Origin of the sequence: Pigmentiphaga sp. YJ18 (genome assembly GCF_038066655.1) — a bacterium.
Classification (GTDB): Bacteria; Pseudomonadota; Gammaproteobacteria; order Burkholderiales; family Burkholderiaceae_B; genus Pigmentiphaga.
In genome coordinates this window covers 446313-502586 of sequence record NZ_JBBUKU010000003.1, presented here as the reverse complement: position 1 = coordinate 502586, position 56274 = coordinate 446313, and the positions used below count along the sequence as shown (strand labels likewise).

Genomic DNA, 56274 nt, shown 5'->3' with positions numbered 1-56274 from the left:
GCGGCAAAGTGCGCGACATGTATGCTGTCGGCGACGACAAGCTCCTGATCGTCACCACCGACCGCCTGTCCGCCTTCGACGTCATCCTGGACGATCCGATCCCGGGCAAGGGCGAGGTGCTGAACTCGCTCACCAATTTCTGGCTGGGCCGGCTCGGCAACATCATTCCCAACCACCTGACCGGCGTCGATTCCGAGAGCGTCGTCGCCGCCGACGAACGCGACCAGGTCGCGGGCCGCGCGGTGGTGGTCAAGCGGCTCAAGCCGGTGCTGGTGGAAGCGGTGGTGCGCGGCTACCTGATCGGCTCGGGCTGGAAGGACTACCAGGACACCGGCAGCGTGTGCGGCATCAAGCTGCCGGAAGGGCTGGTGCAGGCGCAGCAGCTGCCCGCGCCCATCTTCACGCCGGCGGCCAAGGCCGAACTGGGTTCGCACGACGAGAACGTCAGCTTCGAGCACGTGGTCAAGGAAGTCGGCCCGCAACTAGCCGAGCAGATCCGCGAAGTCTCGCTGCGCATCTACCAGCTGGCGTCCGAGTATGCCGCCCAGCGCGGCATCATCATCGCCGACACCAAGTTCGAATACGGCCTGGACGAGAACGGCGTGCTGCACCTGATGGACGAGGTGCTGACTCCCGATTCGTCGCGCTTCTGGCCGGCCGATTCCTACGTGCCGGGCAGCAGCCCGCCGTCGTTCGACAAGCAGTTCGTGCGCGACTGGCTGGAAACCCAGCCCTGGGACAAGACCGCTCCCGCGCCGCGGCTGCCGCAGAACGTGCTGGAGCGCACGTCGGACAAATACCGCGAGGCGCGGGTCCGACTGGTCGGGGTTTGATCGCCGGCTTGCGCAAGGCAGGGTGACGGCGGGCAGGATGGAAACATCCTGCCCGCCGTTTTTCTTTTGGATGTCATGGCATAGAATATTTGCATGACCGCTGCCCTTGCCTTCGATACCTTGCAGTATTCCAAGCGCCTGCAGCAGGCAGGCGTGGCGGCGCCCTTGGCGGATGCGCAAGCCGAGGCGCTGGCGCAGGTGTTGACGACCGGTATGGACGCCTTGGCCACGCGGGCGGATCTCGAACGAATCACGCTGGCCACACGCGCCGATCTCGAGCGGGTCACCCTGGGCATGCGCGTAGAACTCGAACGAGTGGAAACCGGTCTCAAGGGCGATATCCGGGCCTTGGAAAACCGGTTGGTCAGCTCAGAAGGCCAACTGAGGTCCGAGCTCCGTTTGCTCGAACAGCGCATGACCATCAAGCTCGGCTCGCTGCTGGTGGTGGCAGTGGGTGTCATGACTGCCCTGAACAAGCTGCTCTGAATCAGATCAGCGCGATCTCCAGCCTGACCGCATCCCCCCGGTATATCCCTTCCCCCACGTAGATCAGCTTGCCCGACGTGTCGATGGCGCGCCGCACGACGTGCGCCACCGGTGCGTTCAGCGGCAGTTCCAGCAGCGCTGCCATCTCGCGGTCGGCGCTGCCCAGGGTCATGATCTGATTGGCCCGCGCGATGCGCTTGCCGGCAACCTCGTGCAGGATGGGCAGGGTGGCCTCGTGCCGGAACCGTTCAGGCGGTCCTTGCCTGAACAACTCGCTGTCCAGGATGAAGCGGGCCGCCAGATAGGGGTGGCCGTCGCGCGCGTGCACCCTGCGCATCATCGTGTAATGGTCGGCCGGTTCGCCTTCGCCGGCGGCGAAGGCGGGGAGTTCGTCCAGGTCCCGCTGTTCCAGGACCTCGATGTCCGCGCCCTCGTGGGCCGAGATCAGCGAGGCCCAGTCGATGGCCAGCCGGTGCGCGCTGCGTTCCTTGGGCGTTCGGCGAACGAAACTGCCCTTGGCGCGGAAGCGCTCGATCAGCCCTTCGTCCTCCAGCACGCCCAGCGCCTCGCGTATGGTGCCGCGCGCCACCTCGAAGTCCACGGCCAGGTCCGCCACGTTCGGGATGCGGCCGCCCACCGGCCAGTCGCCGGTAATGATCTTGTTGCGGAACAGCGATGCCAGTTGCAGATAGCGCGCCATCCGGTCTAGCGTGGTGTCGGTGAATGAGGACATGGGTCGGAAGCCTGGTTCGGGAGCTGCGGTCGGCGCCGGGGCGCCGACCGCGATTATTCCATCCCCGCCATTATCCTGCGGACCGTCCATCATTCGGGCCGGATGTTCAACTCGCGCGCGAGCTTGCCGAAGGCCGCGATGTCGTGTTCCACCGTGGACCGCATTTCCTCCGGGGTGCCCCGTGCAGGCTGGAAGCCGCTGTCGGCCAGTTTCGTCCGGATGGCCGCATCGGCCAGCACCTGGCGGATGGTGCCCGACAGGCGGTCGCGGATCGGGGCGGGCGTGCCGGCCGGCAGGGCGAAGCCGAAATAGGTGTCGGGGATGGTGTTCTCGTCGCCGCCGATCTCGCTCACGGCGGGGACGTCCGGCAGCAGCGGGAAGCGGCGGCTCCCGCCCACCAGCAGCGGCCGCACGCGGCCTTCGCGGATCGCGCCCAGCGCCGGTCCGATCGTGACCAGGGCCATGTCGACCTCGCCGGCCATGGCCGCGGTCAGCGCCGGCGCGCCGCCCTTGTAGGGCACGTGGGTCAGCTGTATGCCCAGGCGGGAGCACAGCGACTCGGTGCCCAGCTGGGTCATGCTGCCGTTGCCGAAGCTGGCATAGGTCAGGCGGCCGGGCTGCTTGCGCGCGGCGGCGACGAACTCCTGGATGGTCTTGGCTGGCTGCTTGGAGCCGGCCACGAGCACATAGGGGCCCCAGACCGCGATGCCGACGTAGGAAAAGTCCTTCAGCGGATCGTAGGGCAGCTTCTTGTACAGGCTGGGATTGATGCCCAGCGCACCGCGGTCGACGAACAGCAGGGTATAGCCGTCGGGCGCGGCCTTGGCCACGGCTTCGGTGCCGATCAGGCCGTTGGCGCCGGGCCGGTTGTCGACCACCACGGGCTGGCCCAGTTTCTCCGCCAATTGCTGGGCCACCAGGCGCGCGTTGGAGTCGGCGCCGGCGCCGGCGGGGAAGGGCACGATGACACGGATCGCGCGCGTCGGGTAGGTGTCGCCCTGGCCGCGCGCGGCGCCGGCCGCGCCCAGGGCCAGGCCGGCGCTGGCGGCGATGAAGCCGCGGCGGGTGATCGAGGTGTCGCGATGGTCTTGCATGCGGTGTCTCCTTTTCTAAGTGGACGGACCTAGGCCGTCGTCCCCCGGACGGCGGCGATTTCCTGTTCCGACAGGCCGGCCTCGGCCAGGATGGCGGCGGTCTGCTCGCCCAGCGTGGGCGGAGGATGGCGGCTGGGCTGGCGCTGGCCGTCGTAGCGGATGGGCCGGCTCAGCGCCCGCACCGATCCCATCTCGGGGTGATGCAGTTCATGGAAACTGCCGGCGGCCGCGAACTCGGGATCGTCCAGGATGTCGGGCACGGTCAGGACCGGCGCGTGCGGCACGTCGGCGGCGCGCAGCGCGGCCAGCCAGTGGGCCTGCGGCTGCGTGCGGAAACGGTCCCTGAGCAACGCGGACAGCGACTCGAAGTTGGCGATGCGCGCGCCTCGGGTGGCGAAGCGTGGATCGTCCCGCAGTTCGGGCATTTCCACCGCCCGTACCAGGCCTTCCCAGAATTTCGACGGCGACGAGAGCTGCAGGCCGATGCGCGCGCCGTCGGCGCACTCGAACGCGAGGCTGTGCGAATAGGACGCGCGCGTGGTCGACCGCATGCGCGTGCCGTCGCGGGTATAGCTGGCGAAGAAGTCGGGCATGAAGGACATGGACGACTCGATCATGTTGACCTCGACCAGCCGGCCTCGCCCGGTGGCCTGCCGGGCGAACAGCGCGCCCAGGATGCCCTGGCACGCGTACATGCCCGCCAGCTGGTCCGAGATGGTGGGGCCGCGCACCTGCGGATTGGCGGGATCCAGGAAAGTGTCCAGCATGCCGCTCAAGGCCTGGCCGATGGTGTCGAAGGCGGGCTGGCCCTCGTGCCGGCTGCCGGGCAGGAAGCCGCCGATCGTGCAATAGACCAGCTGCGGCCGCCGGGCGCGCAGCGTCTCCCATCCCAGGCCCATCCTGTCCATGACGCCGGGACGGAAGTTCTCGATCAGCACGTCCGCCGTGTCCACCAGCCGCAGCAGGGCGTCGCGCCCCGCCTGGCGACCCAGGTCCAGCTTCACGCTGCGCTTGTTGCGGTTGAACGCGACGAAGTTCGGACTGTACTGGCCGTCGCGGAAGGCGCGAAAAGGGTCGCCTTCCGGCCGCTCGACCTTGATCACGTCGGCGCCCAGGTCGGCCAGCATCAGCCCGGCATAGGGGCCGGTGATGAAGTTGCCCAGCTCCAGCACCCGGATGCCTTGCAGGACGTCGCCGGAGGCGGGCGCGGACGAGGCGTTCATTGCGCGTCCCGCCGGTATTCGCCGAAACCGGGGCGATAGGTCTTGTCGTCCAGGAACTGGGTCATGGCCTGTTCGCGTCCGCCCTCGGTATCCATGAAGCGCATCTCGCGCTCCTTGGCCAACAGGTAGTCGGCGGCCTGGTCCACGCTCATGCCGCGTACCAGGCGCAGGCTTTCCTTGATGGTGCGCAGCGTCTGCGGATTCTTGCGCGCCAGCGTGGCGGCCAGTTCCTCGGTGCGCGCGCGCAGGCGGTCGAGCGGCACGGACTCGGTCACCAGCCGCATCTGCGCGGCCGTCTTGCCGTCGAAGGGATCGCCCGTCATCGCGTAGTAGACCGCGTCGCGGTAGGCCAGCCCGTCGACGATGACCTTGCCGACCAGGCCGCCGGGCAGGATGCCCCAGTTCACCTCGGACAGGCCGAACTGCGCTTCGTCCGCCGCGATGGCGAAATCGCAGGCGAACAACTGCACGAAGGCGCCGCCGTAGCAGTGCCCGTTCACCATGGCGATGGTGGGCTTGGGAAAGCTGCTGAGCAGGGTCCAGCGCCATTCGTGGTTGGCCAGCCGGGCCAGGTGCCGCTGCTTGGGCTTGTCGTCCAGGGCGCGGAAGAACAGGCCGATGTCCTGGCCGGCGCACCAGCTTTCGCCCGCGCCGGTCAGCACCAGCACGCGCACCGCCGGTTCCTCGGCCAGTTCCTTGAGCACGTCCACCATCTCGAAGTGCAGGTCCGGGCTCATCGCGTTGCGCTTGTCGGGGCGGTTCAGCGTGACCCAGCCTATGCCGTTGGCGATCTCGACTTTGACGTTCTTCAACTGATCGAATTGCATGCTTGTCTCTTCCTGGTTCAAAGCGTGATGTAGACGTTCTTCAATTGCGTGTAGGACACCAGTTCCTCGAAGGATTCCTCGCGGTTGTTGCCCGACTGCTTGTAGCCGCCGAAAGGAGCGGGGAAGAAATGCTTGGCCGCGTTGTTGACCCAGACGTAGCCCGCCTCGAAGCGGCCGGCAGCGCGGTGGGCCGTATCGAGCCGCGTGGTGTAGACGCCGGCGGCCAGCCCGTACTCCAGCGAATTGACCTGGTCGAACATCTCGTCCTCGTCCGACCACTTGAGGATGGACAGCACCGGGCCGAATATTTCTTCCCGCGCGATGCGCATGTCCATGGTCACGTCGGTGAACACGGTGGGCTCGATGAAGTATCCGTCGGCCAGCCCGGCACCGTCGGGATGCTTGCCGCCCGCCGCCAGCCGGGCGCCTTCCTGCTTGCCCAGCTCGATGTAGTGCATGATCTTGTCGTACTGCTCGCGCGAGACGATGGCGCCCATGGTCGTGGCCTTGTCCGTGGGCAGGCCGGGGCGGTAGGCGCGCACGCCTTCCAGCACGCCCTGGACCACCTGGTCGTACACCGATTCGTGCACGAACAGCCGCGTGGTCGAGCTGCATGCCTGGCCGCACCAGGTGAAGCACATGCCGGCCACGGCGCCCTTGATCGCGCGTTCCAGGTCCGCGTCGGGGTAGACCACCAGCGCGTTCTTGCCGCCCAGTTCCAGGCTGACGTGCTTGAGATGCTCGGCCGCGCCGCGCGAGATGGCCTTGCCGGTGGCGATGCTGCCGATCAGCGTGACCTTGGGCACCAGCGGGTGGTCGACCAGCGCCTGCCCGCACTCGGTCCCGCCCGACAGCACGTTGATGACCCCGGGCGGTGCGATGCCGTCTATCAGTTCCATCAGCCGATAGGCCGACAGCGGCGCCTGCACCGGCGGTTTCATGATGACGGTGTTGCCGGCGGCGACGGCCGCCGCCAGCCGGCTGGCGGTGAACATCATCGGATGGTTGTAGGCGACGATGCGGGCGCAGACGCCATAGGGCTCGCGCACCGTCATGTCGATGACGCCTTCGCCCATGGGAATGGTGGAGCCGCGCAGCTCATAGACCAGCCCGGCGAAGTAGTCGATGAGCTGGGTGGCGATGTCGACGTCGTGCATCAGCGCGGACACGGGGTTGCCGCAGTCGATGGCGTCGATCATGGCCAGCTCCTCGCGATGCTCGCGCATGACCTGGGCGATGCGGCGCAGCACCGTGGCGCGTTCGCCGGGCGCGGTGCGCCGCCATGAGCCATAGGCCTCGTGCGCGGCGCGCACGGCGGCATCGACGTCGGCGTGGCTGGCCACCGCGCAGGGGCCCAGGTTCTCGCCGGTGGACGGGCAGAAGGAGTCGGCATAGCCGCCCTCGGGGCGGTGCCAGGCGCCGCCGTAATACAGGTCGCGATGCCTGGGCAGCAGTTTCTCGATGGACATGGTCTTCCTCCTGGGTCGTTGTTGTCGTGTCGTGTCGTATCGGGTCGGCGGCCGGTTCAGTCCGCGGGCAGGAAGCCGCGCAGCACGCGCGCCAGGTCCCCGGGGTTGTCGCCGGCCAGGTCGTGGCTGCCGTCTATCTCTTCCGCGCGGCAGCGCGGGTTGGCCAGTCGCAGCTTGTCCAGCGTGGGCGCCTCGAACATGTCGGACCGGCTGCCGCGCACGAACAGCGCGGGCACCTTCAGTTCCCTGACCATGGCCCACAGGTCCGGCCCCGGCGCGGCGGGCTTGCCCTGCAGGGTCTGGCGGAAGCTGTCGCGGAAATGCAGGTCGCGCTTGAGTTCGTAGCCGCCGGGAACGGCTTGCAGGAAGGCTTCGTAGCGCTTCCTGGCGGGCGCGTTCGCGGGCAGGTCGGCGGGCAGCCCGTGGTAGGCCAGCGCTTCGTCCACGGACGCGAATACGTCCGGCTGGTTGCCGATGCGCAGGGCGACGTTGCGGCGGCCCGCGGCGGCCACGTCGGGCGCGAAGTCCAGGCAGGCCAGCGCCGCCACCCGTTCGGGGTACCAGTGCGCGGCGCACAGGCAGATGCGTCCGCCCATGGAGTGGCCGGCCAGCACGGCGCGCGGCCATTGCAGGTGGTCCAGCACGGCGACGAGGTCGCCGGCGAAGTCGCGCAGGTCGTAGTGCCGGTCGGGGCTGCGGGTGGAGTCGCCGAAGCCGCGCAGGTCGACGGCGACCACCTCGCGGTCGGTGGCCAGGGCCTCGGCGATGCCGGTCCAGTCGTACGAGAAATACGACAGGCCGTGCGCGATGAGGACGGGCGTGGCGCCGGGCGCGCCGAAGCGGCGGTAGAAGATTTCGACGTCGCCGCTGCGGGCGGTGCCGGTGCGATGGGCTATGGGTGCCATGGTGGGGTGTCCAGGTCGATGCGTGGTCGGTGTTTCAGCCGGCGGTGACGATGCCCATGCCGGTCAGCCACTCGGGAATGATCCGGTAGTAGCGCACCTGCATGGGATGCGTCTCGATCGCGCGCGCGGCGGCCGCGGCGGCCACCCAGGCCCGGATCTCGTGTCCGCCGAAGCCGCCCTGGCGGTCGATCTCGGCATCGTCGATGGCATCCAGGGCCTCGGTGTCGTAGGCGCACAGCTTGGCCATGAAGGCTTCGTCCCATTTCCGGTCGGGCGGCATGCAGGGGCCCTTGCCGACGACCAGGTCGCGGCCGGCCTGGATCACGCGGGCCTCGCGCGCGGCCAGCTCCTCGGCCGTGGGGGTATGCCGCTTCACGAGCCGTTGCGCGATGTCATGCGGCACCTGGCGCAGGCGCGGCGTGGGGGGATCGTGCGACAGGCCGCCCGAGCCGATGATGGTCACGCGCAGGCCGCGCGTGGCCAGGAAGCGGCCCACGGCCTCGCCGAACAGGCGCGACCGGCGCATGGACGGACGCGGGTCGGCGGCGCAGTTCAGGAAGATGGGCAGCACGTCGTAGCGCGCCAGCGCGCCGGTCAGCTGCGTCAGCGAGATGGCGTTGCCGTGGTCCACGCACATGTCGTAGGAGATGGCGGTGTCCAGGTCCTGGCGATGCAGCGCCCGGGCGCATTCCAGCGCCAGTTCGGTGGGTACGCGCAGCGGGCCGCCAGGCAGCCCCCAGTCGCGCGTGCCGTGCGCCGCCAGGCCCAGGCAGAACGCGGGCATCAAGTCGTAGAAGAAACCGTTGAAATGGTCGGGGCCGAAGCTGACCACGAGGTCGGGCGCGAAGGCATGGACTTCGCGCGAGACCGTTTCCATTTCGTCGAAGAAGGCGCGCTGGCCCTCGGGATCGGACGCCTCGATGTCGGCCAGCATGAGCGGACTGTGCGAGCAGCAGATCAGTTGCGCGGGCATGGGCGGCTCCTAGATGTGGACGGGGTCGAGCGTGCTGGCCGCGAACAGTTCGTCCACGCCCAGTTGGCGGACGGCCAACCCCTGTTCGTACGAATAGCGCGTCATCGCTGCCAGCGTCTTGCGGTTGGCTTCCACGCCGTAGGGCCAGAAATCCCGGCCCATGACGGCCTCGGTCGATTCCAGTTCGGCGGTCACCCACGGCAGCCCGATCTTCAGCGCGGTGACTTCGCGCAGGTCGCGCTCGGCGATTTCCTTGGCCTGGGCGAACGCCTTGTACAGGCTGGAGGGCAGCCACGGATGCGCCTGGGCGAGATCCTGGCGCACGCCCAGCGCGTGCATGATGGGGAACAGGCCGGTGCGGGCGTAGTACGCCTGCTCGACCGCGCGGTAGTCGGGGTACAGGCGCTGGACCCGGGGATGGCCATCGAGCAGGCACGATGGCGCGCGGGCGGAGATGACGGCGTCCAGTTCACCGCTGGCCAGCAGGTTCGACAGCGAGCGGCCTTCGGGCGCGCTCGACAGCGGGAAGCCCGGCGGGAGGTTGAGCGGAAACTTGTCCTTGCGGCCATACTGTTCCAGGCCACCCTGGACCCAGTCGATGTCGGCGGCCTCGATGCCGTACTCGTCCTTCAGGAAGCCCCGCACCCACAGCACGGCGGACATCTGGTACTCGGGCAGGCCGATGCGCTTGCCGCGCAGGTCGGCCGCGCTGGCGATGCCGCGGTCGTTGCGGATGTAGATGGCGGAGTGGCGGAAGGTGCGCGACAGGAAGACGGGCAGGGCGACGTAGGGCGCGATGCCGCGCGACAGCGCGATCAGGAAGGGACTGAAGCCGATCTCGGCGACGTCGAACTCCCCGTGGAAATAGGCGCGGTGGAAACATTCCTCCACCGGCATGGGAAGGTAGTTGACCTCGCAGCCTTCGACGGTGACGCGGCCGTCCAGCAGCGGACGGACCCGGTCATAGTCCCAGGTGGCGATGGTGATGGGTAAGCGGGCCATGATGCTCCTGCGGTTCGATCATCGGCGCCCATTCTAGACCTCAAAAAATCAAAAGTATAGATTTTTGAGTTTTAGAGGTTTAGCATCGAGTCTGCGCATGCCGGACCATCCATTCGAAAGACACAGGCATGCGTATACGAGGAGACTTCCATGCACCGATCCATCGCGCGTTGCGCGCTTGCCGCCGTGTTCGTCTGCGCGTCCGCGGCGGCCCAGAAACCTTCCTATCCCGACCGGCCCGTGCGCGTGGTCGTGCCCTATGGGCCGGGCACGGCGCCGGACATGATCGCGCGCGTCGTGAGCGAACAACTGTCGCGCCAGACCGGCCAGTCCTTCGTGGTCGAGAACAAGCTGGGCGCCGGCGGCAAGATAGGCACCGAAGCCGTGGCCGATGCCAAGGCCGACGGCTACACGCTGCTGCTGGGCGGCAAGGACACGCACGGCATCCTGACCCATCTCTATCCCGACTGGCGCATCAAGCCGGAGAAGGACTTCGCGCCCGTCGCGCTGCTGGCTCGTATCCAGAACGTGCTGCTGGCCAGCCCCAAGCTGCCGGCCTCGAATCCGCAGGAGTTCCTTGCGCTGGCCAGGCAGAAGGAGTTGCGCTATGGCACGCCCGGCGTCGGCACCAACCTGCACCTGGCCGCCGCCTACCTGCAGAACAATTATGGGCTCAAGCTGCTGCACATCCCGTACAGCCGCAGCTTCGCCGAGGCCTTGCCGGCGCTGGCGCGCGGCGAGCTGGACCTGGTGGTGGCCGGCCTGCCGCCGGCCATGCCGCTGCTCAAGGACGGCCGCATCAAGGCCATCGCCGTGACGGGCACCCAGCGTTCGCGCTTCGCGCCGGACATTCCCACCTTCGCCGAATCCGGCGTGTCGGGCCTGGAGTCGGGCGGCTGGTTCGCGCTGTTCGCGCCCAAGGGCACGCCCCAGGCCGCCGTGGATGCATTGTCGAAAATGGTGGCGACGGCGCTGCGCGAGCCCGCCGTGGCAGAGAAACTGTCCGGCGTCTATGCCGACCCGGCCCCGTCGTCACCCGCCGAACTGGGCAAGCTGGTCGCCGACGAAACGCAGCGCTGGGGCAAGGTCGTGGCCGACACCGGCATAAAAATCGAGTAGAAGAAGAGGACCCCCCCTACGCGCTTACGCGCGCCCCCCAGGGGGCGAAACCGGCGGACTGGCGGAGCCAGATCCGCGGTTTCCTGGGTCTAGGGAAAGTATCTTGGACTGAAGCACGGTTGCTATCGCTGGCTGCCCGCGGTAGCAACGGTGTGGCGTACCAAGAAACAGGCTCTAGACCCAGGGCGCCGCGGATCCGGCTTTGCCGGTCCGCCAGCGCCGCCCCCCTGAGGGGGTGCCCGAAGGGCGTAGGGGGTGGGCTTCCCCTGGGGGTCAAAATAGTACCGTCGACAGTTTGCGGCGGTACTGCGAGACCAGCTCGGGTTGGGCCGAGGCCATGTCGAAGACGGCGATCAGGGTCTTGCGGCCGATTTCTTCCTGGAAGCCGCGGTCGCGCTGGACGATTTCCAGCAGTTCGTCCATCGCGCCGGCCCAGGCGCGGCGCGCGATGCGCTTGTTGGCCAGGTCCAGGCGCGCCTGCAGGTCGCCGGGGTTCTGCTGGATGCGGGCCAGCAGCTCGGTTTCCTCGGGCGAGTCCTGCGCCTGTTCGACCGCGTTCAGGGCGGTCTCCAGGTTGGCGTAGTGGGGATCGGCCTTGGCCTGCGGCGTCAGCAGCGCGAACTGGGCCTTGGCGTCTTCGGGCCGGCCGGTGGTCAGCAGCAGCTCGACGTAGTCCATGCGCGCCGGATCGTAGGCCGCGTCCAGGACCAGCGCCGCGCGCAGGTGTTTCTCGGCGGTGGCGATGTCTCCGGCCTGCATGGCGGCCATGGCCTGCTGGTGTTCCTGCTCGTGGGGCAGCGGCAGCAGGCGGTCGATGAAGGCGCGGACCTGGCCTTCCGGCAGCGCGCCGTTGAACTGGTCGACCGGGCGCCCATCCAGGATGGCGACCACCAGGGGAATGCTGCGCGCCTGGAAGTGGGCGGCCAGTTGCTGGTTTTCGTCGACGTTGACCTTGACCAGCTTGAAGGCGCCGCCGTAGTCGCGCTCGAGCTTTTCGAGGATGGGGGTCAGCGAGCGGCAGGGGCCGCACCAGGGGGCCCAGAAATCGACCAGAACCGGCTTTTCGCGCGAGGCCTGCAAGACCTCGGCTTCGAAATTGGCGAGCGTGACATCCATACCGGGAATCCTATGGCTATGAAGCAGTAATCAAACAGAGATTGTGCTTCATTTTTCCCGAGGGCGGGCCGGGTCCCCGGTTGCGGTCGCATCGTGCGCGAAGGCCCGCAGGTAGGCCGTCAGCCGGCGCACGCCGGGCGTGGCCAGCTTGCGCGTGTGGGAGATCAGGTAGAACGAGCGGTCGAGGCGGGGCAGGTCCGTCGGCAGCTCGACCAGTTCGCCGGTCGCCAGCATGTCGCTGACCACCCAGCGCGACAGGCAGGTGATGCCCAGTCCGCCCGCGGCGGCGCGCTTGATCGCTTCCGAGTTGCCGAACTCGATGCCCGATTTCATGTGGTGCAGGTATGGGGTCAGCGCTTCGCGTATGGTTTCGCGGGTGCCGGAGCCTTCCTCGCGCAGCAGCCACGTGGCGGCGCGCAGCTGGGCGGTGGAGACCCGTCCGCCCGTCGGCGGCACGATGGGGTCGCGCGCCCCGGCCACGATCACGAGTTCGTCGGTCAGCCAGGGTTCCACGGTCAGCTCGGGCTGTTCGCACGGCCCCTCGACCAGGGCCAGGTCCAGCTCGAAGTTCACCACCTGCGTGGCGATGGCCAGCGTGTTGGCGATGGCGACGTGGGCGGTCCATTGCGGCTGTCCGCTGTCCGCCAGGTCGCGCTGGAAGCCCGCCAGCAGGGTGGGCAGCACGTAGTTGCCGATGGTGGTGCTGGCGCCTATGCGCAGCCCGCCCACGTGGCCCTGGCCGTCGCGGGCCCAGCGTTCGATCGCGGTGGCGCGGTCCAGCAGTTCGCGCGCCTGGGGCAGCAATTCCCGGCCATTGTCGTTGAGCACCAGGCGCTTGCCCACCCGGTCGAACAAGGCCATGTCCAGGGCCCGCTCCAGGTCGTTCAGCGCCGCGCTGGTGGCGGACTGGGACAGCGCCACGGCCGTGGCCGCGGCGCTGGTGCTGCCGGTGTCGGCGACGGCGGCGAATATCTGCAATTGGCGCAAGGTCAGGCGCAAGGCTTCCATATAACTCGAATTACCAGTTTTCCAGTTTGAATATACAAAAATAAACCGTTTTGACGGATCGAAGGGCTTGCTTAGAGTGGAGGGCATTCATTCCAGAAGTTATTAGCTTATGTCGAATTCGTCTGCTACCCACGTCGCCGCCGCCGGCCAGCCCTCCCAGGGCAAGGCCGGATTCTTCAGGCAGGCGGCCCCCGGTCTCCTGCTGGCCGCGGCCATCGGGGTCGCCGCGATGGGGCTGGCGGGGTGGGATTTCTTCGCCAGCCGGGGGTTCAGCGCGCTGACGCTGGCCATCGTGCTGGGCATGCTGGTGGGCAACACCGTCTATCCGCGCATCGCGGCGCCCAGCGCGGTCGGGGTGGGCGTGGCCAAGCAGACGTTGTTGCGCGCGGGCGTCATCCTGTATGGCCTGCGCCTGACCTGGCAGGACATAGGCGGCGTCGGCGCCGCGGGCGTGGCCATCGACGCGGTCATGCTGCTGTCGACCTTCGGCCTGGCATGGCTGGTGGGCACGCGGGTGTTCAAGCTCGACCGGACCTCGGCCTGGCTGATCGGCGCCGGCGGCTCCATCTGCGGCGCGGCCGCGGTCATGGCCACCGCGCCGGTGCTGCGCGCCAAGGCCGACCAGGTCGCGGTGGCGGTCGCGACCGTGGTGGTGTTCGGCACGGTGTCGATGTTCCTCTACCCCTTCCTGTACGAGCTGAACCAGCAGTGGGGCCTGATCCCCGGCGGCACCCACGGTTTCGGCGTCTACGTCGGTTCCACGGTGCACGAGGTGGCCCAGGTCATCGCCGCGGCCCGCGCGGTGGGAACCGAGGCGGCCGACACCGCCGTCATCGCCAAGATGGTGCGGGTCATGATGCTGGCCCCGTTCCTGCTGGCGCTGTCCGCCTGGCTGGCCTGGGAATGCGCGCGCGGCAAGGCCGAAGGCAAGGGCGAGGGCAGCGGCCTGTGCATCCCCTGGTTCGCCGTGGGCTTCATCGCCATGGTCGTGTTCAATTCGCTGGTGGCCATCCCCGACTGGCTGATGTCGGCCGCGATCGACTTCGACACTCTGCTGCTGGCCATCGCGATGGCCGCGCTGGGGCTGACCACCCACGTCGGCGCCATCCGCCGCGCCGGGCTGCGTCCGCTGCTGCTGGCCGGACTGCTGTTCGTCTGGCTGGTGGGGGGCGGAGCGCTGGTCAACGCGCTGATCGGCTAAGACCTGTCGCGGGATCGCCCCAGGGACGGGCATCCCGCTGCGGCGATGCCGTGGCGGGTTAAAATCGCGCTTTTCGACGCTCGCCCGCTGCCCCGGCACGCCGGGTGCCCGCAAGGTCCCACATGTCCAGTTCCCCTTCTTCCTCTTCTTCCTCCGGGGCGGTGCAGATCGGCATCGTCATGGGGTCTTCCAGCGACTGGGAGATCATGAAGCATGCCGTCGTCGTGCTCGACGAGTTCGGCGTGGCGCATGAAACCCGCGTGGTCTCGGCCCACCGCATGCCGCTCGACATGGTCGAGTACGGCGCCGAAGCCACCCGCCGGGGCCTGCGCGCCATCATCGCGGGCGCCGGCGGCGCGGCCCACCTGCCGGGCATGCTGGCGGCGCTGACGCCGGTGCCGGTGTTCGGCGTGCCGGTGCCGTCCAAGTACCTGCGCGGCGAGGATTCCCTGCTTTCCATCGTCCAGATGCCCAAGGGCGTGCCGGTGGCCACCTTCGCCATCGGCGAGGCGGGCGCGGCCAACGCGGCGCTGCACGCGGTGGCCAACCTGGCCTGTACCGATCCGGCGCTGCGAAAGAAGCTCGAAGCCTTCCGCGCCCGCCAGACCGAGGCCGCGCGCGCGATGGCGCTGCCCCCGGGAGGCCAGGCATGAGCGGGGACAAGCAGGCGCGCGTGGTGCAGCCCGGCGGCTGGCTGGGGCTGCTGGGCGGCGGACAACTGGGGCGGATGTTCTGCCATGCCGCGCAAAGCATGGGATACCGCGTGGCGGTGCTGGATCCGATCGCCGATTGTCCCGCCGGCGCGGTGGCCGACCTGCACATCCGTGCCGGCTACGATGACGAGACCGGCCTGGCGCAGCTGGCCGAACGCTGCTCCGCCGTCACGACCGAATTCGAGAACGTCCCGGCCGCCAGCCTGGAGAAGCTGGCCTTGCGCTGCCAGGTCAGCCCGGCCGCGGGGGCGGTGGCCATCGCCCAGGACCGCATCGCCGAGAAAGGCTACATCGCCTCGATAGGCGTGCCCGTGGCGCCCTATGCCGAGATCCGTTCCGAGGCCGACATCGCCGCGGCCTCCGCCTCGCTGTATCCGGGCATCCTGAAGGCCGCGCGGCTGGGCTACGACGGCAAGGGCCAGGCCCGGGTCGAGTCGGCCGAGCAGGCCCGCGCCGCGTTCGCCTCGTTCGGCAACGTGCCCTGCGTGCTCGAGGCCCGGCTGCCGCTGGAGTTCGAGATTTCCGTCGTGGTCGCGCGCGGCTTCGACGGCGAAGTGGTGACCTATCCCGTCTCCGAGAACGTGCATCGCGACGGCATCCTGGCGATCTCGACCGTGCCGTCGCCGCGCGCCTCCGAGGACATCGTGCGCCGCGCCCGCGCCGCGGCGCTGCAGGTCGCGGCCGGGCTGGAGTATTGCGGCGTGCTGTGCGTGGAGTTCTTCGTGCTGCCGGGCGAGCGCCTGATCGTCAACGAAATCGCGCCGCGGCCGCACAACAGCGGCCACTACAGCATCGATGCCTGCGTCACCAGCCAGTTCGAACAGCAGGCGCGGGTGCTGGCGGGCCAGCCGCTGGGGTCGTCCGATCCGCTGGCCGCCTCGGTCATGCTCAACATCCTGGGCGACATCTGGTTCCAGGCGGGCGAACAGGCCGCCGAGCCGGCCTGGAGCCGGGCCTTGCAGGCGCCCGGCGCCAAGCTGCACCTGTATGGCAAGGCCGAGGCGCGGCGCGGCCGCAAGATGGGCCACGTGACCTGCCTGGGTACCGACCGGGCGCAGGCCGAGCGCAGTGCCGCGCAGGTGGCGGCGGCGCTGGGCATTGCCTATCCGTAGCGGCATGAGCGCGCGCATCCTGCCGCCCACGCCCGACGCCATCGCGCAGGCGGTGGCGCTGCTGCGGGCCGGGCAACTGGTGGGCCTGCCCACCGAGACGGTCTACGGCCTGGCCGCGGATGCCTCGGATGCCGAGGCGGTCGCGCGCATCTTCGCCGCGAAAGGCCGGCCCAACGACCATCCCGTCATCGTTCACGTCGCGGCCGGCACCGACCTGTCGCGCTGGGCCGCGAATGTTCCCGACGTCGCCCGCCGGCTGATGGACGCGTTCTGGCCCGGGCCGCTGACGCTGATCCTGCCGCGCGCCGCCGGCGTGCTGGATGCCGTGACGGGCGGGCAGGACACGGTGGGGCTGCGCTGTCCCTCGCATCCTGTCGCGCAGGCCCTGCTGGCCGCCTTCGACGGCGGACTGGCCGCGCCGTCGGCCAACCGCTTCGGCCGGGTCAGCCCGACCACCGCGGCCCACGTGGCCGACGAGTTCGGCGACTTGGTGCCGCTGGTGCTGGACGGCGGTCCGTGCGAGGTCGGCATCGAGTCGACCATCGTCGACGTTTCCACCCAGATTCCCATCCTGCTGCGTCCGGGCCATGTCTCGGCGCTGGCCCTGTCCGAGGTGCTGGGCAGCGCCGTGCTGACCCGCGCCCAGATGGACGCGCAGCGCCCGGTGCCGCGCGTATCGGGATCGCTGTCGGCGCACTATGCGCCGCGCACGCCGCTCAGGCTGGTCGATGCCGGCCGGCTGGCGGGCGAGATCGCCGCCGAGGCGGCGCGCGGCCGCTCGGTGGGGGTATGGTCGCGGCAGGATCCGGGCGGCGCCGCCTGCTGGCTGGAGGCGCCCGCCGATCCGGAGCGCTACGCGCAGTCGCTGTACGCGACCTTGCGCGAATTGGACGGCAAGGGAGTGGATGTCCTGCTGTTCGAACAGCCGCCCGGCGCGCCTGCCTGGACGGCGGTGCGCGACCGCCTGGGGCGGGCGGCCGTGGGGTCGGGCGAGGCCTGAGCTACTGCTTGCGCGCGTAGGCGAACCAGCCCGCCGACTGGCCGCTGTTGGTGGCCATGATCAGCAGCAGCGGCTGCTTGTCCTTTTCCGTCAACCGCATCGCCACGCCCTGCATGCTGGCGCCCGCGTGCTGGCTCAGGCAGTTCGTGGCGCTGCCGAACGAGAAGGTCGTGGTCGCGTAGTTCTTGCCCGACGAGGCCTTGGCCAGCTTGCCATTGATGCTGCACGTGTCCGGTCTGCCGCTGACCTGCGAGTTGGCCGAAAAATCGCCGTTGGACTGGATGGTGAATGTCACGGACGAGCTGCTGATGCTGTCGCGGCCAGTCCATGTGCCGGCGTAGTTGGCCAGGTCGAAGGCGTCGTTGTACTGGCTGCTGAAACTGGAGGAGAAGGTCACGTTCTGGCCCAGGTTCCCGTCGAAGCTGGCCGCGCTGGTGACCGTGCCGGTCAGGTTGGCCGTCTCGACCGTGGTGTCGCCGGTGCCGAAGGTCTTGCCCGTGCCGGTGAAGGCCTTGCCGTTCAGGGATCCGGTGCCGCGGGTCATGCGCCGGACCTGGCTGAAGCCCTCGCTCCAGGACATGGCCCACAGTTCGTTGCTGGGCGTGACCAGCATGCTGAGCGACAAGGTGTCGCTGGTGAGGTTGCCGGTCCAGATGCCCTGCGCGTCGCTGTTGCTCCCGCCGTCTCCGCCTCCGCCATCGCCGTCGCCGCCCGAGCCGAAATAGCCGTTGCAGGCGGTCAGGGACAGGGCGCAGAGCAGGGCGAGGACGGTGCGACGATGCATGGGAAGCCTGGCGGGTAAGGGGTTCAGGGGGCCTTGCGCGGCCGCTGCGGTGTCAGGTCGAAGCCGCCGGCATGGAACACCAGCGGCATGGCGTCGGTGTGGCCGCAGTGCTCGACTTCACCGACGAAGATGCAGTGGTCGCCTTCGCGATACCTGCTGCGGTTATAGCATTCGAACCAGGCCGTGCAGCCGTCGATCAGCGGGGCGCCGTGGCGGCTGGGCCGCCAGGTGACGTGCGCGAAGCGCTCGGCCGGATGGCCGCGCGTGGCGAAGCGCCGGGCGACGTCGATCTGGTCGGCCGCCAGCACGTTCACCGCGTAGTGGCTGGCCGCTTCGAGCACCGGCAGGGATCCGGAAGTGAGCGACAGGCTCCACAACACCAGAGGCGGGGACAGCGACACCGAATTGAACGAACTGACCGTCAGGCCGACGGGATGTCCGTCGGCGCCCATGGCGGTGACGACCGTCACGCCGGTGGCGAAGCGGCCCAGGGCGGAGCGGAAGGCGGTGGAGTCGAAATCCGGAAGAGCTGCGGGCATCCAGGGGGAGGGCTGACGCACCCAGGGTGCGGGTGGCGTGGCTGATGTTGCTGTAAACCCTCATTCTATCCGGGAGGCGCGGAGCGTGTCGCGATTTCCCTTGCCAGGAGCTCGAGCGTCAGGGGGGCGCTGCCCTCGGCCTTGTTGTTGGCCACGATCCAGGCCGGCTGGCCCGATGCGTGGGCGGCCAGCGCGGCCTCGGCCAGGACCCGCCGTGTCTCGGGGTCCTGGACCTGGATCTTGTCGAAAGGCGAGAAGCGTGCCTTGGCTGCTTCGTAGCGCTGGCCCGCCAGCAGGCTCCAGCGCACCACCAGTGGCCCGGGGCCGGTCGCGGCCACGGCTTGCATCTGGCGCGCCGCCGACGGCATCCGCGCATGGATGGCCACGCAGTAGCGCACGCCGCGTTCCGCCAGCATCTTCATCATGCGCGGCGTGACCGCTTGCGGGTCGCGGAACTCCACCGCGTAGAAGGGGCGTTCATGGCCCTGCGAGGCAGGCAGCGGCGGCAGCGCGGCCAGGAAGGCCGACAGGCGGGCAACCCAGCCGGCGGGGTCGCCCAGGATCTCGGGCGGCAGCGGAGAGAACTGGAATACCAGCGGGCCCGCCTTGGTGCCCAGGCCTTCCAGGCAGGGCGTGACGAAATGGTCGGTGGCCAGCACCGGATCCAGGAAACTGGGGTTGGGCCCGGACGGCGCGCCACGATCGTCGCGAAGCACGGCATCGGTTACCAGGTTGGGCGCCTTGACGACGAAACGAAAGCCCACGGGCACCTGGTGCGCGTAATGGGCGTACTGCTCGGCGGTCAAGGGCGCGTAGAAGGTGCGGTCCAGGCTGACGCTGTTGAGCAGGGGGTGCGAGGAATACGCGGGCAGGCCCTCGCGCGACAGCAGCGATTCGCTGGCCTTGGCGCCGTAGACGATGCCGTTCCAGCCGGCGAAGGCCCACGACGAGGTGCCCAGGTGCAACTGCCCGGGCATCGCGGCGCCCAACTGCCGCAGCGCGTCGGGGTGCTCGGCGGCCGGGATCGTCTTGGCCCGGCTCTTGGCCTTGGCCGGCTTCGGGGCGGGCGCGTCGCCGAAGAACGAGCGCTGTGCGCCGTCCTCGCCGTCCGCCGGCTCGTCCGGATCGGAAGACGGGTCCTGCGGGATCATGCGGCGGTCATGGCGCCAGGCGCACGATGTGCCAGCCCCCTTCGGACCGGGGGCGATAGAGCAGGCGGTCGTGCAGGCGGGACGGCCGGCCCTGCCAGAATTCGACGGCGTCGGGCACGACGCGGTATCCGCCCCAGTGCGCGGGGCGGGGGGGATGCTCGCCCAGCTCGGCCAGCAACTGGGCTTCGCGCGCCCGCAGCACGTCGCGGTCGGGAATCTCGGTGCTCTGGTCCGAGGCCCAGGCCCCGATGCGCGAGGCCAGCGGCCGGCTGTGGAAATAGGTGTCCGATTCCTGGTCCGAGGCCAGTTCCACGCGGCCTTCGATGCGGATCTGCCGTTCGTGCAAGGGCCAGAAGAACAGCAGGCTGGCATAGGGCAGATGAGCCAGGTCTCGCCCCTTGCGAGACCGGTAGTTGGTGTAGAACACGAAGCCGCGTTCGTCGTAGCCCTTGAGCAGCACCGTACGCGCGGCCGGGCGGCCGCGTTCGTCCACGGTGGCCAGCGCCATGGCGTTGGGGTCGGGCAGCTTGTCGGCGACGGCGCGGCCGAACCAGGCTCCGAACAATTCGAACGGCGAGGCGGGGGCGTCGGCTTCCAGCAAGGCGCCCTGCTGGTAGATCTGGCGGATGTCGGCGATGGACATGATCGGCGGAAAGAAAGGACTCCAGCCCTCACTATACCGGGTTGCCGCCGTCGTCCCCGCCCGTGGCGGCCAGGCATTGCGCGAGGCGTTCGAGCGCGCGGTCGCGTATTCCGTGGGTGCGCAGCGCCCGCGCGGTGTCCAGCACGTAGTCCACGCAGGCGCCGTAGCGGCCGTGGCCCTGGCGGATCGCCGCCAGCAGTTCGGTTTCCCGCAGGCCGCCGGCATAGCCCGTGCCGCGCCGGTCGATCACGAAGGCCAGCGCGTCGACGGGGCCCTGGGTGGTCTGGCAGCGCAGCCAGCGGGGCAGGTAGGAGCCCATCATCATTTCGCGTTCCCAAAGGGTGGCGAAGACGGGCCGGACGTCGGCGGCGGCGATGCGCAGCGCGAAGCCGCGGCAACTGCCGCCCCGGTTCAGGCCGAACACCAGTCCCGGCGCGGACAACGTGCCGCGATTGATGCGCGACCACAGGCACAGCGAACGGTGGTAGCCGCGCACGACCGCCTGGCGCCGTTCCTGCAAGGGAAAGCCGGCATTCCAGATGAGCGAGCCATAGGCGTACACCCAGACGTCGTCGCGCGGGCGCCAGGCGCTCAAGGCCGCGTCGATGGACGCCTGGCGCTGGGCTTCGGTAAGCAGCAGCGGGTGGTATTCGGGCGGGAACGTATCGGTGGACACGTCAGTTGGCCTCGCTGCGCCGCGCGGCCACGGGCCGCTTGGGCGCGCGGTTGAAGATGCCGCCCGCCAGCAGGCAGGCCGCCACGGTCCAGAAGGGCAGTCCCAGGCCGGCCAGCGCGCTCAGGCTGCCGAAGGCCAGCGGCAGCACGAACTGGCCGCCGTTGATGGTCGCCATGCGCAGCCCCAGCGCCTCGGCGGCGCGGCCGGGCGGCGCGTGCGCGTGCAGCAGCGCCAGCAGGCTCGGCTGGCCGCTGCCCAGCGCCAGGCCAAGCAGGAAGGCCAGCATGATCAGGATGGGGACGTCGCGGAAGAACGGATACAGCACGTAGACCGCGCTGGCGGTGAACATGGCGGTGCGCAGCAGGGTCCAGGGCGCCAGGCGCCGCTGTATCCACGGCAGCAGCATGCGGATGACGAAGGTGGCCACGGCGAAGGCCGACAGGATGACGCCTATGGTCGTGGCCGACAGGCCGATCGAGGCGCCGAAGATGGGCATCATGAAAGAGTTCAGGTCCCAGGCGCCCGACAGCAGGGCCGTGGCGACCAGCACGCGGCGCAGGATGGGGCTGGCCAGCAGGTCGCTGACCTGTTCGCGCGAAGCGGGCCGGGTGTTGCTGGCGGCGCGCGGCAGCCGGTGCTGCTGCCGCAGCAGCAATCCCAGGGCGCCCAGCTGGCACAGCAGCAGCACGCCGAAGGCCCAGCGCACGCCCAGGTGGTCGATGGACAGGCCGGCCACCAGCGGGCCGCCGAAGCCCGAGATCGACAGTGACAGGGACAGCCGCGAGAAATTCAGGATGCGCCGGTCGGGCGTGGCATGGATGCCCATGACGTTCTGCACCGCGATCTGGCACACCATGCAGCCTATGCCGGTCAGGCAGCTGGACAGGAACAGCACCTGCGTATCGGGCACGATGAAGGGCAGCAGGTTGCCCGCGATCAGCAGGCTCACGCCTATGCGCAGCGGGCGCCGCGCGCCGATGTGATCGACCCAGCGGCCGGTGTGGACCGACAGCAGCATGGGGACCAGCGCGAACAGCGCCATCAGCACGCCCACCGTGAAGCTGGAGGCACCCTGCGCCAGCGCGCCCAGCGAGACGGTCACCCGGCCGCCGGTCAGCGCCATGTGGCTCAGGATCGCCAGCGTGCAGAAGACGGCGACACCGCGGTCGTCGAGCGGCGCGTCGTGCGGCTGCTCGGGGGCGGGGGCGTCCTGGCGCGGCGTGGGTGCAGGCAAGGTGGGGAGCGAACGGGAAAAATGTCGCCGTGGTCTCGCGGCGGTTTCTTGTGGCAGGGTCCATTCTACCCCCGGGGGCCGGGGAAGAGGGCGGCCCGGCGGGCTGCTAACATCGGAGCCGTCTTCGTTCCGGCCGCTGGCAGGCTGTTTCCATGTCTTCTCGTCTTTCCCTCCCGGAGTTCCCGTCATGAGCTGCGACCTCGACACCGAGCGCCGCTTCGGCGGGCTGGACCGCCTGTACGGGGCGGGCGCCCTGGACGCGTTGCGCGCGGCGCGCGCCACCGTGGTGGGGCTGGGCGGAGTGGGATCGTGGGCGGCCGAGGCGCTGGCCCGCAGCGGCATCGGCACGCTGACGCTGATCGACCTGGACCACATCGCCGAATCCAACATCAACCGCCAGGTCCACGCCCTGGGCCGCACGCTGGGGCAGTCCAAGGTCGAGGCCATGGCCGACCGCATCCGCGACATCTCCCCGCGGTGCGTGCTGAACCTGGTCGACGATTTCCTCGAGCCCGGCAATGCCGCGCGGCTGCTGGCCGACGAGGCCAGCGTGGTGCTGGACTGCACCGACCAGGTGTCGGCCAAGATCGCGATGATCCTGCATGTCCGGCGCAGCGGTGCGCCGCTGGTGGTGTGCGGCGGGGCGGGCGGCAAGACGGACCCGCTGGCGCTGCGCGCGGGCGATCTGTCGGAAGCCGTCAACGACGCGCTGCTGGCCAAGATCCGCAACCAGCTCCGGCGCCAGCACGGCTATCCCAAGGCATCGACCGCCGCGGGCAAGCCGGCGCGCCGGGTGCCCAAGATGAAGGTACGCGCCCTGTGGGTGGACCAGCCCGCCCGGCTGCCGGCGGCCTGGACCCAGGACGTGGACGCGCCGGCCGGGGCGCCGCAGGGCCTGTCCTGCGCGGGCTACGGGTCGGCGGTCACGGTGACCGCCGCCATGGGGCTGGCGGCGGCGCATGAGGTGCTGCGGGTGGTGTTTCCGGCGGAACGCTAGGGCCCATTCCCGGCCTGTGCGAGGCTCCTTTTAGCGGGAACAGGCCCTAGTCCAGGACCACGTCGAACCAGCCGCGCAGGGCGTTGGACAGCCGCAGCCCCCGCGCACGGCCAAGGTCGGCGCGCGTCACCACGGCTTCTTCCACCTTTTCCTCGTCCAGCAGCGCGGCGCGCTGCACGCCGGGCAACAGGCCGCAGGACACCGGCGGCGTGACCCAGCGCCCGTCCAGCAGCAGATAGGCGTTGGTGCGGCTGCCCTCGCACAGTTCGTCGCGCTCGTTCAGGTACAGCAGGTCGAAGTGGTCGGGGTGGCCGGCCAGCCAGGCCGCCGCGCTTTCGTACCAGGGGCGCCACGTGGTCTTGTGGCGCAGCAGCGCCGTGCCCGAATCCAGGCGCTCGGCGGCCAGCGCCACGCGGGGGCGGGACGGCAGCGGCGGCAGCGGCGAGGTCTCGACCTCGACGGCGCCGTTGTCCGCGACCAGCACGCGCATGCGGTGGCCGGCGCCTTCGGGCAGCGTGGCGGCGGCCCGGGCGATGGCCCGCTGCACCGCGTCCACCGACCAGTGGTAGGCCAGTTCCGAACACGAGGCACCCAGCCGCTCCAGGTGCCAGGGCAGCAGCGGCATGCGCCCGTCATGCTCGACCCGGATGGTCTCGATCAACTGCGGCCGCATGCTCAGGACGCCTTGGCGGCCGCTTCCTGCGGCGCCATGAACTCGGCCAGGACCCGGCCGGTGTGCGAGCGCGCGCGCTGCGCCATGACGTGCTCGGGCGTGCCCTGCACGACCACCTGGCCGCCTTCGTTGCCACCCTCGGGGCCCATGTCCAGCAGCCAGTCGGCCTCGGCGATGACGTCCAGGTTGTGCTCGATCACCACCACCGTGTTGCCGGCGTCCACCAGCCGGTGCAGCACGCGTATCAGCTTTTCCACGTCCGCCATGGACAGGCCCACGGTCGGTTCGTCCAGCACGTACAGCGTGTGCGGTGCCTTGTAGGCCCGGCCGGTGCGCATCGTGCCTTCGTCCAGCCTGGCCTTGGCCAGCTCGGTCACCAGCTTGATGCGCTGCGCCTCGCCGCCCGACAGCGTGGGCGAGGGTTGGCCCAGCGTCAGGTAGCCCAGCCCCACACTTTGCAGCAGTTGCAGCGGGTTCAGGATGGACGGATGGGCGGCGAAGTACTCGACGGCGTCGTCGATCTCCATCGCCAGCACTTCGCCCACGCTCTTGCCGCGCAGGTGCACGGCCAGGGTCTCGCGGTTGAAGCGGGCGCCGTTGCAGGCGTCGCAGGGCACCTTCACGTCCGGCAGGAAGTTCATCTCGATGGTGCGCATGCCCTGGCCCTCGCAGACCGGGCAGCGGCCTTCGCCGGTGTTGAAGCTGAAGCGCCCGGCGGCCCAGCCGCGCATGCGCGCCTCCATCGTGTCGGCGAACTGCTTGCGGATGGTGTCCCAGAAGCCGACGTAAGTGGCGGGGCAGGAACGCGGCGTCTTGCCGATGGGGGTCTGGTCGACCTCCAGCACGCGGTCGATGCCCTTCCAGCCGTCGATGCCGGCGCAGCCGGTCCAGCCGCCCTGTTCGGCGGCGTCCTTGCCCACGCGGCGTTGCAGGTTGTCCAGCAGCACGTCGCGCGCCAGCGTCGACTTGCCCGAACCCGACACGCCGGTCACGACGGTCAGCCGGCCGACGGGGAAGCTGGCATCGACGTCGCGCAGGTTGTGCAGGCGCGCCTTGCGCACCGCGATGCGCGGCGTATCGTCGTTGATCGCGCGCCGGGGCTGGAGCGGATGCTGCAGGGGATGGGCCAGGTACTTGCCGGTCAGCGACGCGGGGTTGGCGATGATGTCCTGCACCCGGCCCTGGGCGACGACGGTGCCGCCCCGCACGCCGGCGCCCGGGCCGATGTCGATCACGTGGGCGGCGCGCCGGATGGTGTCCTCGTCGTGCTCGACCACGACCAGCGTGTTGCCCTTGCCTTCCAGCCGCGACAGCGCGTTCAGCAGGATGCGGTTGTCGCGCGGGTGCAGGCCGATGGTCGGCTCGTCCAGCACGTAGCAGACGCCCTGCAGGTTCGAGCCCAGTTGCGCGGCCAGGCGGATGCGCTGGGCCTCGCCGCCGGACAGCGTGGGCGCGGCGCGGTCCAGCGCCAGGTAGCCCAGTCCGACTTCCTCCAGGAACTCCAGCCGGCTGCGCAGCTCGGCCAGGATGTCCCGCGCGATGTCAGCCTCGCGGCCCGCGGTTTCCAGGTCGCGGAAGAAGGCGCCGGCATCGCGCACCGCCAGCGACGACAACTGCGCGATGGAGCGGTCGCGCCAGCGCACCGCCAGCGCGTTGCGGTTCAGGCGCTGCCCGTGGCAGTCGCCGCAGGGCTGCGCCTCGCCTTCGTACCAGGCGTTCCAGGCCGTTTCCTCGCCGGTCTGCTCGGCGTCGAAGCCTTGCAGCTTGAGGCCCGTGCCGAAGCAGGACGGGCACCAGCCGTGCTTGGAGTTGTACGAGAACATGCGAGGATCGGGCTCGGGAAAGCTCAGGCCGCACGAGGGGCAGGCACGCTTGACCGAGAACACGCGCTGCTCCAGGTCGGGCGCCGGCGCCTCGGCGCCGCTGGCCATCGCCACGCGCAGCTTCTGCAGTGGCCAGGCCACGCTCATCACGCCGTGGCCGTGTTCCAGCGCCTCGTGCACGGCGGCCCGCAGCGCCGCCTCGTTGGCCGGGTCGACGACGAAGTCGGCCACCGGCAGGTCGATGTCATGTTCCTTGAAGCGGTCCAGCCGGGGCCACTTGGCGGTCGGGATGAAGGCGCCGTCCACGCGCAGATGGGTGTAGCCCTTGTTCGACGCCCACTTGGCCAGGTCGGTGTAATAGCCCTTGCGCGCGCTGACCAGCGGCGCCAGCACGCCGATGTGCTGGCCCTTGAGCTCGCGCATGATGCGGCTGACGATCAGGTCGAAGGTCTGGGGCTCGACCGGGATGTCGCAGTTCGGGCAATACTGGGTGCCCAGCTTCATGTACAAGAGGCGCATGAAGTGGTGGGTCTCGGTCATCGTGGCCACGGTCGACTTGCGGCCGCCGCGGCTGGTGCGCTGCTCGATCGCCACGGTGGGCGGGATGCCGAAGATGGCGTCCACGTCCGGTTTGCCCGCGGGCTGGACGATGGACCGCGCATACGCGTTCAGCGATTCCAGGTAGCGGCGCTGTCCTTCGTTGAACAGGATGTCGAAGGCCAGCGTCGACTTGCCCGAGCCCGACACCCCCGTGATGACCGTGAAGGTGTTGCGCGGAATCTCGACGTCCACGTTCTTCAGGTTGTGCTCGCGCGCGTTCTTGATCTCGATCGCGCGCGCGGCGTGGCGGCGGCGGGACAGCAGGTTCTGCAGCGGTACGCCTTCGGGTTCGTCGTTGCGCGCGACCACGTAGGGTTCGAAGTGCTCGGCCACGGCGGGCGCCGGGGCGGTGGCCCGGGCATCGGCCAGGCTGCCGATCTCGGCCTCGTATTCCCGCAGCGCGCGGCCGGTGTGCGAGGCCGGATGGTCCATGATGGCCTGTGGCGTGCCGGTGGCCAGGACTTCCCCGCCGGCGTCGCCGCCTTCCGGGCCCAGGTCGATCAGCCAGTCCGAGGCGCGGATCACGTCCAGGTTGTGCTCGATCACGACCAGCGTGTGGCCGGCCGCCAGCAGCTTGCGGAAGGCGCCCATCAGGCGCGAGATGTCGTCGAAGTGCAGGCCGGTGGTGGGCTCGTCGAACAGGAACAGGCTGCCCTTCTTCGACAGCTTGGCGCCGATGGTGGAAATGCCCGAACGCGCCGCCTCGGCCAGGTGGCCGGCCAGCTTCAGGCGCTGCGCCTCGCCGCCCGACAGGGTCGGCACGGGCTGGCCCAGGCGCACGTATTCCAGGCCCACGTCGGCCAGCGGCGCCAGGCCGTACTGGATGTCGCGCTCGCCCTCGAAGAAATCCAGGGCTTCGGTCACGGTCATCTCCAGCACGTCGGAGATCGAGGCCGCCCGGCCCTTCCGTTCGATGGTGACTTCGCGGATCTCGGGCCGGAAGCGGGTGCCGTCGCAGTCGGGGCAGCGCAGGTACACGTCGGACAGGAACTGCATCTCGACGTGTTCGAAGCCGGTGCCGCCGCAGGTCGGGCAGCGGCCGTCGCCGGCGTTGAAACTGAACATGCCGGCCGTGTAGTCGCGTTCCTTGGACAGCCGCGCCTGGGCGAACAGCTTGCGCACGCCGTCGAACGCGCCCACGTAGCTGGCCGGATTGGAGCGCGCCGTCTTGCCGATCGGGGACTGGTCGACCATGACCACCTCGGCGATCCAGTCGTCGCCCAGGATGCGGTCGTGCGCGCCGGCGGCCTCGGTGGGCTTGCCCTTGAGCTTGAGCAGGGCGGGGTACAGCACGTCCTGGATCAGCGTCGACTTGCCCGATCCCGACACGCCCGTCACGCACACCAGGCGCCCCAGCGGGAACTCCACCGTCACGTTCTTCAGGTTGTGCTCGCGCGCGCCCTCGACGATCAGCCGGGGCGTATTGGCGTTGACCGGCATGGGGCGCGGCGCCGCCACGTGGCGGCGGCCCGATAGGTAGTCGCCGGTCAGCGTTTCCGCCTTGCGCAACTGCGCCGGCGAGCCGTTGAAGACGATGTTGCCGCCGCGCTCGCCCGGCCCCGGGCCGATGTCGATGACGCGGTCGGCCGCCAGCATGACCTGGGGATCGTGCTCCACCACCACCAGCGAGTTGCCGGCGTCGCGCAGCCGGTGCATGACCTCGACGATGCGGTTCATGTCGCGCGGATGCAGGCCGATGGACGGCTCGTCCAGCACGAACAGGGTGTTGACCAGGGATGTCCCGAGAGCGGTGGTCAGGTTGATCCGCTGCACCTCGCCGCCCGATAGCGTGCGGCTCTGGCGGTCCAGCGTCAGGTAGCCCAGGCCGACGTCGCACAGGAACTTCAACCGCGCGCGCACTTCCTGCAACAGCAGCTCGGTGGCGGCATCCATCACGCCCTCGAAGTGCAGGGCATCGCAGAACGTGCGCACGCGCTCGATGGGCAGCAGCATCAGGTCATGGATGGACAGGCCGGGCAGGGCCGTCAGGGTGGCGTTGCCCCAGGACACGTTCACCGGCCGGAAGCGGGCGTAGCGGCCGTCGGACTCGGGCAGTACCTGGTCGGCCTCGGCCTTGGTGCCTACCCGCCACAGCAGCGAATCGGGCTTGAGGCGGGCGCCGTTGCAGGCCGTGCACGGCGTGTACGCGCGATACTTCGACAGCAGCACGCGAATGTGCATCTTGTAGGCCTTGGTCTCCAGCCAGTCGAAGAAGCGCTTCACGCCGTACCACTGGTGTTTCCAGGCGTCGTTGCCGCCCTTCCAGTCGGGCGTGCCCTGCAGCACCCACTCGCGCTGGGCGTCGGTCAGCTTGCGCCAGGGTACGTCCAGCGGGATCCCCGCGCGGGCCGCGTACTTCACCAGTTCGTCCTGGCATTCCTTGTAGCTGGCCGTCTGCCAGGGGCGAATGGCGCCGCCGCGCAGGGTCTTGCTTTCGTCGGGGATGATCAGGCCGTAGTCCACGCCTATCACCCGGCCGAAGCCGCGGCAGGCCTCGCAGGCGCCCAGCGGTGAATTGAACGAGAACGAACTGGGGGTGGGGGTGGAATAGGCGATGTCGCAGTCGGCGCAGTGGATTTCGTCGCTGAACTTCCACAGCGCGGTTTCCTTGCCTTCCTCGTCCACCACGCGCACGTCCACCCGGCCGGCCCCGAGCCGCAGCCCGGCGTCCAGCGCCTCCATCACGCGGGCCCGCTCGGCGTTGCCGAAGCGGAAGCGGTCCTGCACCACGTCCAGCAACTGCACGGCGTTCTTGCCGGTGCCCACCTTGCGCTTGGCGTGCACCCGCGTGTAGCCCTGGCGTTCCAGGAAGCCGCGGATCTCGTCCTCGCTGTAGTTGGCCGGCACCTGGACCGGAAAGGTCACGACCAGGCGCGGGTCGCCGGCCTGCGCCGAGCGGCGCGCCAGCGAGGCGTGGATGGAGTCGGGCGTGTCCTTCTGCACCGGCCGCGCGCACTGGCGGCAGAACAGCCTGCCGGCCCGCGCGTACAGCAGTTTCAGGTGGTCGTTCAGTTCGGTCATGGTGCCGACCGTGCTGCGCGAGGTGCGTACCGGATTGGTCTGGTCGATCGCGATGGCGGGCGGGATGCCCTCGATGCGGTCGACCTGGGGCTTGTCCATGCGGTCCAGGAACTGGCGCGCGTACGGCGAAAAAGTCTCGACGTAGCGGCGCTGGCCTTCGGCGTACAGCGTGTCGAAGACCAGCGAACTCTTGCCCGAGCCGGATACGCCGGTCACCACCACGAGTTCGTTGGTGGGGATGGTCAGGCTCAGGTTCTTCAGGTTGTTCTGGCGCGCGCCCACCACCCGGATCTCGGGTTCGGCGGCGGTTTCCTGGGGGGAGTCGGGGGAGATGGGGGCGGAGGACATCGTTCGGTTCACGTGCCGGAAGGAGGCCGGCGATTCTTCAATCGTAGCCGTTTAGGAGATGCTGCGAAAATCGCAACGTTTGACAAGATTGCGTAACAGGAAGGTACGGCTATAAAAGGGCGGCCGGGTTACGATATTGCCTATGAGCAAGCGCAAATCCTCTCCGGTCGATCTGTTGGGCGCCGAGGCTGGCGTGTACATCCCGCCGCCCACGCTCGGCGACGTTCCGCCGCCGCCTCGCAGCCTGCGCGTGGCGGTGCTGGTGGCCATCGCGCTTGCCCTGACGGCCGGCACCGTCGCCGTCCATACCATTCCCGAAGTCGGCCATACCTGGCGGGTCGTCTCGCACCAGACCGAAAAGGCGCTGGCGCGGGTGCTGGGCAAGGCCGAGCAGAAAACAACGGAAGTCGTCGGCGGCGTTGCCGGAGGCGCCCCCCAGCGTTGAGCGGCTTGACGGCAACGCCGAAAAATCCGCTAGAATAGCGGGTTAGCCGGATTCAATGACTGGAGATCGACATGGCGGAAAAGAAACGCACGCGCCGCAATACCCTTGAGCGCCGTTGCCTGGGCAAGGCCTTCAAGCGTCTTTTTGTTGGGGCGCCGAAGGGCATTTTCAAGATGCTCGAGAAAGTTAAGCGGGCGTGATGGTTTAGTTTAGCCCCCCCTACGCGCTTACGCGCGCCCGGCATGGTGAGCCCCCAGCCGCTACGCGGCAGCCCCCCGAGGGGGCGGGGACCCGCCTTGGGACGGCCCGGCGCCGGGTCCTCCGGGCGGCACTGGTGGACCGGCGGAGCCGGATCCACTGTGCCCATGGTCTGAAAGCCTCCACTTCGTGGGGGCTTTTTTTTGCCGCGCTCCCTGGGGGGCGGGTATGGCTCAAGAGGCCGGCGTGACGCAGCGGAAGTTCTTGGCGTCTTCCAGCGAACCGCTGCCGGTGTAGCGGGCCTGCTGAGGGTAGGGGCACAGCGGGCGGGTGCGGCCGGGCCAGGGGGCGTCGGAGCCGGGGCGGGCGGAGGCCAGGATCGAGGCGGGGGCGACGCCCTTTTCGACCCAGTCCACGATGGCCGTAACCATGTCGAACTTGTCGGTGGCGGGGCCGCCGCTGCAGTGGTTCATGCCGGGTATCGTGAACAGCCGGGCGAAGTCCGATGCGTCGGCGTGGGCGCGGCGCAGGCCCTGGTACCAGGCGATGGTGTCGTTCACAGAGAACACCGGGTCGCTGTTGCCGTGGTAGACGATCATCTTGCCGCCCCGGGCCTTCAGGGTGCCCAGGTCGGTCGGATCGGGCGGCGTCATGAAGCTCATCGGCGACTCGGCATAGACCGGCGTGGTCGCGAAGATTTTCGGCGCGTCGGTGTCGAAATCGAAGCCGAGCAGGTAGTCGATGACCTGCGTGCCGGTGCCGCGCACCTGGGTGGGAGGCGTGGTGAAGACGTAGGGCAGCGAGCCGCCGCCCAGGGTCGCGATCAGGGAATTGGGGACCTCGGTGGTCGAGGTCCCCAGCTTCCAGAAGCGCCAGCCCATGGTCGCCACGCCGGCGTCGTAGGGCCAGTCGGCGTACAGGGCCTCGCCCTTGCCGTTCTTCGGGCCGCCGAAGACTTTCTTCAGCGCATCCACCTGCGGGGTGCTCAGGCAGGTATCGGCCTTGGCGCCGGGGCAGGTCAGGTCCTCGGGCTTGAAGGCGGCCTTGCAGGCCACGGGGTCGTCGATCATGCCGTCGGCCGCGCCGTCCAGGGCGTCGCAGGCGGCCACCGTCCGGTCGGCCAGCAGCTGCATGTCCTGGAACGAGAATGCCTGGCTGATGATGGGCCGGTCTCCGCCCGTGCGCGGCGCCACGGCGGCGAAAGCCTGGTTGTCCCAGGCGTGCTGCACGGCGGCCTGGGGCAGGTTGAAGCCCGGATTGCCGGCGACGATGCCGTCGAACTGGTCGGCGAAGCGCGAGGCGGCCACCATGGCCTGCCTGCCGCCATTCGAGCAGCCGACGAAATAGGAGTGGTCGGCGCCGCGTCCGTAGAAGCGCTCGAGGATGGCCTTGGCGGTCGGGGTGACCGTGCCGACCGCGTTGTAGCCATAGTCCACGCGGGCCTGGGGGTCGAGGCCGAACAGCGAGCCGCCGACGATGGGTTCGCTTTCGCTGGTATGGCCGCCGTCGGTGCTGGCGACGGCGAATCCCATGGACAGCGCGTTGGTGGAGGCGCCCGCCCCCGTCAGGGTGCCCAGGGCGGGGTTGACGGCGCCATCCGTGCCGCCGCCGCCCTGGAAGAAGAAGCGGCCGTTCCAGGTGTCCGGCATGCGCAGCTCGAAGCCGATGGCGTAGGCCTTGCCGTCGACGTCGCTGTTGCGCAGGTTCAGCCGGCCTTGCAGCCGGCAGTGCGCGGGCACGGACTGCGCGGGGTTATCCGCGGAGACGGCGGCAATGGTTTCGGGGGTGGCCAGTTCAAGCCGGGGGATTCCCAGCGCGGCCGCCGTGATGTCGGCGCAGGCAAGGCGGGGCGGATCGGAAGGTTCCGCGGCGGACGGCCCCGCGTCGTCGGAACCGCCGCAGCCGTGCAGCGCTCCCAGGGCGGCGAGTACCCCGCCGGCCAGATGGCGTTTCTTCATGCTTGTCTCCTCCTCGTGGGCGGCCGCGCGGGATGTCGATTGGCTTCTTCGGGGCGCGGCGGATGACGGATTCAACCGTCATTTATTTAATATAGTTAAATAAAAAAGAATCTGGATCAGGTGTAAACCCTAGATAAATTGCTTGGAAAAAGAAATTTATTGTTTATTAAGATAATTAATTGTGTGAAGTCGTCCAGGCAAAGAAAAAGGCATGCCGGAGCATGCCTTGTTCGTGGCGCGGCCGGACCGGCCGCGGCGGGTGGCGGTCAGCGGTGCGCGGTCACCAGGACGTCGCCGCCTTCCAGGTCGGCTTCGATCTGCCGGGCGCCCGGGGCGCTCAGGGCCTGGTCCAGCCGGTCCTTGTCCAGCTCGCCTTCCCAGCGGGCCACGACGACGCTGGCCACCGCGTTGCCCACCAGGTTGGTCAGCGCGCGGCATTCGGACATGAAGCGGTCGATGCCCAGGATCAGCGCCATGCCGGCCACGGGGACCGAAGGCACGACAGACAGCGTCGCGGCCAGGGTGATGAAGCCGGCGCCGGTGATGCCCGCCGCGCCCTTGGAACTGAGCATCGCGACGAGCAGCAGCAGGATCTGGTCCACCAGCGACAGGTGGATGTCCGTCGCCTGGGCGATGAACAGGGCCGCCAGGGTCATGTAGATGTTGGTGCCGTCCAGGTTGAAGGAATAGCCGGTGGGGATGACCAGGCCGACCACGGGCTTGGAGCAGCCGGCGCGCTCCATCTTTTCCATGAGCGTGGGCAGGGCCGCCTCGGACGAACTGGTGCCCAGCACCAGCAGCAGCTCCTCGCGGATGTAGCGGATCAGCTTCAGGATGGAGAAGCCGTTGTAGCGGGCCACCGCGCCCAGCACGACGAGCACGAACAGCAGCGAGGTCAGGTAGAAGGTGCCGACCAGCAGCGCCAGGTTGGCGATGGAGCCGATGCCGTACTTGCCGATGGTGAACGCCATGGCGCCGAAGGCGCCGATGGGCGCGGCCTTCATCAGGATGGCGACCAGCCTGAAGAAGGCCGACGAGATGGATTGCAGGAAATCCAGGACCGGCGCGCCCTTGTCGCCCACGGCGCCCAGCGAGATGCCGAACAGCACGGAGAAGAACAGCACCTGGAGGATGTCGCCGCTGGCGAAGGCGCTGACCACCGTGTCCGGGATGATGTTCATCAGGAAGCCGACCAGGGTCTGGTCATGAGCCTTGGCCGAGTACGAGGCCACGGCCTTCGCGTCCAGCGTGGCGGGGTCGATGTGCAGGCCGGTGCCCGGATGCACGACGTTGGCCACGATCATGCCGATGATGAGGGCCAGCGTGGAAAAGGTCAGGAAATAGATCATGGCCTTGCCCACGACGCGACCCACTTTCTGCAGGTCGCGCATGCCGGCGATGCCGGTGGTGACCGTCAGGAAGATGACGGGCGCGATGATCATCTTCACCAGCTTGATGAAGGCATCGCCCAGGGGCTTCATCGATTCCCCGATCTGGGGATAGAAGTGGCCGAGCAGGATGCCGACCGTGATGGCGAACAGTACCTGCACGTACAGGATCTGATAGAACTTTTTCTTGCGCACGGGCGCCTGCGCCGTGCTGGGTATGTCGATCATCGGGATGTCCCCTTCCAATGGCCGCCTGCCCGCCGCGTCTTGGCGCGGGCGGGGGCTCGTTTTCAACGGTTGCCGAGCTCGTGGGAGCTTCGTTGACGCCACTAATGCAATCGGCATGCCCGTTTTGCGGTAGCGGAGGTGAATTCGTAACCTATTGATCGGACTGGATAATTTTCTCGTTGAAAGAAACTTGCCAGGGACGGGAGTGCGGTTTTTCGCTCACGTCCGTTTTCGGTGTGCGAAAATCCGCACATCGCCTTCCCGTCCGCCGCCATGCCTGCTCCTTCCTTGCCGACCCCGGACGACCGCCCCGCGCCGTCGTCCTTCCGGGTTCCCGGCCATGGCCGGGCATGGGCCTGTTTCGTCCTGATCGGCGTCGCGCTGCTGGCGTCCGCGCTGTGGGCGGCGGGAGGCGTGGGGCGTGAGCAGGCCTATTCGGAGGTCGCGGCGGCGGCGCGCAACGCGGCGGCGCTGAAGGTCGCGCTGTTGACCGCCGAGCTCGACAAGCAGCGCTCGCTGCCCTTCGTGCTGGCGCAGGACTCCGAGGTCAGTGCGGCGCTGGCCACCGGGGACCCGGCGCGCTATGGCGCGCTGAATCTCAAGTTCGAGGCGCTGAGCCGGGATACCGGCGCCGCCGTCATCTACCTGCTCGATCCTCGCGGCGTGGGCGTGGCCGCCAGCAACTGGAACCAGCCCACCAGCTTCGTGGGCTCGGATTACGCGTTCAGGCCCTATTTCCAGGGGGCGGCGCATGCCGGCCAAGCCGAGTATTTCGCGCTCGGCAACGTCAGCAACCGCCCGGGGCTGTACCTGAGCCGGCAACTGGAGCGGGACGGACGGACGCTAGGGGTGGTGGTCGTGAAAGTGGAGTTCGACGGCGTCGAGGCCGGCTGGCGGCGCTTCCCGGATCCGGCGTTCGTGACCGACGAGCACGGCGTGGTGCTGTTGTCCTCGCAGGAGGATTGGCGCTTCCAGGTCTACGGCACGCTGTCGGCGGCACAGCGGGACGCGCTGCGGACCAGCCTGCAGTTCGGCGATGCGCCGCTGTCCGCCCTGCCGGCGCGGGCCGCCCCGGACCGCCCGGGGCAGGTGGTGGCGAGCCTGCCCGGGCGGGCTGAACAGGAATACGTGCATGTGCAGGAGCCGGTGCCGGGTACGCCGTGGCAGTTCCACCTGCTGGGCGCGACCCGCGAGGCCATGGCGCGCGCGGCCGCATCGGCCCGCGTGGCCGCCGCGCTGCTGGTGCTGTGCGCCCTGTTCGTGGCGGGGATCTGGCTGCATCGCCGGCACCGCGCCCACGATCTCGTGCTTGCCCAGGCTGCCGCGCGCCAGGAACTGGAGTCGCGCGTGGCGGCGCGCACGGGCGAGCTACGGGCCGCCAATGACCAGTTGCGGGCCGAGATGGAAGACCGGCGCCGCGCCGAAGCCGAACTGCACAAGTTGCAGGAAGAACTGGTGCAGGCCAACAAACTGGCCTTCCTGGGCCAGATCACCGCCGGCGTGGCGCACGAGATCAACCAGCCGGTCGCGGCCATCCGCAGCTACGCCGACAACTCGGCCGCCTACCTGGACCGGGGCAACGTCGAGCGGGCGCGCGGCAACATGGCGTCGATCGCCGCGCTCACGCAGCGCATCGGCGTCATCACCGACGAGTTGCGGACCTTCTCGCGCAAATCCTCCGGCGCTTCTTCCGGCCCGGTGCCGGTGGCCGCCGCCGTCGACGGCGCGCTGACGCTGGTGGGTGCCCAGATGCGCCGGCATGGCATCGCGCTCGAACGCACCGGCGTGGATGACGGCCTGGCGGTGCGCGCCGAGCGCGTGCGCCTGGAGCAGGTGCTGGTCAACCTTCTGCAGAACGCCATCGAGGCGCTGGAGCGGACGTCCGGTCCCCGGATATGGATACGCGCCACGCGCGACGCGAACCAGGTCGCCATCGAAGTCGGAGACAACGGCCCCGGCCTGCCCGACAGCGTCATGGCGGCCCTCTATACCCCCTTCGTCACCACCAAGCCGCGCGGCCTCGGCCTCGGGCTGGTCATCAGCCGCGACATCGTCGCCGACTTCGGCGGCACGTTGTCCGTGCACACCGCGGGGCGCGGCGCGTGTTTCACCATCCGTCTTCCCGAGGCTGCTTCGTGAACGCTTCCTTTCCCACCGATCCCACGCCGCCGGGGGCCGACGCCGTCGACCGCGTGCTGTTCGTCGACGACGATCCCGCCATGCGGGAAGCCAACCAGCAGACCCTGGAGCTGGCCGGTTTCCGCGTCGAGACCGCTGTCTCGGCCGCCGAGGCCCTGGAGCGGGTACCGGCCGATTTCGCCGGCATCGTCGTCACGGACGTGCGCATGCCGGTGGTCGATGGCCTGGAACTGTTCCGGCGGCTGCGCGAACGGGACCCGGACCTGCCCGTCATCCTGATCACCGGCCACGGCGACGTCGACATGGCGGTGGCCGCCATGCACGAAGGCGCCTACGACTTCCTGGCCAAGCCCTATCCGGCCGAGCGGCTGGCCACGGCGGCCCGCAACGCATTGGACAAGCGGCGCCTGGTGCTGGACAACCGCCGGCTGAAGCGGCTGGCCCGCGACGCGGGCGAGAGCCTGCCGTTGATCGGCGAGACGCCGGCCATGCAGCGCCTGCGCAAGACACTGGGCCATCTGGCCAGCGCCGACGTCGACGTCCTGGTGCTGGGCGAAACCGGGGCGGGCAAGGAGGTGGTGGCCCAGGCCCTGCATGCCTGGGGCGCGCGCCATGCGCAGCCTTTCGTCGGGCTTAATTGCGGCGCCTTGCCGGACACGGTCATCGAAAGCGAACTGTTCGGCCACGAGGCCGGCGCGTTCACCGGCGCCCAGCGCCGCCGCGTCGGGCGCATCGAGCATTCCAGCGGCGGCACGCTGTTCCTGGACGAGATCGAAAGCATGCCGCTGGCAGCGCAGATCAAGCTGCTGCGGGTGCTGGAGACGCGCGAGGTTTCGCCGCTGGGTACCAACGAGGTCCGTCCGGTCGACCTGCGCGTGGTGGCGGCCACCAAGACCGACCTGAGCGATCCGGCGCAGCGCGGCCAGTTCCGTGCCGACCTGTTCCATCGCCTGAACGTGGTGACCGTCCGCATCCCGCCCCTGCGCGAACGCCGCGACGACATCCCGCTGCTGTTTTCCTATTTCGTTTCCCGCGCGGCGGCCCGCTTCAAGATCGACCCGCCCGCGATCACGCCGGCGGTGCGCCAGCACCTGCGGACCCACGCCTGGCCCGGCAACGTCAGGGAACTGATGCACTACGCCGAACGCGTGGTGCTGGGAGTGGAAGAGACGGCGCCCGAAGCGCCGGAGACCGAAGCGACCCTGCCGCAGCGCGTGGAGCGCTACGAGGCCGACCTGATCCGGGAAGCGCTGGCGCGCCACCAGGGCGACATCAAGGCCACCCTGCAAACCCTGGGTATTCCGCGCAAGACTTTCTACGACAAGCTGCAACGCCACGGCATAGACCGGGGGGTGTATCTGATCCCCCCTACGCGCTGAGAGGAAGCCCACCCCCTACGCCCTTCGGGCGCCCCCTCAAGGGGGCGGCGCTGGCGGACCGGCAAAGCCGGATCCGCGGCACCCTGGATCAAAGCAAACATGCGGTGCTTCGCACCGAGAACGACGACACAGACCACGACACGGTGGATCCGGCTCCGCCGGTCCACCGCCGTCGGCCCCCTGGGGGGCGCCCGAAGGGCGTAGGGGGGGTCATCCTATACCGGGGACTACCGTGGAGAAGCCGGCGTCTACGTGCGTGACTTCGCCGGTTACGCCGGCGGCCAGGTCCGACAGCAGGAAGGCGGCGACGTTGCCGACATCGTCGATGGTGACGTTGCGGCGCAGCGGCGCGAAGGTCTCGACGAAGTTCAGGATCTTCGAGAAGTCCTTGATGCCGGCGGCCGCCAGCGTCTTGATGGGGCCGGCCGAGATGGCGTTGGCGCGGATGCCCTTGGGGCCCAGCGACGTCGCCAGGTAGCGGGTAGCGGCTTCCAGCGCGGCCTTGGCCACGCCCATGGTGTTGTAGTTGTCGACCACGCGCTCGGCGCCCAGGTAGCTGAGCGTCAGCACCGCACCGGTGCCATTGCCTTCCGGCCCTTGCAGCAGAGGCAGGGCGGCCTTGGCCATGGCGGGGAAGCTGTAGGCCGAGATGTCGTGCGCGATGCGGAAGCCTTCGCGCGACAGGCCGTCAAGGAAGTCGCCGGCGATGGCTTCGCGCGGCGCGAAGCCGATCGCGTGTACCAGGCCATCCAGCTTGGTCCAGGTCTTGCCCAGGTCGGCGAACACGGCCTCGATCTGCGCGTCGTCGCCGACGTCGCACGGAAACACGAGCTGGCTGTCGAATTCGGCGGCGAATTCGGTGATGCGATCCTTGAAGCGGTCGCCTACGTAGGTGAAGGCAAGCTCCGCGCCTTCGCGGTGGCAGGCCTTGGCGATGCCATAGGCGATGGAGCGATTGGACAGCACCCCGGTGACCAGGATGCGTTTACCGGCGAGAAAGCCCATGTCTAGGGTCCCTGTAAAAGAATGTACCCCCTACGCGCTGCGCGCGCCCCCCAGGAGGCGGCACTGGTGGACCGGCGGAGCCGGATCCACGGTGCCCGGGCAACTGCCTGGGGGCTTATGGGGGCGTGGGAGGTGCGAGTTTACTGGATCTTCAGCGTGCGGCCGGCGGGGATGTTCGAGCCCTTGATGCGATTCAGGGCGCGCAGGCGGTCGACCGAGATGTCGTACTGGCGGGCGATGGAGCTTAGGGTGTCGCCCTTGCGGACCTTGTACGTCCGTGCCTGGACGGTCTTTTTCGCGCGGCCATTGCTCTGGACGGTGGCGCGCACGGGGGTGATGCCGGCGCTGGCGACCAGGGTGGGTTCGGCCTGGCGGCTGGTGGGCACCATGAGGATGTCGCCGGATCCGATGCGCGATCGGGTGCCCAGGCCGTTGGCCTTGCGCAGCGTCGCGACCGAGGTGCCGTATTTGCGGGCGACGGTGGTCAGGGTCTCGCCGCGGGCCAGTTCATGCGTGTGCCAGGACGACAGCGAACCGCTGTAGGCGCGCAGGTTGGCCTCGAAGATGCTGATGCGGTCGGCCGGCAGCAGCAGCGTGGGCTCGTGGCTGCCCAGGATCACGCCGCGGTTGAACGACGGGTTGAGCGCCTTGAATTCGTCGAGCGGCATCTCGGCCAGCTGGGCGGCCAGCTTCACATCGATGTTGCGGCTCTTGGTGATGGTGACGAAGTAGGGCTGGTTGTCGATCGACGGCAGCGCGATGTTGTAGGCGGCCGGATTGGAGATGATGTTCTTGATCGCCTGCAGCTTGGGGATGTAGTTGCGCGTCTCGTCCGGCATGTCCAGCGACAGGTAGTCGGTCGGCTGGCTGCGCGCCGTGTTCTTGTCGATGGCGCGCTTGACCGAGCCTTCGCCCCAGTTGTAGGAGGCCAGCGCCAGGTGCCAGTCGCCGTGGAAGTCGAACAGGTATTGCAGGTAGTCCAGCGCCGCGCGGGTGGAGGCGATGGGGTCGCGCCGCTCGTCGCGCCACCAGTCCTGCTTCAGGTTGAAGCCGCGGCCGGTGGTGGGGATGAACTGCCACAGGCCCGACGCCTGCGAGCGCGACAGCGCCCAGGGGTCGTACGAGCTTTCCACGAAGGGGAGCAGCGCGAGTTCGGTCGGCATGCCGCGCTGGTCGATCTCTTCGACGATGTAATAGAGATACTTGCCGGCGCGCTCGGCCGTCCGCTGGATGTAGTCCGGGCGTGAGGCGTAGAAGTTCTCCCATTCCTTGACCAGCGGCGTGTCGATGTTGGGCACCGCATAGCCGCGCCGGATACGGGTCCAGATATCGGCCGGCTGCACGGTCAGGTCGACCATGCGCGGTTCCAGGCCGTCATCGGGCGTGTGCAGGCTCAGGGGCGAGTCGATGCGCCGGCCGACGGGGCGGGGTGCCTGGGAGACTCGCGGGGAGGAAGAGAAGCCGGCGGGGTTGTTGGTGCCGGTGGAGGGGGCGGTCGCCACCCCTTGCATGTCCTGGCCGGTTGCCGCGGGGCGTTCCATCGAAGCGCAGCCCGCCAGGACCATCACGCACCCGGCGATCAGGATTTTGTACAGGGAGGCTGGACGACCATCGCGGACGCCCGCCCGCAGATTCCAGACGCCGCGGGGGCGCAATAGCATGTTTCGTGTCCTTGACCACATGCCTCGCTGGGCCTCGTCCCGGAGGACGGGGCCCAGCGAGGCAGTTTCAATTTGGAGCCGCGGGGATTCCGGGAAGGGGCACAGGGCCCCGGCTCGGGGGACCGGCGCGACTCACGGTGCATTTAGCGCGGCATAGTACGAATCGAGAATGGTTTCCGTCAACCCGCTTTACAAATTCGAAGCTTTTGGCGGGCATTGAACGGAAATCGGGGCAAGATGCGGCGTGCTCTACCGGAAGTCGTTCTTCCATTCGCGCAGCGCCGCGAAAACCTCGACGGCGTCGGCCATCGGCCTGCCGGCATGGGTCGCCGCGGCCGCCGCCACCTCGGGAACGGCGGTGCGCAGGAAAGGATTGACCTGGCGTTCCAGATCCAGCGTGGTGGGCACCGTGGGCTGCGATTGTTCGCGCAGGTGGCGCGCCTGCTGGTGCCACACGTGCAGCGCCGCGTTGTCGGGTTCGACGGCGGTGGCCCAGGCCAGGTTGGACAAGGTGTATTCGTGCGCGCAGTAGATGCGCGTCCTGGCGGGCAGGGCGGCCAGTTTGTCCAGCGAGGCCTTCATCTGCTGCGGCGTGCCCTCGAACAGGCGGCCGCATCCCGAGGCGAACAGCGTGTCGCCGCAGAACACCAGCGGTTCGACGCCGGCCGCGCGGCCGGCATACGCGATGTGGCCGGCGGTATGCCCCGGCACGTCCAGCACCTCCAGGTCCAGATCCAGTTCAGGCAGGGTGACCCGGTCGCCCTGGGCGAGGCGGCGGTCGCAGTGGGGCAGTTTCTCGCCCGCGGGACCGAATACCGTGGCGCCGGTGCGTTCGACCAGCTCCAGGACACCGCCGACATGGTCCTTGTGGTGGTGAGTCAGTAGAATGGCACGAAGCTGGAGGCGCTGCTGCTGCAGCGAGGCCAGGACCGGACCGGCGTCGCCGGGGTCCACCACGGCCGCCAGCGTGCCCTGCCGGATCAACCACAGGTAGTTGTCATTGAAGGCGGGGATGCCGGTTATGCCGGCCGCCGGGCCGGCATCTTGCGGGCCGGCCGATCGTTTGCTTCCTTTCGAGTCTTTCATTCCGATGCTGCCGTCTGACGTCCAGGATTCTCCGATTGTAGAGCTTGCCGCGTGGCTGGCGACCGATCCCGGCCGCCACGCGCTCGCCTGGGAGCAGGCGCGGCTGGACGAGGCGGTGTCCGACGTATTCGGCTTCCATGCCATGCAGGCCGGCCTGGCCGAACTGGACGCGCTGCGCGCCAACCGCATGCCCTTCAAGGGCTACGTCGCCGGCGCGATACCGTCCGAGCCGCAGCGGGCGCGCTGGAATGCGTTCGTGGTGGCCGACCTGGAGGCCTTGCCGTTCGATTCGCAAAGCCTGGACCTGCTGGTCCTGCCCCACACGCTGGAGTGCTCGGACGACCCCCACCAGGTCCTGCGCGAGGCCGAACGGGTGCTGATTCCCGAAGGCCGCCTGGTGATCACCGGTTTCAATCCGTGGAGCCTGTGGGGCGCCGGCCGCCTGCTGGGCCGGCGCCGGTCCTTCCTGCCGCCCGGCATCCAGCCGCTGTCCCCCGCGCGCATCAAGGACTGGCTCAAGCTGCTGTCGTTCGAGGTCGAGAGCGGCCGCTTCGGCATCTATGCGCCGGCCTGCCGCACCGAGAAATGGCTGCGCCGCTACGCCTTCATGGAAAGCGCCGGCGAGCGCTGGTGGCCGGTATGCGGCGGGCTGTACGTGGTGTCCGCGGTCAAGCGCACGGTGGGCATGCGGCTGATCGGTCCCGCCTGGAAAAAGCAGAAGGCGCCGCGCCGCGCCGCGGTGGCCACGGCCCGGGAGGTCCACCCGCTGCGGACCGGGCGCGAGCCCTCGCGGTAGGCCGCCCGCCGGGCGTCAGGCGTCGAACAGATTCTGCCGGATCTGCTGCAGGTGGCCCAGCAGGAGTTCGCGCGCCTGGGCGGCGTCGCGGTCCTTCAAGGCCTCGACGATGGCGCGGTGCTGCCGCTGGTACTGCACCCGCCGCTCCGGCGTGAGCGAACGGCGCTTCAAGCGGCCCCATTCCCCCTGTTCGCGGACACGGTTGGTCAGTTCCAGGATCTGCAGGAAGAACGAGTTGTGGGTGGCTTCGGCGAAGGACTTGTGGAGTTCGCCATCCCAGTGCTCGAAGGCCTCGATGCTGGCGGCGATTTCCGATTCCTCCACGCATTGCTGCATGCGGGCGAAGTCGGCGGCATTGGCGTTGCGGGCGATCAGGGCCGGCATCAGGGGTTCGATCAGCAGCCGCGCTTCCATGAGTTCGGCCGGGCTGGTGCTGACCTCGGGCGCGGGCGAGGGGCCGCCGGCCAGGGCCTGGGCGCCTTCGGCGACGAAGGTGCCGCTGCCCACGGACTGGATGATCAGGCCGCGGGTGCGCAGGTCGGCCAGCACGCGGCGCACCGACCCGCGCGAGATCGCGAAGCGCTGGCTCAGCTCGCGCTCGGGCGGCAGCTTGACGCCCACGTGCAGCCTGCCGCTGGATATCTCCCCCAACAGGTGGTGCATGAGCTCTTTGGCCCCGGGGGCGCGCGAAATGGGGCTGTGCGCTGCGGATTCGTCCATGGTGGCTGTCCCTCGTTCTGCCGCTACCTTAATTCAATGGTACCAATTGGTCAAATAAAGTGGGGCCGCACGCTTGATGAAGATCCAATTTGGTTTTATATTGGTATATGAATTTACCAATTGGATCTGTTAACGCATCATGAAATTCGTCCACCTGATCGCCGACGGCAAACCCGCCATCGCCCTTGCCGATGCCGACATGCGGCATTACTGGCCGCTGGCCGACCTCGTTCCCGGATTCTCCGGCGACATGGTCCAACTGGTCCAGGATTTCGACCGGATCCGTTCCAGCCTGGCCACGCGCGGGGCCGGACGGCCCTTGTCGGGCGCGCGGCTGCTGGCGCCCATCGACCGCCCCCGGCGCAACATCTTCTGCGTCGGCAAGAACTATTTCGAGCATGCGGCGGAATTCAGCAAATCGGGCTTTGATTCCAGCGCGAAGGAAGGCGAGCACGCGCCCGAAGCCCCCGTGGTGTTCACCAAGGGGTACAACACCGTGATCGGGCCGGACGCGGCCATTCCCTCGCACGAAGGGGTCACCTCCCAGCTCGACTACGAGGCCGAACTGGCCGTGGTCATCGGCAAGCCGGGCCGGAACATCCCGCGCGAGCGTGCGCTGGAGCACGTATTCGGCTACACCATCGTCAACGACTTCACGGCGCGTGACCTGCAGAAGCTGCATCGCCAGTGGTTCCTCGGCAAGTCGCTGGACGGCTTCTGCCCCATGGGACCGGCGCTGGTCACCGCCGACGAGCTGGATGCCGCCAACCTGGACATCCGCTGCTGGGTCAACGGCGAACTGCGCCAGGATGCCAATACCCGGCAACTGATCTTCGACATTCCGACGCTGATCGCGACCATCTCGTCCGGCATCACGCTGGAGCCGGGAGACGTGATCGCCACCGGCACGCCGGCGGGCGTGGGCATAGGTTTCAACCCGCCCCGTTTCGTCAAGCGCGGCGACGTGATCCGCATCGAAGTGCAGGGCATAGGCGTGCTGGAGAACGCCGTCGATTGAAGGCGCGCGGCGCAGGCCGCGCGCCGCCCGACATCCCCGGACACACGGGGGCGGGCGCCAACCCGTAGGGAAACGAGGAGACGACATGAAACGCACATTGCTGGTCTGGGCGGCCTGCTGCGCCGTCCTTGGCGGCGCGCCCGCCGCCGCGCAGGACTCCTGGCCGACCCGGCCCATCACCATGGTCGTGCCTTTCCCGCCGGGGGGCGTGGCCGACACCGTCGCCCGTCCGGTGGCCGAATCCATGAGCCGCTTCCTGGGCCAGGCCGTGGTGGTCGAGAACCGGGGCGGCGCCGGCGGCGGCGTCGGCATGGGGCATGTCGCCAAGTCGGCGGCCGACGGCTACACCATCATGATGGCGCTGTCGTCCATCTCCATTCTGCCCGAGGCCGACAAGCTGCTGGGCAGGGAGCCGATGTACCAGTTGTCCCAGTTCACCCCCATCGCCCGCTTCACGGCCGATCCGACCGTGCTGGTGGTGCGGTCCGAGAGCCCGTGGAAGACGGCGCAGGAATTCATCGCCGCCCAGAAGAAGGGCGACCGTGGCGTGGCCTATGGGTCCTCGGGCAACTACGGCACCATGCACGTGCCCATGGAGATGCTGCGCAACGAAGCGAACCTGCGCCTGCTGCACGTGCCCTACACCGGCGCCGGGCCGGCCATCGTGGCGCTGCTTGCCGACCAGGTCCAGGCGCTGTCGACGGGGCCGGCCTCGGTGCTCCAGCACATCAAGGGCGGCAAGGTCCGGGCCCTGGCGCACTGGGGCACGGGGCGGCTGGAGTCCCTGCCCGACGTTCCCAGCCTGACGGAACTGGGACACCCGGTCCGGTTCGCGCAGTGGTCCGGCGTGTTCGCGCCGGCCGGCACGCCGGCGCCGGTGGTCGACCGCCTGCGCGCCGCCGCCAAGGCCGCAGCCACGGATCCCAAGGTATTGAAGACCATCCAGGGCGCGGGCAGCCCGGTCATGTACCTGGACGCGCCGGAGTTCGCCGCCTACTGGCAGGCCGATGCCAAGGTGCTGGCCGAGGCCGTGCGCCGGATAGGCAAGGTCGAGTAGCGGAAAACGAGGGTTTACGCGGGGCTCCGAAAGCGCGAGATCCCGCGCAATCGTCATGGTCCGATGCTAAAGTGGGCGATACACCTTGTTGCGCTTTCCGCTCGCTATAGTATGCAGAAGAGTTCGTTAGTCCCCGTCGTGGTGGTTGCCCTCGCCGTCGGGGCGGGAGTCGGCTATTTTTCCCCCCGCCTGTTCGGCACCGGCGCCCCGGCGGGCGGTGCTCCGCGGGCCACGGCGCCCGATCCGGCGGCCAGGGCCGCCGGACCGCAGGCCATTCTGGTCGAGGTCCAGAAGGTCGCGCGCCGGCCGTTCGAGCGCGGCATCACCGCGGTCGGCAGCCTGCGATCCAACGAATCCGTGACCTTGCGCCCCGAAGTGGCGGGCCGCATCAGCGAGATCCGGTTCACCGAGGGCCAGCGGGTGAACAAGGGCCAGGTGCTGATACGCCTGGACGATTCCGTGCCGCGCGCCGAGTTCGAGCAGGCCCGCGCCAATTTCACGCTGGCCAAGAGCAACTACGACCGCTCCATCGAGCTGCAGCAGAAGGGCTTCATCAGCAAGCAGGCCAAGGACGAGGCCGACAACGCGATGAAGGTGCAGCAGGCCGCCATGGTGCTGGCCCAGGTCCGCCTGGACAAGAACGACATCCGGGCCCCGTTCGGCGGCGTGATCGGGCTGCGCAACGTGTCGACGGGCGACTATGTCGCGGTGGGCCAGGACCTGGTGGCGCTCGAGGCCATCGATCCGCTCAAGGTGGATTTCCGCATCCCGGAAATCTACCTGTCGCAGACCCGAACCGGCCAGACCCTGCAGGTATCGCTCGATGCCATGCCCGACAAGTCTTTCGGCGGCACCGTCTATGCCATCAGTCCGCTCATCGATACCGGCGGCCGTTCCATCGTCATGCGCGCCCAGGTCAAGAACCCCGGCGGCCAATTGCGCCCCGGCATGTTCGCGCGCGTGAAGCTGCTGCTGGACACGCCTTCCCAGGCGCTGGCCGTGCCCGAGGCGGCGCTGGTCCCGGTGGGCGACGACCAGTTCGTCTACCGCGTGCAGAACGGCCGCGCCGAGCGGGTGCAGGTCGAGGTCGGGCAGCGGCGCGAAGCCATGGTCGAGATCACGTCCGGCCTGGCCGAGGGCGATGTGATCGTGGTGGCCGGCGCGCAGAAGCTGCGCGACGGCGTGCCGGTGAAGCTCGCCAGCGCCACGGCGTCGGCGCTCTGAGGCCCGGCACATGGTCCTGTCCGAAGTCTGCATCAAGCGGCCCGTCTTCGCGACGGTGCTGTCGCTGCTGGTCCTGCTGGTGGGCCTGATCTCGTATTCCCGCCTGACCGTGCGTGAATATCCCCAGATCGACGAACCGGTCGTGTCCGTCAGCACCGTCTACAAGGGCGCGTCGGCCGAGGTGATCGAATCCCAGATCACCAAGCCGCTCGAGGATTCCCTGTCGGGCATCGAAGGCGTGGAAGTCATGACCTCCACCAGCCGGTCCGAGCGCAGCAACATCAACGTCCGCTTCCGCCTGTCGATCTCGCCCGATTCGGCAGCGGCCGACGTGCGGGACAAGGTCGCGCGCGTGCGCGGCCGCCTGCCCGACGAGATCGACGAACCCATCATCGCCAAGGTCGAAGCCGACTCCCAGCCGGTCATGTACCTGGCCGTCGAGTCCGGATCGCTGTCGGCGATGGAAACCTCGGACTACATCAACCGCTTCATCAAGCCCCGGCTGTCCGTGCTGCCGGGCGCGGCCGAGGTGCGGGTGTTCGGCGAACGCCTGCCGGCCATGCGCATCAACGTCGATCGCGGGAAATTGGCCGCCTACCGCCTTACCGTCCAGGACGTGGAGGACGCGCTGCGCAAGCAGAACGTCGAGATCCCCTCGGGCCGGATCGAGTCCAGGGCGCGCGAGTTCTCCATCGTCGCCGCCACCAACCTGCGAACCAAGGAGCAGTTCGAGAACGTCATCATCGCCAACGTCGGCGGCTACAGCGTGCGCGTCGGCGACGTCGCCTCGGTGGGCCTGGGGCCGGTGGACGAGCGCGTGACCTCGCGCTTCAACGGCAGGCCGGCGCTGAACATCGGCGTGGTCAAGCAGTCCACGGCCAATCCGCTGGACCTGTCCAAGGCGGTGCGCGCCGAAATCGAGGAAATGAACGCCACGCTGCCCAGCGGCATGAAGCTGAACATGGCGTACGACACCTCGGTCTTCATCGAGAAGTCCATCGAGTCGGTGTTCCACACCATCGGCGAGGCCATCGTGCTGGTGGTGCTGGTGATCTTCCTGTTCCTGCGCAACCTGCGCGCCAGCCTGATCCCCATCGTCACCATTCCCGTGTCCCTGATCGGCGCCTGCACGCTCATGTATGCGTTCGGCTTCTCGATCAACACGCTCACGCTGCTGGCCATGGTGCTGGCCATCGGCCTGGTGGTGGACGACGCCATCGTCGTGCTCGAGAACATCTTCCGCCACATCGAGGAAGGCAAGTCGCGCATGCAGGCCGCGCTGCTGGGCTCGCGCGAGATCGGCTTCGCCGTCATCGCCATGACGCTGACGCTGGTCACTGTGTACGCGCCGCTGGCCTTCGCCACCGGCCGCACCGGCCGCCTGTTCATCGAGTTCGCGCTGGCCCTGGCGGGCGCCGTGCTGGTGTCGGGCTTCGTCGCGCTGACGCTCACGCCCATGATGTGCTCGCTCATGCTGCGCCACCAGGAGTCGCACGGCTGGCTGTACAACTTCATCGAAAGCGGCTTGAACGCGCTGACGCGCGGCTACCGCCGCGCGCTGTCGTTCGCGCTGGCCCATCGCGGATGGGTGGTGGTGCTGGGCCTGGCCGTGGGCGCGTGCAGCGCGCCCCTGTTCAAGACCATCAAGAGCGAGCTTTCGCCGGTGGAGGACCGCGGGGTCATCTACGGCCGTATCGTCGCGCCGCAGGGCGCCACGGTGGGCTACACCACCAGCTACCTCGAGCGCATGGAGGAGATCTACAAGGACATCCCCGAGATGGCCGCCTACCAGGCGGTGGCCGGCTTCCCGGTGGTGACCGAAGGCAACGCCGTGCTGCGGCTCAAGCCCTGGGAAGAGCGCACCCGCAGCCAGCAGGAGGTCGCGCGGTCGCTCCAGCCGAAGTTCGCCGCGCTGCCCGGCGTGCAGGCCTTCCCCTCCAATCCGCCGTCGCTGGGCCAGTCGCCCCGCTCCTCGCCCATCGAATTCGTCATCATGAGCCAGGTGTCCTATCCCGAGCTGGCTACGATGGCCGACACCTTCCTGGCCGAGCTGGCCAAGTACCCCGGCGTGCAGAACGTGCAGACCGACCTGCGCCTGAACACGCCCGAGCTGCGGGTGCAGGTCAACCGCGACAAGCTGGCCGACATCGGCGTCGATGTGGACCGCGTCGGCCGCACGCTCGAATCCATGCTGGGCGGCCGTCAGGTGACGCGCTTCAAGGACAACGGCGAGCAGTACGACGTATTGGTGCAGGTGATACCGCGCGACCGCTCCAATCCCGCCGACATCGCCGACATCTACGTGCGCTCCCGCAACGGCGAAATGGTGCAGCTCGCCAACCTGCTGTCCGTCCGCGAGGGCGTATCGCCGCAGACGCTGAACCACTTCAACCGCATGCGCGCCGTCACGATCTCGGCGTCGCTCGCGCCGGGCTACGCACTGGGCGAGGCGCTGGACGTAATGAACGGCATCGCCGCGCGCGTGTTGCCCGCCACCGCGCAGACCGACCTGAACGGCCAGTCGCGCGAGTTCCGCGATTCGTCGGGCAGCATCTACCTGGTGTTCGCGATGGCGGTGGCCTTCATCTACCTGGTGCTGGCGGCACAGTTCGAGAGCTGGCGCAATCCGTTCATCATCATGCTGTCGGTGCCACTGTCGATGACGGGCGCGCTGCTCGCGCTGTGGTTCTCGGGCGGGACGCTGTCCATCTACAGCCAGATCGGCCTGATCACGCTGGTGGGCCTGATCACCAAGCACGGGATCCTGATCGTGGAGTTCGCCAACCAGTTGCGCGACCAGGGCAAGGAACTGATCGAGGCGGTGTCCGAGGCCAGCGTGCTGCGGCTGCGGCCCATCCTGATGACGACCGGCGCGATGGTGCTGGGCGCCGTCCCGCTGGCGGTGGCCACGGGCGCGGGCGCAGAATCGCGCGTGCAGATCGGCTGGGTGATCGTGGGCGGCATGAGCCTGGGAACGGTACTGACCTTGTTCGTCGTGCCCTGCGTGTATGCGCTGGTGGCCGGCAAGCGCAAGCGTCCGCTGCCGGTGGGCGAACATCCGCTGGAGACGGATTCCCACTCCGCCCCCGTGGCGGCGGCCCCGGAATCGGTGGGCTAGGGAAGCAAGAGTCCTCGGCAACCGCTTGCGGCCGGCGGGGCCCCACCCCCCTCAGGGGCTGTTCGGAGCCGCCGCGCCAGGCAGGCAAAACGGGGAAGCAAGGGCGTGCATGTTTGAGCGCGGCAGTAGGGACAGTCCGGGGGACTGTCCCCGCGCGAGTTCACTCCCGCCCCGTTTTGCCTGCCTGGCGCGGGAAGTTTCGGCGCAGCCGAAACCGGCTACGTCAGCTCCTGAGGGGGGTGGGGCCCCGCCGGCCGCAAGCGGTTGCCGACGACTCGGCCAGCCAAATATCCTAAACTTAGGGGCCTCCGCAATTTCTCTCTGGTGCCCCCGCATGCGTTATGTCGTCCTGGATACTGAAACCACCGGCCTCGATCCGCTCCAAGGACACCGCGTCATCGAAATCGGCTGCGTGGAGATCGTCAACCGCCGGGTGACGCAGCGCCATTTCCACACCTACCTGAATCCCGACCGAGACAGCGATCCGGGCGCCCTGGAAGTGCACGGGCTGACCACCGAGTTCCTGTCCGACAAGCCCCGGTTCGAGGACAAGGTCGACGAGTTCCTGGACTTCATCCAGGACGGCCACGTCATCATCCACAACGCCGAGTTCGACATCCGCTTCCTGAATGCCGAACTGGCCCGGCTGCAGCGCGGCGGCTTCCGCGACAAGTGCGCGGGCGTCGTCGATTCGCTGATGCACGCGCGCGAACTGCACCCGGGCAAGCGCAACTCGCTGGATTCCCTGTGCGATCGCTACGGCATTTCCAATGCCCACCGGGTGCTGCACGGCGCCTTGCTGGACTCGGAGCTGCTGGCCGAGGTCTGGCTGGCCATGACGCGCGGCCAGGACAGCCTGGTGATCGACCTGGGCGATACCGGGGGGCAGGCCACGACCAGTTTCGGCGCCTTCGATACCTCGGTCTTGCAGGTGGTGCCGGTGGACGAGAGCGACCTGGCTGCCCACCAGGACTATCTGGCGGGCCTGGACAAGGAATCCAAGGGCCAGACCCTGTGGCGCAAGTGGGCGCCGCTTCCCACCGAATAAAAAAGATATGCTATAGTCATGGGCTGTCGCGATTGCGGCAGTCAAAACCGAAGGTTCTCTTCGGGCGGTTAGCTCAGTGGTAGAGCACTGCCTTCACACGGCAGGGGTCACTGGTTCGAAACCAGTACCGCCCACCAATTCCCCCCTCGTTCCCCATACCGTCTTTCCCCTCCCGGGAATGCGCTCGCGTTCGTGCGTCCGGCATCGGCTCGCGGTCAATTATTGCGTGAATAATCACGTAATTTTGATTGATTATTCACGAGTTTCTAGGTGTTTTCACCAGAATAATGGCTGAATTTATTGACTTGTTCAGCTATTGATAAATAATAAGACCGTGAAAATTCACCAAATTTCAAGTGAGCCGGCAGTTCCAGGCTTCTGAGTCGCACCTTTGTTTCGACGTGGAGCAATCATGAGAGCGATGCGAGCACTACCCCTGGCCGTCTGTCTGATCGTTGCAACCGTACCCAAGCTTGCCCATGCGGCAGAGGTCGTGCTGAAGGCGGTAAGCGCCTTTCAAGAGGGCACCTACTTTTCCAGGAACTTCGAGCGTTTCGTGAAGAAGGTCAACGAGGAAGGCAAGGGCATCGTCCGGATCGAGTACATAGGCGGACCCAAGGCGATTCCGACCATGGAGCAGGGGGCCGCGCTGCGCAACGGGGTGATCGATCTGGCCAACACCACGGCCACGTTCACGGCAAGCATCGTTCCGGAGGGACTGGCGCTGAATTACGCGACCCTGCCTTTCTCGGAAATCCGCAAGAACGGCAGCCTCGACTATCTCAACTCGATCATGCGGCAGAAGGGGCTGTACTACTTCGCGCGTACCGGCGATCGCATTCCCTATCACATCTATCTGAACAAGAAGATAGACAAGCCCGATCTCTCCGGTCTGAAGATCCGGATCACGCCCATCTTCCGGGACTTCTTCGTCAAGCTGGGAGCGGGGGTCGTCCAGATGGCGCCGGGCGAGGTCTACACCGGCCTGGAGCGCGGGGTGGTGGATGGCTACGGCTGGCCCGCGATCGGCATCTTCGACCTGGGCTGGCAGGAAAGGACGAAGTATCGATTGGAGCCCGGTTTCTACACGCTCGAGCTGGGCATCCAGTTCAGCGCCCGGCGGTGGGACAGCCTGACCCAGGAGCAGCGCGACTTCCTGCAAAAGCAGGTGGCCTGGCTGGAGAAGATGTCCCTGGACGCATCGCTGCGCGACGCGGCCGCCGATATCAAGAAGCAGTCCGAGGCCGGCATACAGCCCATCAGGCTGTCCGACGCGGATTCGGCGGCTTTCCTGGCCAAGTCGCAGGAAGCGGGCTGGGCGACGGTGTTGAGCGCCAGTCCCAAGCACGGGCCCAAGCTGCGCCAGATGATGGCGCCCTGAAAGCGGCAAGGGGCGACCGTGAAAATCTATGTGTGGATCTTGAATGCGTTCGGCCTGGTCGCCGGATTGCTGCTGGGCGGCATGGTCATCCTGGTCAGCTACGACGTCGTCGCCCGCAACCTGGGGATGCCGTCGTTCGCGGGGGCCATGGACGTTACCGAGCACCTGCTGCCGGTGGCCACGTGCATTGCCGCGCCATGGCTCATGTACAACCGCCAGCATATCCGCCTGGATGTGCTCAATGCGCTGTCCGAGCGGATCCGCTTCGCCATCTTCCGGGTCGCGGCGGTGATCGGCTGCGTCGTCAGCACCGTGATCGCCTACTACTCGATCGCCGTGATGCTGGATGCGTACGAGGCGGAAGCGGTCGTCATGAAGAGCATCGTCTTTCCCGAGTGGTTCATCTACATTCCCTTTCCCGCGTGCTTCGCGCTGCTGGCCATCGAGTGCGGCAGGCAGGCCGTGGTGGGGGAACGGACGAGTGACGAGGGCAGCGATTCGATACTCAAGCCGGAGAGCGTGCTATGAACTGGTGGGAGAGTCTCACGCTGTTGTTCGGGCTGCTATCCGTACTGCTGCTGGTCGGGGTGCCGGCCGGGTTCGCCTTCCTTGCGATCAACCTGGTCGGTGCGCTGGTCTATCTCGGCGGTGTGCCGGGCATGATGATGGTGGTGCGCAACGGCGTCGCGTCGGTCACCAGCTTTTCGCTCACGCCCATTCCCTTTTTCCTGCTGATGGGCGAGGTGCTGTTCCATACCGGCCTGGCCATGAAGGCCATCGATGCGTTCGACCGGGCGGTGCGCCGTGTTCCGGCCAGGCTGTCCATCGTGGCCGTCGTGGCCGGCACGGTGTTCTCCGCCATCTCGGGGGCAACCGTGGCCACCACCGCGCTGCTCGGCAGCCTCCTGCTGCCGGAGATGCTCAGGCGCGGCTACCATCCCCGCATGGCCATGGGGCCCATCATGGCCATCGGCGCGGTGGACATGCTGATACCGCCATCGGCGCTGACCGTGCTGTTGGGTAGCCTGGCCAATATCTCGATCTCGGGACTGTTGCTGGCGGGTGTCCTGCCGGGCCTGCTGCTGTCGGCGATCTTCGTGCTGTACATCGTCGTGCGTGCAAAGATGAATCCCGAGCTCGCGCCTAGCTTCGTCCGGGAAGAGGTAGCGGGTTGGGAGCGGTGGCGTCCCCTGATCGTGCACGTGACGCCGCTGGTTTCCATCTTCGCGGTGGTCGTCGCCTCGATGACCGCCGGATGGGCAACGCCAACGGAGTCCGCCGCGCTGGGGGCGTTGTGCACCGTGCTCGTGTGCGCGCTGTACGGCAGCCTGTCGTGGCGCATGCTGGTCAAGGCGCTGACCGGCACGGCCGCCATCAGCGGCATGATTCTCTTCATCATCATCGGCGCCACGACGTTCTCGCAGATCCTGGCGTTCTCCGGCGCGACCAACGGCCTGGTCGGCCTGGTCCAGGGATCGGGCCTGTCGAGCTGGCTCGTGCTGGCCGTCATGATGGGCATACTCCTGGTGCTGGGATGCTTCGTCGACCAGATCAGCATGATGCTGATGACCCTGCCGTTCTTCATGCCCCTGGTGGCGCACTTCGGATGGGATCCGCTGTGGTTCGGCGTCATGTACCTGATATGCATGCAGCTCGGCCTGCTGACCCCGCCGTTCGGCATGCTGCTCTTCACCATGCGCAGCGTGGCCCCGGCCCACATCCGCACCACGGATATCTTTGCGGCGGCCGTGCCCTACGTGCTGTTCGGCCTGCTGATGCTGTTCATGGTCATGCTCGTGCCGGACATCGCCACCGGGCTGCCGCGTTGGTTGATGGCGAGGTAGGGCCCGGGATTCAACAAGCGAGTGGCGCACCGCCACGTCGGAGGAAAAGATCTTGATACCCGCTCCAGACAAGCAGGAACGAAGAGGAACGCCGGAAGCGGAGCTGTTCCATGTCGCCGACTGGCCCATGCACTACATGCTGGCCATCGACCGCCAGCACGTCCACAACATGGCGAAGATACTCAAGCCGTTCGATTGCTCGCCGTTGATGTGGCGGGTGGTCAGCGTGCTTTCCGACCAGGACGGGCGCAGCGTGGCCGAGTTGGCCGAGACCACCGTCATCGAGCGCTCCAACCTGAGCCGCCTGCTCGATGCCATGGAGGAAGACGGCCTTGTCACGCGGTCCCACGGGGTCGAGGACAAGCGCCAGACCATGGTCTACGTGACGACGAAGGGGCGCAGCCTGTTCGAACGGTCGCTGCCGGCGGTGCTGGGCTACTACCAGATATTCCTGGCCGATATTTCCCCACCGGAAATGACGGTCCTGATGAAGGTGATCCGGACGATCAAGCGCAACGTCATGGAGTTCGACGCCCGGCCCGACGAGGATGAAGCGCCATGACCCGCCCCGAGAGCATCGCGGCGCCGGCGGCGGTCCGCAACGTATTGTTCATCATGTGCGACCAGCTGCGCGCCGATTATCTGGGCTGCTATGGCCATCCGTCGATCCGGACCCCCAACATCGATGCCCTGGCGTCGCAAGGCGTGCGATTCACGCGGGCCTATTGCTCGGCGCCGACGTGCGGCCCGTCGCGCATGTCCTTCTATACCGGGCGCTCGATGACCTCGCACGGCGCCATCTGGAATTTCATGCCGCTGTCGATCGGGCAGCCGACGATCGGGGATTGGCTGCGGCCCCGCGGGGTGGAAGTGGCGTTGGCCGGCAAGACGCATTTCGCGCCGGACCTGGACGGCCTGCGACGCGTGGGCGCGCAGGTGCCGCCGGCGGCACCGGTGCTCGAGGGCGGCTTCCTGGTGGTCGACCGCTACGAGGGACATGCCAATCCGGGGCCCGAGCATCCCTATACGAAGTACCTCAGGGCCGCGGGATACGACGTGGCCGATCCCTGGTCGGATTTCGTGATCGCCGGTGAAGACGAAGCGGGCCGTCCGGCCAGCGGCTGGGAGATGCGCAATGCGCACTACGCCGCCCGGGTCGACGAGCGGCATTCCGAGACGGCCTACACCACGAATGTGGCGATCGACTTCATCCGCCGCCAGCAGGGGCGTCCGTGGCTGCTGCATGTCAGCTACATCAAGCCCCACTGGCCGTACATCGCTCCCAGTCCCTATCACGCCATGTATGGCCCGGAGGACTGCCTGCCGGCATGCCGCGACGACGCGGAGCGCGACGATCCGCATCCCGTCTATGGCGCCTATCTGCGGCACGGCGAGTCGTCGGCGTTCTCGCAGGAAAAGGTGGCATCGCACGTCAAGCCCACCTACATGGGCCTGGTCACGCAGATCGACGACCATCTCGGCCGGCTGCTCGAAGCGCTGCGCGCCATCGGCCAGTACGAGGACACGCTGATCGTCTTCACGTCCGACCATGGGGACTACCTGGGCGATCACTGGCTGGGCGACAAGGATCTTTTCCATGATCCCTCGGCCCGCATCCCCCTCATCATGGTCGATCCCCGGGCCAGGCCCGACACCCGGGGCTTGAACGTGGACCGGCCGGTCGAGTCCATCGATTTCCTGGCGACGGTGGTCGATGCGTTCGAGGTGCCCGGCACCGACCACGTGATCGAAGGCATGTCGCTGCTGCCCTTTTCGCGCGGGGGCTCCGGCGCGCCGTGGCGGTTCGCCGCGGTCAGCGAGCTGGACTATGCCTTCCGCGAGGCCCGGGTCCTGCTGGGCCGTGACGCCCGCCGCTGCCGGGGCTACATGGTCAGGAGCGATCGCTGGAAGTACATCTACTGGGAAGGGTTCGCGCCTCAGCTCTTCGACATGCAGGAAGACCCGATGGAGTTCCGGGACGTCGCGGCGAACCCCGGCCATACCGGCGTTCTCGCCCTGCACAAGGAGTACCTGTTCGACTGGCTGCGGCACCGCAAGACCAGCCTGACCGTTCCGTCCACGCGCATCGTCGTCTCGCGGGACACCATCGAGCCGGCGCACGGTATCCGGATCGGTGTCTGGTAGGCCGGCCCCAGGCCGGCGTTTCATCGGTAATCAAAGGAGACGGTATGGAAAAAGATCAGATCCACGGCTGCCGGCGCTGCGACGCAGCATCGAAACCGGGACGCCAGTCCCGCCATGACAGACTCGGCATTGTCCTTTCCCCGCACCCGGGAAAGAATGGGCTACCCGGACGCGCGCCGCGCGCCGGTTCCAAGAAGGAGGTCGTATGAAAGGCTCCATTGTCGGCGGCTACCTCGCCCCGCATCCCCCACACCTGGTCTACGGCGAGAATCCCCCCCAGAACGAACCACGTTCCCAAGGCGGCTGGGAGCCGCTGCGGTGGGCGTACGAAAAGGCCCGGGCCTCGCTCGAAGCGCTCAAGCCGGATGTCCTGCTGGTCCATTCGCCCCACTGGATGACCCAGGTCGGCCATCACTTCCTGGGCGTGCCGCACCTGAGCGGAAAATCGGTCGACCCCATTTTCCCCAACCTGTTCCGCTACAGCTTCGAGCTGGACGTCGACGTCGAACTGGCCGAGGCCTGCTGCGAAGAGGCGCGAGAGGCCGGGCTGGTGGCGAAGATGATGCGCAACCCCAATTTCCGGGTCGACTACGGCACCATCACCACGCTGCACATGATGCGGCCGCAGTGGGACATCCCCATCGTGGGCCTGTCCGCCAACAATTCGCCGTACTACCTGAATACCAAGGAAGGCTTGCAGGAGATGGACCTCCTGGGCAAGGCCACGCGCCGCGCCATCGAACGCACCGGCCGGCGTGCCGTGCTGCTGGCCTCCAACACGCTGTCGCACTGGCATTTCCACGAGGAACCGGAGCTGCCGGAGGACATGACGCGGGAACACCCCGAGCGCTTCGACGGCTACAAGTGGGACGTGCGCGTCATCGACATGCTGCGCCGGGGCGAGGTGGACGAGTACTTCAAGCTGCAGCCCCAGTTCATCGACGAGGCCTTCGCCGAAGTGAAGTCCGGCGCCTTCACCTGGATGTTCGCGGCCATGGGATACCCCAACATTCCCGGCGAACTGCATGGCTACGGCACGGTGATCGGCACCGGCAATGCCGTGATGGAATGGAACCTGGTCGAGGCCGGACTGGCCGATGCGCCGGCGAAGGCCGCGGCCTGATACCGGCAAC

The 56274-nt window shown here is 68.2% G+C and carries 48 protein-coding genes and 1 tRNA gene (1 of these 49 cut by a window edge); 25 read left to right on the top strand and 24 right to left on the bottom strand.

Going from position 1 to position 56274, the window contains the following annotated elements; translation table 11 throughout:
• Positions 1 to 833 carry the 3' portion of a phosphoribosylaminoimidazolesuccinocarboxamide synthase gene (locus tag WKR98_RS22165; protein ID WP_341434683.1) on the top strand. The gene continues 52 nt to the left of window position 1, outside the view, so the window shows 833 of its 885 coding nt (coding positions 53-885); its start codon lies beyond the left edge, outside the window; the stop codon is at positions 831 to 833.
• A gap of 93 nt (positions 834 to 926) precedes the next feature.
• Entirely contained in the window at positions 927 to 1319 is a 393-nt protein-coding gene (locus tag WKR98_RS22160; protein WP_124690954.1) for a DUF1640 domain-containing protein, read from the top strand.
• 1 nt (position 1320) lies between these two features.
• Here WKR98_RS22160 and WKR98_RS22155 read toward each other — a convergent pair whose 3' ends face one another.
• From WKR98_RS22155 to WKR98_RS22120, 8 genes are all read right to left on the bottom strand, one after another.
• The gene (locus WKR98_RS22155; protein ID WP_161567910.1) at positions 1321 to 2052 is read right to left on the bottom strand and encodes a GntR family transcriptional regulator; all 732 of its coding nucleotides are present in this window, start codon (positions 2050 to 2052) and stop codon (positions 1321 to 1323) included.
• A gap of 89 nt (positions 2053 to 2141) precedes the next feature.
• Positions 2142 to 3146 carry a Bug family tripartite tricarboxylate transporter substrate binding protein gene (locus WKR98_RS22150; RefSeq protein ID WP_341434682.1) on the bottom strand — a complete coding sequence of 335 codons (1005 nt, stop codon included), beginning with the start codon at positions 3144 to 3146 and terminating at the stop codon, positions 2142 to 2144.
• 29 nt (positions 3147 to 3175) lie between these two features.
• Entirely contained in the window at positions 3176 to 4369 is a 1194-nt protein-coding gene (locus WKR98_RS22145; protein WP_341434681.1) for a CaiB/BaiF CoA transferase family protein, read from the bottom strand.
• Positions 4366 to 5196, bottom strand: coding sequence for a p-hydroxycinnamoyl CoA hydratase/lyase (locus WKR98_RS22140; RefSeq protein ID WP_341434680.1), 831 nt, complete (start codon positions 5194 to 5196; stop codon positions 4366 to 4368). Before WKR98_RS22140 ends, WKR98_RS22145 begins: the two co-directional genes overlap by 4 nt.
• 17 nt (positions 5197 to 5213) lie before the next feature.
• On the bottom strand, positions 5214 to 6665 hold the full coding sequence (locus WKR98_RS22135; RefSeq protein WP_341434679.1) for an aldehyde dehydrogenase family protein: 1452 nt from the start codon (positions 6663 to 6665) through the stop codon (positions 5214 to 5216).
• A 56-nt stretch (positions 6666 to 6721) separates the two neighbouring features.
• Positions 6722 to 7570 carry an alpha/beta fold hydrolase gene (locus WKR98_RS22130; protein WP_341434678.1) on the bottom strand — a complete coding sequence of 283 codons (849 nt, stop codon included), beginning with the start codon at positions 7568 to 7570 and terminating at the stop codon, positions 6722 to 6724.
• 34 nt (positions 7571 to 7604) lie between these two features.
• Positions 7605 to 8543, bottom strand: a complete 939-nt coding sequence (locus WKR98_RS22125; RefSeq protein WP_124690947.1) for a 3-carboxyethylcatechol 2,3-dioxygenase — start codon at positions 8541 to 8543, stop codon at positions 7605 to 7607.
• A 9-nt stretch (positions 8544 to 8552) separates the two neighbouring features.
• The gene (locus WKR98_RS22120; RefSeq protein WP_124690946.1) at positions 8553 to 9545 is read right to left on the bottom strand and encodes a PhnD/SsuA/transferrin family substrate-binding protein; all 993 of its coding nucleotides are present in this window, start codon (positions 9543 to 9545) and stop codon (positions 8553 to 8555) included.
• A 150-nt stretch (positions 9546 to 9695) separates the two neighbouring features.
• On the opposite strand from WKR98_RS22120, the gene WKR98_RS22115 reads away from it, so the two are divergent.
• Positions 9696 to 10664 (top strand): Bug family tripartite tricarboxylate transporter substrate binding protein, encoded by a 969-nt coding sequence (locus WKR98_RS22115; RefSeq protein WP_341434677.1) that lies wholly within the window; start codon positions 9696 to 9698, stop codon positions 10662 to 10664.
• Positions 10665 to 10937: 273 nt separating this feature from the next.
• Here WKR98_RS22115 and trxA read toward each other — a convergent pair whose 3' ends face one another.
• Both trxA and WKR98_RS22105 read right to left on the bottom strand, forming a co-directional pair.
• Positions 10938 to 11780: a thioredoxin gene (gene trxA / locus WKR98_RS22110; protein WP_341434676.1), complete on the bottom strand. Its 843-nt coding sequence runs from the start codon at positions 11778 to 11780 to the stop codon at positions 10938 to 10940.
• A 48-nt stretch (positions 11781 to 11828) separates the two neighbouring features.
• A complete protein-coding gene (locus WKR98_RS22105) occupies positions 11829 to 12788 on the bottom strand; it encodes a LysR family transcriptional regulator (protein WP_341434675.1) in 960 nt (319 codons plus the stop codon).
• Positions 12789 to 12897: 109 nt separating this feature from the next.
• Between WKR98_RS22105 and WKR98_RS22100 the strand changes: the two genes are divergently transcribed.
• The 4 genes from WKR98_RS22100 (at position 12898) to WKR98_RS22085 (ending at position 16814) form a co-directional block, all read left to right on the top strand.
• Complete coding sequence (locus tag WKR98_RS22100) at positions 12898 to 13989, top strand: YeiH family protein (protein WP_124690942.1); 1092 nt, start codon at positions 12898 to 12900, stop codon at positions 13987 to 13989.
• A gap of 122 nt (positions 13990 to 14111) precedes the next feature.
• Entirely contained in the window at positions 14112 to 14642 is a 531-nt protein-coding gene (purE, locus tag WKR98_RS22095) for a 5-(carboxyamino)imidazole ribonucleotide mutase (RefSeq protein ID WP_192901768.1), read from the top strand.
• Complete coding sequence (locus tag WKR98_RS22090) at positions 14639 to 15814, top strand: 5-(carboxyamino)imidazole ribonucleotide synthase (protein WP_341434674.1); 1176 nt, start codon at positions 14639 to 14641, stop codon at positions 15812 to 15814. Before purE ends, WKR98_RS22090 begins: the two co-directional genes overlap by 4 nt.
• Before the next feature lie 4 nt (positions 15815 to 15818).
• On the top strand, positions 15819 to 16814 hold the full coding sequence (locus WKR98_RS22085) for an L-threonylcarbamoyladenylate synthase (protein ID WP_341434673.1): 996 nt from the start codon (positions 15819 to 15821) through the stop codon (positions 16812 to 16814).
• Position 16815: 1 nt separating this feature from the next.
• Here the strand turns inward: WKR98_RS22085 and WKR98_RS22080 are convergent, their stop codons facing one another.
• The 6 genes from WKR98_RS22080 to WKR98_RS22055 all read right to left on the bottom strand — a co-directional run bounded on the left by WKR98_RS22080 (position 16816) and on the right by WKR98_RS22055 (position 21841).
• Positions 16816 to 17598: a hypothetical protein gene (locus WKR98_RS22080; RefSeq protein ID WP_341434672.1), complete on the bottom strand. Its 783-nt coding sequence runs from the start codon at positions 17596 to 17598 to the stop codon at positions 16816 to 16818.
• Positions 17599 to 17621: 23 nt separating this feature from the next.
• Positions 17622 to 18137 (bottom strand): flavin reductase family protein, encoded by a 516-nt coding sequence (locus WKR98_RS22075; RefSeq protein ID WP_124690938.1) that lies wholly within the window; start codon positions 18135 to 18137, stop codon positions 17622 to 17624.
• Between the two features lie 65 nt (positions 18138 to 18202).
• Positions 18203 to 19288 carry a DUF72 domain-containing protein gene (locus WKR98_RS22070; RefSeq protein WP_124690937.1) on the bottom strand — a complete coding sequence of 362 codons (1086 nt, stop codon included), beginning with the start codon at positions 19286 to 19288 and terminating at the stop codon, positions 18203 to 18205.
• A gap of 7 nt (positions 19289 to 19295) precedes the next feature.
• The gene (gene pdxH / locus WKR98_RS22065; protein ID WP_192901842.1) at positions 19296 to 19934 is read right to left on the bottom strand and encodes a pyridoxamine 5'-phosphate oxidase; all 639 of its coding nucleotides are present in this window, start codon (positions 19932 to 19934) and stop codon (positions 19296 to 19298) included.
• 28 nt (positions 19935 to 19962) lie between these two features.
• On the bottom strand, positions 19963 to 20607 hold the full coding sequence (locus WKR98_RS22060; protein WP_124690935.1) for a gamma-glutamylcyclotransferase: 645 nt from the start codon (positions 20605 to 20607) through the stop codon (positions 19963 to 19965).
• 1 nt (position 20608) lies between these two features.
• Positions 20609 to 21841, bottom strand: coding sequence for an MFS transporter (locus WKR98_RS22055; RefSeq protein ID WP_341434671.1), 1233 nt, complete (start codon positions 21839 to 21841; stop codon positions 20609 to 20611).
• A 187-nt stretch (positions 21842 to 22028) separates the two neighbouring features.
• On the opposite strand from WKR98_RS22055, the gene WKR98_RS22050 reads away from it, so the two are divergent.
• Positions 22029 to 22838: a tRNA threonylcarbamoyladenosine dehydratase gene (locus tag WKR98_RS22050; protein ID WP_124690934.1), complete on the top strand. Its 810-nt coding sequence runs from the start codon at positions 22029 to 22031 to the stop codon at positions 22836 to 22838.
• Between the two features lie 46 nt (positions 22839 to 22884).
• Here the strand turns inward: WKR98_RS22050 and WKR98_RS22045 are convergent, their stop codons facing one another.
• Complete coding sequence (locus tag WKR98_RS22045; RefSeq protein ID WP_124690933.1) at positions 22885 to 23511, bottom strand: aminotransferase class IV; 627 nt, start codon at positions 23509 to 23511, stop codon at positions 22885 to 22887.
• Positions 23512 to 23513: 2 nt separating this feature from the next.
• Positions 23514 to 29303, bottom strand: coding sequence for an excinuclease ABC subunit UvrA (gene uvrA, locus WKR98_RS22040; RefSeq protein ID WP_341434670.1), 5790 nt, complete (start codon positions 29301 to 29303; stop codon positions 23514 to 23516).
• Positions 29304 to 29445: 142 nt separating this feature from the next.
• Between uvrA and WKR98_RS22035 the strand changes: the two genes are divergently transcribed.
• Positions 29446 to 29748 carry a hypothetical protein gene (locus WKR98_RS22035; RefSeq protein WP_124690931.1) on the top strand — a complete coding sequence of 101 codons (303 nt, stop codon included), beginning with the start codon at positions 29446 to 29448 and terminating at the stop codon, positions 29746 to 29748.
• 71 nt (positions 29749 to 29819) lie between these two features.
• Positions 29820 to 29948: a hypothetical protein gene (locus WKR98_RS22030; RefSeq protein ID WP_255465712.1), complete on the top strand. Its 129-nt coding sequence runs from the start codon at positions 29820 to 29822 to the stop codon at positions 29946 to 29948.
• 231 nt (positions 29949 to 30179) lie between these two features.
• Here the strand turns inward: WKR98_RS22030 and WKR98_RS22025 are convergent, their stop codons facing one another.
• Together WKR98_RS22025 and WKR98_RS22020 are read right to left on the bottom strand one after the other, a co-directional pair.
• Positions 30180 to 31904 carry a tannase/feruloyl esterase family alpha/beta hydrolase gene (locus WKR98_RS22025; protein ID WP_341434669.1) on the bottom strand — a complete coding sequence of 575 codons (1725 nt, stop codon included), beginning with the start codon at positions 31902 to 31904 and terminating at the stop codon, positions 30180 to 30182.
• A 266-nt stretch (positions 31905 to 32170) separates the two neighbouring features.
• Positions 32171 to 33520, bottom strand: coding sequence for a dicarboxylate/amino acid:cation symporter (locus tag WKR98_RS22020; protein ID WP_341434668.1), 1350 nt, complete (start codon positions 33518 to 33520; stop codon positions 32171 to 32173).
• A 273-nt stretch (positions 33521 to 33793) separates the two neighbouring features.
• On the opposite strand from WKR98_RS22020, the gene WKR98_RS22015 reads away from it, so the two are divergent.
• Both WKR98_RS22015 and WKR98_RS22010 read left to right on the top strand, forming a co-directional pair.
• Positions 33794 to 35659 carry a sensor histidine kinase gene (locus WKR98_RS22015; RefSeq protein ID WP_341434667.1) on the top strand — a complete coding sequence of 622 codons (1866 nt, stop codon included), beginning with the start codon at positions 33794 to 33796 and terminating at the stop codon, positions 35657 to 35659.
• Between the two features lie 80 nt (positions 35660 to 35739).
• Complete coding sequence (locus tag WKR98_RS22010) at positions 35740 to 37038, top strand: sigma-54-dependent transcriptional regulator (protein WP_341434703.1); 1299 nt, start codon at positions 35740 to 35742, stop codon at positions 37036 to 37038.
• Positions 37039 to 37248: 210 nt separating this feature from the next.
• On the opposite strand, the gene fabI is transcribed toward WKR98_RS22010, so the two are convergent.
• From fabI to gloB, 3 genes are all read right to left on the bottom strand, one after another.
• Entirely contained in the window at positions 37249 to 38043 is a 795-nt protein-coding gene (gene fabI / locus WKR98_RS22005; RefSeq protein ID WP_124690927.1) for an enoyl-ACP reductase FabI, read from the bottom strand.
• Between the two features lie 140 nt (positions 38044 to 38183).
• Complete coding sequence (locus tag WKR98_RS22000; RefSeq protein ID WP_341434666.1) at positions 38184 to 39704, bottom strand: LysM peptidoglycan-binding domain-containing protein; 1521 nt, start codon at positions 39702 to 39704, stop codon at positions 38184 to 38186.
• A gap of 249 nt (positions 39705 to 39953) precedes the next feature.
• Positions 39954 to 40790: a hydroxyacylglutathione hydrolase gene (gloB, locus tag WKR98_RS21995; protein WP_124690926.1), complete on the bottom strand. Its 837-nt coding sequence runs from the start codon at positions 40788 to 40790 to the stop codon at positions 39954 to 39956.
• A 4-nt stretch (positions 40791 to 40794) separates the two neighbouring features.
• On the opposite strand from gloB, the gene WKR98_RS21990 reads away from it, so the two are divergent.
• Positions 40795 to 41586 (top strand): class I SAM-dependent methyltransferase, encoded by a 792-nt coding sequence (locus WKR98_RS21990; RefSeq protein WP_124690925.1) that lies wholly within the window; start codon positions 40795 to 40797, stop codon positions 41584 to 41586.
• Between the two features lie 15 nt (positions 41587 to 41601).
• Here WKR98_RS21990 and WKR98_RS21985 read toward each other — a convergent pair whose 3' ends face one another.
• Positions 41602 to 42306 carry a FadR/GntR family transcriptional regulator gene (locus WKR98_RS21985; protein ID WP_124690924.1) on the bottom strand — a complete coding sequence of 235 codons (705 nt, stop codon included), beginning with the start codon at positions 42304 to 42306 and terminating at the stop codon, positions 41602 to 41604.
• A gap of 139 nt (positions 42307 to 42445) precedes the next feature.
• Here WKR98_RS21985 and WKR98_RS21980 point away from each other — a divergent pair, with 139 nt between their 5' ends.
• The 12 genes from WKR98_RS21980 to WKR98_RS21925 all read left to right on the top strand — a co-directional run bounded on the left by WKR98_RS21980 (position 42446) and on the right by WKR98_RS21925 (position 56264).
• A complete protein-coding gene (locus WKR98_RS21980; protein ID WP_124690923.1) occupies positions 42446 to 43324 on the top strand; it encodes a fumarylacetoacetate hydrolase family protein in 879 nt (292 codons plus the stop codon).
• Positions 43325 to 43409: 85 nt separating this feature from the next.
• Positions 43410 to 44381, top strand: coding sequence for a Bug family tripartite tricarboxylate transporter substrate binding protein (locus WKR98_RS21975; RefSeq protein WP_341434665.1), 972 nt, complete (start codon positions 43410 to 43412; stop codon positions 44379 to 44381).
• A gap of 111 nt (positions 44382 to 44492) precedes the next feature.
• Positions 44493 to 45605 (top strand): efflux RND transporter periplasmic adaptor subunit, encoded by a 1113-nt coding sequence (locus WKR98_RS21970; protein WP_124690921.1) that lies wholly within the window; start codon positions 44493 to 44495, stop codon positions 45603 to 45605.
• Positions 45606 to 45615: 10 nt separating this feature from the next.
• Entirely contained in the window at positions 45616 to 48723 is a 3108-nt protein-coding gene (locus tag WKR98_RS21965; protein ID WP_124690920.1) for an efflux RND transporter permease subunit, read from the top strand.
• A 334-nt stretch (positions 48724 to 49057) separates the two neighbouring features.
• The gene (gene dnaQ / locus WKR98_RS21960; RefSeq protein WP_124690919.1) at positions 49058 to 49771 is read left to right on the top strand and encodes a DNA polymerase III subunit epsilon; all 714 of its coding nucleotides are present in this window, start codon (positions 49058 to 49060) and stop codon (positions 49769 to 49771) included.
• 62 nt (positions 49772 to 49833) lie between these two features.
• A tRNA-Val gene (locus WKR98_RS21955) sits at positions 49834 to 49908 on the top strand.
• A 284-nt stretch (positions 49909 to 50192) separates the two neighbouring features.
• Entirely contained in the window at positions 50193 to 51152 is a 960-nt protein-coding gene (dctP, locus tag WKR98_RS21950) for a TRAP transporter substrate-binding protein DctP (protein WP_161567909.1), read from the top strand.
• An 18-nt stretch (positions 51153 to 51170) separates the two neighbouring features.
• Entirely contained in the window at positions 51171 to 51680 is a 510-nt protein-coding gene (locus WKR98_RS21945; RefSeq protein WP_124690917.1) for a TRAP transporter small permease, read from the top strand.
• Positions 51677 to 52996: a TRAP transporter large permease gene (locus tag WKR98_RS21940; RefSeq protein ID WP_124690916.1), complete on the top strand. Its 1320-nt coding sequence runs from the start codon at positions 51677 to 51679 to the stop codon at positions 52994 to 52996. Before WKR98_RS21945 ends, WKR98_RS21940 begins: the two co-directional genes overlap by 4 nt.
• A 52-nt stretch (positions 52997 to 53048) precedes the next feature.
• Complete coding sequence (locus WKR98_RS21935) at positions 53049 to 53558, top strand: MarR family winged helix-turn-helix transcriptional regulator (RefSeq protein ID WP_124690915.1); 510 nt, start codon at positions 53049 to 53051, stop codon at positions 53556 to 53558.
• Positions 53555 to 55141 (top strand): sulfatase-like hydrolase/transferase, encoded by a 1587-nt coding sequence (locus WKR98_RS21930; RefSeq protein ID WP_341434664.1) that lies wholly within the window; start codon positions 53555 to 53557, stop codon positions 55139 to 55141. Before WKR98_RS21935 ends, WKR98_RS21930 begins: the two co-directional genes overlap by 4 nt.
• A gap of 205 nt (positions 55142 to 55346) precedes the next feature.
• Entirely contained in the window at positions 55347 to 56264 is a 918-nt protein-coding gene (locus tag WKR98_RS21925) for a DODA-type extradiol aromatic ring-opening family dioxygenase (RefSeq protein WP_124690913.1), read from the top strand.
• The last annotated feature ends 10 nt before the right edge of the window (positions 56265 to 56274 follow it).

Coding starts and splice junctions, on each gene's coding strand:
- WKR98_RS22130 (WP_341434678.1), bottom strand. CDS start 7,570: ATGGCACCCATAGCCCATCGCACCGGCACCGCCCGCAGCGGCGACGTC.
- trxA (WP_341434676.1), bottom strand. CDS start 11,780: ATGGATGTCACGCTCGCCAATTTCGAAGCCGAGGTCTTGCAGGCCTCG.
- WKR98_RS22050 (WP_124690934.1), top strand. CDS start 22,029: ATGAGCTGCGACCTCGACACCGAGCGCCGCTTCGGCGGGCTGGACCGC.
- WKR98_RS22085 (WP_341434673.1), top strand. CDS start 15,819: ATGAGCGCGCGCATCCTGCCGCCCACGCCCGACGCCATCGCGCAGGCG.
- WKR98_RS22160 (WP_124690954.1), top strand. CDS start 927: ATGACCGCTGCCCTTGCCTTCGATACCTTGCAGTATTCCAAGCGCCTG.
- WKR98_RS22045 (WP_124690933.1), bottom strand. CDS start 23,511: ATGCGGCCGCAGTTGATCGAGACCATCCGGGTCGAGCATGACGGGCGC.
- WKR98_RS22025 (WP_341434669.1), bottom strand. CDS start 31,904: ATGAAGAAACGCCATCTGGCCGGCGGGGTACTCGCCGCCCTGGGAGCG.
- WKR98_RS21965 (WP_124690920.1), top strand. CDS start 45,616: ATGGTCCTGTCCGAAGTCTGCATCAAGCGGCCCGTCTTCGCGACGGTG.
- WKR98_RS21925 (WP_124690913.1), top strand. CDS start 55,347: ATGAAAGGCTCCATTGTCGGCGGCTACCTCGCCCCGCATCCCCCACAC.
- WKR98_RS21970 (WP_124690921.1), top strand. CDS start 44,493: ATGCAGAAGAGTTCGTTAGTCCCCGTCGTGGTGGTTGCCCTCGCCGTC.
- dctP (WP_161567909.1), top strand. CDS start 50,193: ATGCGAGCACTACCCCTGGCCGTCTGTCTGATCGTTGCAACCGTACCC.
- WKR98_RS22035 (WP_124690931.1), top strand. CDS start 29,446: ATGAGCAAGCGCAAATCCTCTCCGGTCGATCTGTTGGGCGCCGAGGCT.
- WKR98_RS22105 (WP_341434675.1), bottom strand. CDS start 12,788: ATGGAAGCCTTGCGCCTGACCTTGCGCCAATTGCAGATATTCGCCGCC.
- WKR98_RS22100 (WP_124690942.1), top strand. CDS start 12,898: ATGTCGAATTCGTCTGCTACCCACGTCGCCGCCGCCGGCCAGCCCTCC.
- WKR98_RS21990 (WP_124690925.1), top strand. CDS start 40,795: ATGCTGCCGTCTGACGTCCAGGATTCTCCGATTGTAGAGCTTGCCGCG.
- WKR98_RS21975 (WP_341434665.1), top strand. CDS start 43,410: ATGAAACGCACATTGCTGGTCTGGGCGGCCTGCTGCGCCGTCCTTGGC.
- WKR98_RS22115 (WP_341434677.1), top strand. CDS start 9,696: ATGCACCGATCCATCGCGCGTTGCGCGCTTGCCGCCGTGTTCGTCTGC.
- WKR98_RS21940 (WP_124690916.1), top strand. CDS start 51,677: ATGAACTGGTGGGAGAGTCTCACGCTGTTGTTCGGGCTGCTATCCGTA.
- WKR98_RS22010 (WP_341434703.1), top strand. CDS start 35,740: ATGCGGGAAGCCAACCAGCAGACCCTGGAGCTGGCCGGTTTCCGCGTC.
- WKR98_RS22135 (WP_341434679.1), bottom strand. CDS start 6,665: ATGTCCATCGAGAAACTGCTGCCCAGGCATCGCGACCTGTATTACGGC.
- WKR98_RS22155 (WP_161567910.1), bottom strand. CDS start 2,052: ATGTCCTCATTCACCGACACCACGCTAGACCGGATGGCGCGCTATCTG.
- uvrA (WP_341434670.1), bottom strand. CDS start 29,303: ATGTCCTCCGCCCCCATCTCCCCCGACTCCCCCCAGGAAACCGCCGCC.
- WKR98_RS22080 (WP_341434672.1), bottom strand. CDS start 17,598: ATGCATCGTCGCACCGTCCTCGCCCTGCTCTGCGCCCTGTCCCTGACC.
- WKR98_RS21980 (WP_124690923.1), top strand. CDS start 42,446: ATGAAATTCGTCCACCTGATCGCCGACGGCAAACCCGCCATCGCCCTT.
- WKR98_RS22015 (WP_341434667.1), top strand. CDS start 33,794: ATGCCTGCTCCTTCCTTGCCGACCCCGGACGACCGCCCCGCGCCGTCG.
- WKR98_RS22000 (WP_341434666.1), bottom strand. CDS start 39,704: ATGCTATTGCGCCCCCGCGGCGTCTGGAATCTGCGGGCGGGCGTCCGC.
- fabI (WP_124690927.1), bottom strand. CDS start 38,043: ATGGGCTTTCTCGCCGGTAAACGCATCCTGGTCACCGGGGTGCTGTCC.
- WKR98_RS22070 (WP_124690937.1), bottom strand. CDS start 19,288: ATGATCCCGCAGGACCCGTCTTCCGATCCGGACGAGCCGGCGGACGGC.
- WKR98_RS22075 (WP_124690938.1), bottom strand. CDS start 18,137: ATGCCCGCAGCTCTTCCGGATTTCGACTCCACCGCCTTCCGCTCCGCC.
- WKR98_RS21985 (WP_124690924.1), bottom strand. CDS start 42,306: ATGGACGAATCCGCAGCGCACAGCCCCATTTCGCGCGCCCCCGGGGCC.
- WKR98_RS22150 (WP_341434682.1), bottom strand. CDS start 3,146: ATGCAAGACCATCGCGACACCTCGATCACCCGCCGCGGCTTCATCGCC.
- purE (WP_192901768.1), top strand. CDS start 14,112: ATGTCCAGTTCCCCTTCTTCCTCTTCTTCCTCCGGGGCGGTGCAGATC.
- gloB (WP_124690926.1), bottom strand. CDS start 40,790: ATGAAAGACTCGAAAGGAAGCAAACGATCGGCCGGCCCGCAAGATGCC.
- WKR98_RS22145 (WP_341434681.1), bottom strand. CDS start 4,369: ATGAACGCCTCGTCCGCGCCCGCCTCCGGCGACGTCCTGCAAGGCATC.
- WKR98_RS22030 (WP_255465712.1), top strand. CDS start 29,820: ATGGCGGAAAAGAAACGCACGCGCCGCAATACCCTTGAGCGCCGTTGC.
- WKR98_RS21930 (WP_341434664.1), top strand. CDS start 53,555: ATGACCCGCCCCGAGAGCATCGCGGCGCCGGCGGCGGTCCGCAACGTA.
- dnaQ (WP_124690919.1), top strand. CDS start 49,058: ATGCGTTATGTCGTCCTGGATACTGAAACCACCGGCCTCGATCCGCTC.
- WKR98_RS22120 (WP_124690946.1), bottom strand. CDS start 9,545: ATGGCCCGCTTACCCATCACCATCGCCACCTGGGACTATGACCGGGTC.
- WKR98_RS22020 (WP_341434668.1), bottom strand. CDS start 33,520: ATGATCGACATACCCAGCACGGCGCAGGCGCCCGTGCGCAAGAAAAAG.
- WKR98_RS22140 (WP_341434680.1), bottom strand. CDS start 5,196: ATGCAATTCGATCAGTTGAAGAACGTCAAAGTCGAGATCGCCAACGGC.
- WKR98_RS22125 (WP_124690947.1), bottom strand. CDS start 8,543: ATGCCCGCGCAACTGATCTGCTGCTCGCACAGTCCGCTCATGCTGGCC.
- WKR98_RS22090 (WP_341434674.1), top strand. CDS start 14,639: ATGAGCGGGGACAAGCAGGCGCGCGTGGTGCAGCCCGGCGGCTGGCTG.